This window comes from Pilosibacter rotomagensis (assembly GCF_045062245.2).
Taxonomy (GTDB): Bacteria; Bacillota; Clostridia; order Lachnospirales; family Lachnospiraceae; genus Pilosibacter.
In genome coordinates this window covers 1,347,884-1,405,554 of the sequence record NZ_CM170323.1, presented here as the reverse complement: position 1 = coordinate 1,405,554, position 57,671 = coordinate 1,347,884, and the positions used below count along the sequence as shown (strand labels likewise).

General features: G+C 50.0%; 46 protein-coding genes, 1 tRNA gene and 1 pseudogene (1 of these 48 cut by a window edge). 6 read left to right on the top strand and 42 right to left on the bottom strand.

The window, feature by feature from the left end:
- The 24 genes from ACI3EW_RS06260 to ACI3EW_RS06145 form a co-directional block, all read right to left on the bottom strand.
- Positions 1–1,824, bottom strand: partial view of a type IA DNA topoisomerase gene (locus ACI3EW_RS06260; protein ID WP_405581440.1) — the 5' portion only. It extends 267 nt beyond the left edge of the window; the window shows 1,824 of its 2,091 coding nt (coding positions 1–1,824); the start codon lies at positions 1,822–1,824; the stop codon falls past the left edge of the window.
- Positions 1,825–1,992: 168 nt separating this feature from the next.
- Complete coding sequence (locus tag ACI3EW_RS06255) at positions 1,993–2,733, bottom strand: DUF4366 domain-containing protein (protein ID WP_405581437.1); 741 nt, start codon at positions 2,731–2,733, stop codon at positions 1,993–1,995.
- Positions 2,723–2,986, bottom strand: a complete 264-nt coding sequence (locus ACI3EW_RS06250) for a DUF4315 family protein (RefSeq protein ID WP_373143624.1) — start codon at positions 2,984–2,986, stop codon at positions 2,723–2,725. The genes ACI3EW_RS06255 and ACI3EW_RS06250 overlap by 11 nt, the downstream gene beginning before the upstream one ends.
- Positions 2,987–3,200: 214 nt before the next feature.
- Entirely contained in the window at positions 3,201–4,991 is a 1,791-nt protein-coding gene (locus tag ACI3EW_RS06245) for a reverse transcriptase domain-containing protein (protein WP_405581434.1), read from the bottom strand.
- 594 nt (positions 4,992–5,585) lie between these two features.
- Positions 5,586–7,289: a C40 family peptidase gene (locus ACI3EW_RS06240; RefSeq protein WP_485663328.1), complete on the bottom strand. Its 1,704-nt coding sequence runs from the start codon at positions 7,287–7,289 to the stop codon at positions 5,586–5,588.
- Positions 7,290–7,300: 11 nt separating this feature from the next.
- Positions 7,301–9,697, bottom strand: coding sequence for a VirB4-like conjugal transfer ATPase, CD1110 family (locus ACI3EW_RS06235; protein WP_483880015.1), 2,397 nt, complete (start codon positions 9,695–9,697; stop codon positions 7,301–7,303).
- Complete coding sequence (locus ACI3EW_RS06230) at positions 9,594–10,079, bottom strand: PrgI family protein (protein ID WP_405582641.1); 486 nt, start codon at positions 10,077–10,079, stop codon at positions 9,594–9,596. Before ACI3EW_RS06230 ends, ACI3EW_RS06235 begins: the two co-directional genes overlap by 104 nt.
- A gap of 9 nt (positions 10,080–10,088) precedes the next feature.
- Entirely contained in the window at positions 10,089–10,541 is a 453-nt protein-coding gene (locus ACI3EW_RS06225) for an XF1762 family protein (protein ID WP_405582635.1), read from the bottom strand.
- Positions 10,535–11,098, bottom strand: a complete 564-nt coding sequence (locus tag ACI3EW_RS06220) for an MT-A70 family methyltransferase (protein WP_330033003.1) — start codon at positions 11,096–11,098, stop codon at positions 10,535–10,537. The genes ACI3EW_RS06225 and ACI3EW_RS06220 overlap by 7 nt, the downstream gene beginning before the upstream one ends.
- Positions 11,099–11,111: 13 nt before the next feature.
- Entirely contained in the window at positions 11,112–11,984 is an 873-nt protein-coding gene (locus tag ACI3EW_RS06215; RefSeq protein ID WP_485663327.1) for a VirB6/TrbL-like conjugal transfer protein, CD1112 family, read from the bottom strand.
- A gap of 17 nt (positions 11,985–12,001) precedes the next feature.
- Positions 12,002–12,217 carry a Maff2 family mobile element protein gene (locus ACI3EW_RS06210; protein WP_002592981.1) on the bottom strand — a complete coding sequence of 72 codons (216 nt, stop codon included), beginning with the start codon at positions 12,215–12,217 and terminating at the stop codon, positions 12,002–12,004.
- Positions 12,218–12,306: 89 nt separating this feature from the next.
- On the bottom strand, positions 12,307–14,094 hold the full coding sequence (locus ACI3EW_RS06205) for a VirD4-like conjugal transfer protein, CD1115 family (RefSeq protein ID WP_405582492.1): 1,788 nt from the start codon (positions 14,092–14,094) through the stop codon (positions 12,307–12,309).
- Positions 14,091–14,573 (bottom strand): PcfB family protein, encoded by a 483-nt coding sequence (locus ACI3EW_RS06200; protein ID WP_178043359.1) that lies wholly within the window; start codon positions 14,571–14,573, stop codon positions 14,091–14,093. The genes ACI3EW_RS06205 and ACI3EW_RS06200 overlap by 4 nt, the downstream gene beginning before the upstream one ends.
- 99 nt (positions 14,574–14,672) lie before the next feature.
- Positions 14,673–15,023: a DUF7768 domain-containing protein gene (locus tag ACI3EW_RS06195; protein ID WP_205150721.1), complete on the bottom strand. Its 351-nt coding sequence runs from the start codon at positions 15,021–15,023 to the stop codon at positions 14,673–14,675.
- Between the two features lie 177 nt (positions 15,024–15,200).
- The gene (locus ACI3EW_RS06190) at positions 15,201–16,106 is read right to left on the bottom strand and encodes a DUF6017 domain-containing protein (RefSeq protein WP_405582497.1); all 906 of its coding nucleotides are present in this window, start codon (positions 16,104–16,106) and stop codon (positions 15,201–15,203) included.
- Between the two features lie 103 nt (positions 16,107–16,209).
- The gene (gene rlmD, locus ACI3EW_RS06185; RefSeq protein WP_485663326.1) at positions 16,210–17,877 is read right to left on the bottom strand and encodes a 23S rRNA (uracil(1939)-C(5))-methyltransferase RlmD; all 1,668 of its coding nucleotides are present in this window, start codon (positions 17,875–17,877) and stop codon (positions 16,210–16,212) included.
- 167 nt (positions 17,878–18,044) lie between these two features.
- Positions 18,045–18,371 carry a hypothetical protein gene (locus ACI3EW_RS06180; RefSeq protein WP_021905760.1) on the bottom strand — a complete coding sequence of 109 codons (327 nt, stop codon included), beginning with the start codon at positions 18,369–18,371 and terminating at the stop codon, positions 18,045–18,047.
- Between the two features lie 666 nt (positions 18,372–19,037).
- Positions 19,038–21,398 (bottom strand): ATP-dependent helicase, encoded by a 2,361-nt coding sequence (locus tag ACI3EW_RS06175; RefSeq protein WP_485663325.1) that lies wholly within the window; start codon positions 21,396–21,398, stop codon positions 19,038–19,040.
- A 349-nt stretch (positions 21,399–21,747) separates the two neighbouring features.
- Positions 21,748–23,487 carry a dihydroxy-acid dehydratase gene (gene ilvD / locus ACI3EW_RS06170; protein WP_345941748.1) on the bottom strand — a complete coding sequence of 580 codons (1,740 nt, stop codon included), beginning with the start codon at positions 23,485–23,487 and terminating at the stop codon, positions 21,748–21,750.
- A gap of 150 nt (positions 23,488–23,637) precedes the next feature.
- Positions 23,638–24,993, bottom strand: a complete 1,356-nt coding sequence (locus ACI3EW_RS06165) for a GntP family permease (protein ID WP_405579817.1) — start codon at positions 24,991–24,993, stop codon at positions 23,638–23,640.
- Positions 24,994–25,537: 544 nt separating this feature from the next.
- Complete coding sequence (locus ACI3EW_RS06160) at positions 25,538–26,260, bottom strand: FadR/GntR family transcriptional regulator (protein WP_118320813.1); 723 nt, start codon at positions 26,258–26,260, stop codon at positions 25,538–25,540.
- A gap of 283 nt (positions 26,261–26,543) precedes the next feature.
- A complete protein-coding gene (locus ACI3EW_RS06155) occupies positions 26,544–28,211 on the bottom strand; it encodes a Na/Pi cotransporter family protein (RefSeq protein WP_118531936.1) in 1,668 nt (555 codons plus the stop codon).
- 205 nt (positions 28,212–28,416) lie between these two features.
- Positions 28,417–29,133 (bottom strand): peptidoglycan recognition protein family protein, encoded by a 717-nt coding sequence (locus tag ACI3EW_RS06150; RefSeq protein ID WP_405579813.1) that lies wholly within the window; start codon positions 29,131–29,133, stop codon positions 28,417–28,419.
- A gap of 162 nt (positions 29,134–29,295) precedes the next feature.
- Positions 29,296–29,949 (bottom strand): Crp/Fnr family transcriptional regulator, encoded by a 654-nt coding sequence (locus ACI3EW_RS06145; RefSeq protein ID WP_405579810.1) that lies wholly within the window; start codon positions 29,947–29,949, stop codon positions 29,296–29,298.
- Between the two features lie 369 nt (positions 29,950–30,318).
- Between ACI3EW_RS06145 and ACI3EW_RS06140 the strand changes: the two genes are divergently transcribed.
- Together ACI3EW_RS06140 and ACI3EW_RS06135 are read left to right on the top strand one after the other, a co-directional pair.
- Positions 30,319–31,068, top strand: coding sequence for an ATP-binding protein (locus ACI3EW_RS06140; RefSeq protein ID WP_118531883.1), 750 nt, complete (start codon positions 30,319–30,321; stop codon positions 31,066–31,068).
- 132 nt (positions 31,069–31,200) lie between these two features.
- A complete protein-coding gene (locus ACI3EW_RS06135; protein ID WP_118531885.1) occupies positions 31,201–31,728 on the top strand; it encodes a hypothetical protein in 528 nt (175 codons plus the stop codon).
- Positions 31,729–32,276: 548 nt separating this feature from the next.
- Here the strand turns inward: ACI3EW_RS06135 and ACI3EW_RS06130 are convergent.
- The 3 genes from ACI3EW_RS06130 to ACI3EW_RS06120 all read right to left on the bottom strand — a co-directional run bounded on the left by ACI3EW_RS06130 (position 32,277) and on the right by ACI3EW_RS06120 (position 33,759).
- Entirely contained in the window at positions 32,277–32,531 is a 255-nt protein-coding gene (locus ACI3EW_RS06130) for a HEPN domain-containing protein (RefSeq protein ID WP_243022306.1), read from the bottom strand.
- Positions 32,516–32,845 (bottom strand): nucleotidyltransferase family protein, encoded by a 330-nt coding sequence (locus ACI3EW_RS06125; RefSeq protein ID WP_118531890.1) that lies wholly within the window; start codon positions 32,843–32,845, stop codon positions 32,516–32,518. Before ACI3EW_RS06125 ends, ACI3EW_RS06130 begins: the two co-directional genes overlap by 16 nt.
- Before the next feature lie 89 nt (positions 32,846–32,934).
- The gene (locus tag ACI3EW_RS06120; RefSeq protein WP_118320803.1) at positions 32,935–33,759 is read right to left on the bottom strand and encodes an EFR1 family ferrodoxin; all 825 of its coding nucleotides are present in this window, start codon (positions 33,757–33,759) and stop codon (positions 32,935–32,937) included.
- Positions 33,760–34,148: 389 nt separating this feature from the next.
- Between ACI3EW_RS06120 and ACI3EW_RS06115 the strand changes: the two genes are divergently transcribed.
- Together ACI3EW_RS06115 and ACI3EW_RS06110 are read left to right on the top strand one after the other, a co-directional pair.
- A complete protein-coding gene (locus ACI3EW_RS06115) occupies positions 34,149–34,619 on the top strand; it encodes a MarR family transcriptional regulator (RefSeq protein ID WP_118531894.1) in 471 nt (156 codons plus the stop codon).
- 281 nt (positions 34,620–34,900) lie between these two features.
- A pseudogene (locus tag ACI3EW_RS06110) lies at positions 34,901–35,959 on the top strand (transposase); the annotation flags it as partial.
- A 55-nt stretch (positions 35,960–36,014) separates the two neighbouring features.
- Here the strand turns inward: ACI3EW_RS06110 and ACI3EW_RS06105 are convergent.
- The 3 genes from ACI3EW_RS06105 to ACI3EW_RS06095 form a co-directional block, all read right to left on the bottom strand.
- Positions 36,015–39,905, bottom strand: coding sequence for a DUF1533 domain-containing protein (locus tag ACI3EW_RS06105; protein WP_118529590.1), 3,891 nt, complete (start codon positions 39,903–39,905; stop codon positions 36,015–36,017).
- A gap of 336 nt (positions 39,906–40,241) precedes the next feature.
- Entirely contained in the window at positions 40,242–41,363 is a 1,122-nt protein-coding gene (locus tag ACI3EW_RS06100) for a DNA/RNA non-specific endonuclease (RefSeq protein ID WP_118529589.1), read from the bottom strand.
- Positions 41,364–41,416: 53 nt separating this feature from the next.
- Positions 41,417–41,824, bottom strand: a complete 408-nt coding sequence (locus ACI3EW_RS06095) for a ribonuclease Z (RefSeq protein WP_118529588.1) — start codon at positions 41,822–41,824, stop codon at positions 41,417–41,419.
- A gap of 262 nt (positions 41,825–42,086) precedes the next feature.
- On the opposite strand from ACI3EW_RS06095, the gene ACI3EW_RS06090 reads away from it, so the two are divergent.
- Positions 42,087–42,159, top strand: a tRNA-Ala gene (locus tag ACI3EW_RS06090).
- Positions 42,160–42,231: 72 nt separating this feature from the next.
- Here ACI3EW_RS06090 and ACI3EW_RS06085 read toward each other — a convergent pair.
- The 5 genes from ACI3EW_RS06085 to ACI3EW_RS06065 form a co-directional block, all read right to left on the bottom strand.
- Positions 42,232–43,383 carry an N-acetylmuramoyl-L-alanine amidase family protein gene (locus ACI3EW_RS06085; protein WP_243022209.1) on the bottom strand — a complete coding sequence of 384 codons (1,152 nt, stop codon included), beginning with the start codon at positions 43,381–43,383 and terminating at the stop codon, positions 42,232–42,234.
- 197 nt (positions 43,384–43,580) lie between these two features.
- Positions 43,581–45,692, bottom strand: a complete 2,112-nt coding sequence (locus tag ACI3EW_RS06080; protein WP_485663324.1) for a C40 family peptidase — start codon at positions 45,690–45,692, stop codon at positions 43,581–43,583.
- A gap of 211 nt (positions 45,693–45,903) precedes the next feature.
- Complete coding sequence (locus ACI3EW_RS06075; RefSeq protein ID WP_118529587.1) at positions 45,904–46,842, bottom strand: DUF1177 domain-containing protein; 939 nt, start codon at positions 46,840–46,842, stop codon at positions 45,904–45,906.
- A gap of 32 nt (positions 46,843–46,874) precedes the next feature.
- Complete coding sequence (locus tag ACI3EW_RS06070) at positions 46,875–47,873, bottom strand: TAXI family TRAP transporter solute-binding subunit (RefSeq protein WP_405579797.1); 999 nt, start codon at positions 47,871–47,873, stop codon at positions 46,875–46,877.
- Complete coding sequence (locus tag ACI3EW_RS06065) at positions 47,870–49,156, bottom strand: galactokinase (RefSeq protein ID WP_329751527.1); 1,287 nt, start codon at positions 49,154–49,156, stop codon at positions 47,870–47,872. The genes ACI3EW_RS06070 and ACI3EW_RS06065 overlap by 4 nt, the downstream gene beginning before the upstream one ends.
- Before the next feature lie 365 nt (positions 49,157–49,521).
- Between ACI3EW_RS06065 and mnmL the strand changes: the two genes are divergently transcribed.
- Positions 49,522–50,457, top strand: a complete 936-nt coding sequence (gene mnmL, locus ACI3EW_RS06060; protein WP_405579793.1) for a tRNA modification radical SAM protein MnmL/YtqA — start codon at positions 49,522–49,524, stop codon at positions 50,455–50,457.
- 181 nt (positions 50,458–50,638) lie between these two features.
- Here the strand turns inward: mnmL and ACI3EW_RS06055 are convergent, their stop codons facing one another.
- From ACI3EW_RS06055 to ACI3EW_RS06025, 7 genes are all read right to left on the bottom strand, one after another.
- Entirely contained in the window at positions 50,639–51,481 is an 843-nt protein-coding gene (locus ACI3EW_RS06055) for a DegV family protein (RefSeq protein WP_405579790.1), read from the bottom strand.
- A 561-nt stretch (positions 51,482–52,042) separates the two neighbouring features.
- Positions 52,043–53,224: an iron-containing alcohol dehydrogenase gene (locus tag ACI3EW_RS06050; protein WP_118605807.1), complete on the bottom strand. Its 1,182-nt coding sequence runs from the start codon at positions 53,222–53,224 to the stop codon at positions 52,043–52,045.
- Positions 53,225–53,632: 408 nt separating this feature from the next.
- Positions 53,633–54,043: a YolD-like family protein gene (locus ACI3EW_RS06045; RefSeq protein ID WP_118529583.1), complete on the bottom strand. Its 411-nt coding sequence runs from the start codon at positions 54,041–54,043 to the stop codon at positions 53,633–53,635.
- Positions 54,040–55,581 carry a Y-family DNA polymerase gene (locus ACI3EW_RS06040; protein WP_405579786.1) on the bottom strand — a complete coding sequence of 514 codons (1,542 nt, stop codon included), beginning with the start codon at positions 55,579–55,581 and terminating at the stop codon, positions 54,040–54,042. The genes ACI3EW_RS06045 and ACI3EW_RS06040 overlap by 4 nt, the downstream gene beginning before the upstream one ends.
- Positions 55,582–55,692: 111 nt before the next feature.
- On the bottom strand, positions 55,693–56,331 hold the full coding sequence (locus tag ACI3EW_RS06035; protein ID WP_118529581.1) for a DUF4317 family protein: 639 nt from the start codon (positions 56,329–56,331) through the stop codon (positions 55,693–55,695).
- Positions 56,332–56,604: 273 nt separating this feature from the next.
- The gene (locus ACI3EW_RS06030; protein WP_118297799.1) at positions 56,605–56,823 is read right to left on the bottom strand and encodes a hypothetical protein; all 219 of its coding nucleotides are present in this window, start codon (positions 56,821–56,823) and stop codon (positions 56,605–56,607) included.
- A 163-nt stretch (positions 56,824–56,986) separates the two neighbouring features.
- A complete protein-coding gene (locus tag ACI3EW_RS06025; RefSeq protein WP_405579782.1) occupies positions 56,987–57,499 on the bottom strand; it encodes a hypothetical protein in 513 nt (170 codons plus the stop codon).
- Between the last annotated feature and the right edge of the window lie 172 nt (positions 57,500–57,671).

Below are 57,671 nucleotides of genomic sequence, written 5' to 3'. Positions count from 1 at the left end.
CACCACATCCTTGCCGCAGCGGGGACACTTGCCAATCGGCTCCCGTTTATCAAAGAGGGAGGTATCTGCCTGGATTGCCCGGTAGCTCTCCACCAGATCGGCGGTCATCCGTTCAATCCCGGAGAGGAAATCGTCTGCGGAACGCTCCCCACGCTCCACCTCCTTTAAGGATGCCTCCCATTCTGCGGTCAGTTTGGCCGATTTGATGCTGTCTGGCAGCACCACAATCAGGTTATGGCCTTTTTTCGTGGGAAGAAGCTGGCGGCCCTTGCGTTCCAGAAAGCCGCCGCGCACCAGCTTTTCGATCACACCGGCGCGGGTAGCCGGGGTTCCCAGGCCCGTGCGCTCCACATCCTTAATCTCTGCAAATTCCTCTGCGCTGGCGTGTTCCATCGCGGAAAGCAGCAGATATTCCGTGAAGTGTTTGGGCGGGCTGGTGGTTCCTTCACGCACCGCCGCCTTGCAGCCGGAAAGGGACTGCCCCTCGGTGATGGAGGGCAGCGCGGTCGGTTCCGGGTCGTCCTTTTCCGGCTTCTGCTTCAGCGTGGAGAGGAAGGCTTGCTCCACAGCCTTCCAGCCAGGGCTTGTTACTACGCGCCCCTTTGCGGCAAAGGGAGTACCGCCGCAATCCAGCTCCACAGCCGTATCCTCGTAAACCTGTTTTTCGCTGACCGCGCATAAAAGCCGCACGATGACCAATGTGAGGATGTTGCGCTCCCCGGCAGGCAATGCGGCAAGCGCATCCTGCTTTACCTGCATGGTAGGCAGCAGTGCATGATGATCGCTGACCTTTGAAGCGTCTATTACACGGGAGATGTCCGTCAGCCCCACCTCCACAGAAAACGGCAGGCTGGAAACAGATTGTTCCAAAAGCTCCGGCACTGTGGCGGCGGTGTCCTCTGTCAGATAATTGGAATCGGTACGGGGATAGGTCAACAGCTTCTTTTCATAGAGGGCCTGGGCATAATCCAACACCTGCTGGGCAGTGTAGCTAAACAGCCGGTTTCCGTCCCTTTGGAGGGAAGTCAGGTCATATAGCTTCGGCGGGCTGGCGTTGCGCTGCTTTTTCTCCACCCTTCGGACAGTGGCAGTCTGGCCTGCACAGGCAGCTTTCAGTTTCTCCGCTGCCTTTTTATCTGCCATCCGGTCGCTTGCGGCAGGAAAACCGCAATCCAGTTCCACCGTGTAAAACTTCTCCTTTTTGAAACTGTCAATCGCGGTTTCCCGTTCCACTACCAGGGCCAGGGTAGGGGTCATGACGCGCCCCACGTTGAGCGTCCTTCGGTAAAGGGTGGAGAATAGCCGGGTTCCGGTAATTCCCACCAGCCAATCCGCCTTTGCCCGACAGAGGGCCGCAGCATAGAGAAGGTCATACTCGCTGCTGGGGCGCAAGGCGGAAAATCCCGCTTTGATTGCGTCCTCCTCCATGGACGAAATCCACAGACGCTCCATCGGTTTGCGGCACCCGGCCTGCTGATACACCAGCCGGAAAATCAATTCCCCTTCGCGGCCCGCGTCGGTGGCACACACCAGGCTGTCCACGTCGGCGCGGTTCATCAGGTCAGAAAGCACCTTGAATTGCTCCTTTTTTCCTGGGTCAACGATAAACTTCCATTCTTTCGGAATAATCGGCAAGTCCTCATACGTCCACTCGGAATACTTCGGGTCGTAGGCATCGGCAGGGGCCAGCCCCACTAAATGCCCGACGCACCAGCTTACCAGAAAGCCGCCGCCCTCCAAATATCCTTGTTTTTTCTGTTTTGCCCCCAGCACAGCGGCCAGGCTTTGGGCCACGCTGGGTTTCTCGGCAACCACTAATTTCAATCGCGTTTCCTCCTTTTCGATAAAAGCTCCTTGTAGCAGACACCCACACAGCGCCTTCCCACGCCATAGTTGCAGCCATAGCAGGGATGATCGGGCGGGAGCGCCGGAGGTTCCGGCGCCCGCCGCCCGGCAGGTTTCTGCTGCATCATCCGTTCCAGCCCTGGATTGTTACTGAATAGGGGCATCCTCGTCCTCGCCCGGAAGTTCCTGCTCCTCCTCATAAAGCCGGCGCTGTTCGGCTTCTTCCTCGGCAGTCAGTTCCTTCACAGGTTCTTCCAGCTCTTCCTCCCGGATGGTCGGCTCTTCCGGCCCTGCAAACTCAAATTCATCCAAATCGGCAGCATCGTCCAATTCGTGTTTGGGCTTATAAATCTTGAAGTAGTACCCCAGGCCACCTACGGCAAGCACCGCCACGCCGATCAAGGCCAGCATAACCGGACTGGTGCCTGTTTCCGGCGCAGGCTCCGGTTCGGGTTCCTCTATTACCTCGACAGGCTCCTCCGGCTCCGGTGCCGGTGTGGGTTCCGGCTCTGGTTCCACCGGCTCAGTGGTTTCTTCCGCGTCCGGCTCGGCAAGGGCCATCAGGTCGGACTCCGTGACCGCATTGAGGAAATAGACGTTTTCCGTATCGCGCTGTTTATCAATAACCAGATAAAAGACGTTTTCATCCTCGGTCACAATGGTATAAAACTCCTTTTCGTCCTCGCTGGTGGCGTTATCCAGGACAGTGCCGGTTCCGTTTGGGGTAAAGGGGTTCGGCTCGGCAGTTTCCTTCGGTTCGGTAGTTTCCTCCACCGGCGCGGGTTCCGTCTGCGGTTCGTTACTCTGTGCATAGGCAGTAACAGAAAAGGTGCCAAAGCACACCGCAAGCGCGGCAAGCACCATAAAAGAGCGTAGCTTATTCTTCATCGTCCATTTCCTCCTGTTCCTCCGGATTCTGTACCGACACAGGCAGGCCGCCGGTATTGCCGTTGCGGATGGCCTGAATGATGGAGGCCAGTTCTTCCGGCGTGACCTCCAAGCCGCGCACCATACCAACAATCTCGGTATTCTCAAGTTCCGTTTTCTGCTGCTCCAGCTCCCTAAGCCTTGCCTGCTGGGTAGTGATTTTTCCCTTGACCTTCTCAATCTCGGTCACGATTTTCTGAATTTTCTGGTTCATCAAAACTCCTTTCCGGGCGGTTATAAGCGCCCAAATGCGTAAAAGTGCTGTTGCCAGTAAGATGTGTTGATATTGGCGTACTGAATGGGGTAGAGTAGGAAAGCGCCGCCTTACCACATTTCTGTGGCAGGTCTGCGCAGTCCCCTCTCAAAACCGTGCTTGCACCTCTCAATGCACACGGCTCGCCATCTTTGCTCCATTACAAAAATAACTCTTAGAATCCATGATGTATTTTCTGGTGGCAGTCGTAACAAACCACCAATGTTTTGCGCCGCTTCGCTATCATCACTTTTTCCCACGGTTCTTTCCCTTTCAGGTTTTTAACCTTATTCACGTGATGAACCTCTAATCTCCCGTCTGTTTTTCCGCAGAGTTCACACACTTTGGCCTTTAACCGGTCATCAATCGTGGTTTTTCCTTTGGAAACAATCGTCACAATCACAGGTTCTATGTCCTCACACTTTTTACCGTCAATCTCATTGAATTTCGTGAGACGGCGGATTTTCTTCCCGGCTTTGGTATCGTAGGGAATCCCCCAACGCTTTTCGCCAATGCGGTACTTGTCATATATTTTTGACAGCTTGCACCGGTGCTTGCCGGATAGTGTTTTCAGACAGCTGTACTCCATGAGATAGCTAAAGTAGTTCAAGTTCCGGTAATTACTGGCAAGAGAGTAGTAATTGCATATCCCCCGCAATTCAGCGTCAAATACCGTCACAATCTCCAAATCGGTGTGGCGCAATAGTGGCAGCCTTCCAATCGGTTCTATTTTTCCATTGTCTGCTCTTTGTTTGACAATCCCTTTTGAGAACAGAAACTTTTCGATTTTGTCATGGAAGGGTATCAATAATTCCACGGTATTGTTCATGGTACGCTGTCTGCATTTCTTCCACGGTTTTACCTGCTGGTCACGGCGTACCCGTACATCATATCCCAGAAATCTTGCAGGAGTGTTGCTATGGGTTATCAGCGTCTTTTCCTGACTTAATTCCATTTTCAGGGCATTTTGGATAAACTCCGCAAGTTTTGCTTTTATCCATTCGCAATCCTGCTTACTCCCATTAACAGCAATCAGGAAATCGTCAGCATAACGGACATATTTAATCTTCTTATCATCACATAACTTTGCCGGGGTTTTATATAACTCACCGGACAGCTTCTTGTATTCCGCAATTAGCAAGTCACGTTCTGCACCAGCTTCCCGCCGGTCTATCTTTCTTTTAAGATTTATCCGTTTTCTTTCTATCGCCTGATATGCCGGGGTTGTTCTGTACGGGGTCTTGACATCAAATTCCTTTTTCAGTTCCTCCATGTAGCTGTCCAATTCATTCAGGTACACATTTGCAAGTATGGGCGAAATAATCCCGCCTTGCGGACAGCCGCTGTAAGTACCGTGGTATTTCCAGTCCTCCATGTAACCTGACTTCAAGAACAACTGAATGAGTTTGAGGAATCTGGCGTCTTTGATTTTCTTCCCGATGACAGCAGTCAGCACCGTATGGTCGATGTTATCAAAACAGCCTTTTATATCGCCCTCCACAAACCAGCACGCTCCAACAAACTCATGCTTGATTTGCGCTAAAGCCGTATGACAGCTTCTTCCGGGGCGAAACCCGTGTGAGTAGCGTGAGAATATCGGCTCATATACCGCCTCTAAAATCATTCGCATGACTTCCTGAACCAACTTATCAGTAAAGGTTGGCAGACCTAACGGACGCATTTTCCCATTGGATTTTTGGATATAAGTACGCCTTACAGGTTTCGGACGGTAGGTTTCCGTTCTCAACGCTTCAATAATTCGCTCCACATACTCCTCGCTGAATCCGTCCGCCGTGTCCTCGTCCACACCCTTTGTACCTGCGCCATGATTGGCATACAGATGTTGATAGGCTATGAAATAAATATCCGGTCGAAGCAGATAGCGGAAAAGCCTTGTGAATACTTCATCATGGTTTTTCTCTGAATTTCTTTGTAACTTGGTTAAAATCTCCATTGTTGGTTTCAATGAGGTTTTCCTCCCTAATCAATTTTTGATTTTAATTCGCTTAGACTGCTTCCCTTCGCCATGTGAGCGGCTTTCCCGCATCCGTTTTTACGGCTTTCCCTGTCGGTTCAGGGTTCTCGGACTACTATGGAAGCTCCGTTGCCATGCCAGATTTTCAGTGTCTTACACATAGCCCTTGCGGGCGCTCTGGTTTAGGCAATCTCCAGTTAACGGAAGTAGTAGGTAAGTGTGAATTGTCGGATATGCTTTCGTTCCGTTGACACCGGTTCTCCGGCGCGCCGTGCATGATATTTGATAACCTACCGGAAGGCAACCCTTTCCGATATTGCTGATAACGTGTCAGAAGGCTCACCTTCCTGACACTGTTTGCACCATAGGTTTCAGGCAAATTTCCTATGCCCACACTGAACAGGGGCTGGGAACTCACAAGATTCAAACCCAGATTTATCCTCATATTCACTTATCCTGGCGGTTCAGTCGCACCCGATTGCCTTTAGGTGACTTACCGCTTTCCTGACGTGCTATGTTCCCGTGTCAGCTTTCGCCTTTCGGTTAGTCAGGTGGATTCCCGCGTTATCTTACGGGGTAGTACCTTCAATCTATCCCCCTTTCGTCTACTTCTACTTCCGTCCTATCTGGACGCACTGAGCCACAGTGGATCATCATCCCGTCGCCCACATAAATCCCTACATGGGACACCGGCCCCGCGCTGTCATAAGTTCCCGTGAAAAAGATAATGTCCCCTGGTTTGGCTTCGGAGGACGAAATAATCGCGCACTGATTGTAAATGCCTTGCGCTGTGGTACGGGGCAGGTTATGAACGCCGCTGTTGGTAAAGACCCAGCAGACAAAGCCGCTGCAATCAAAGCTGGTAGACGGATTTGAGCCGCCCCAGACGTAGGGGTAGCCCAGGTACTTTTCCGCTTCGGTAATCAGCGCGGCAAAGGACGGGTCGGACAGGGCCTCACCGGGGATCTCATAATGCTCCCCTTCAGAGGGGTTCGCGTAGATGTTGTCTCCGAACAGATAGGGCTTGTTGCCTTTTAACTCCAGGATGGCGGCATACCGGCCCTTTTCATCTTCGGTCAGGTTTTCCACCGCCACCGTCCCCAGGGAATGGTTCCGCAGGGTCACATGGAGAATGTAATACTCATACGCCTCCTCGCTTTCATGTTCGTTGCCTTCCTCATCCGTCCAGGTCACAGTCCGGTAACGGATCTGCACCTCCTCACGGGTGGTAAGGGTATATTGCTGGTTGAACAGGGCTTCTAATTCTGCCTGTACCTGGGCCGGGGTGAAGGCATTGAATTTTGTAGTCAGGTAGGAAATCAGCTCATTGGGATCGTGGCCAATGGTGTCCACATCGTACTGGTACTCGTCATAGCCGGGAAATTCACTTTCGATGTTGGCCATCCGGCGTTCCAGCTCCTGTTCCAGCGCGATATAGTTGTCCTCCACCTGCAAAATGTCGGGATCTTCGGAGGTATAGGAGGTTCCAAGTACGGCCCCCATCGCCCCTTCCATTGACACAGAGCAGGAGGACAGGGAGGAAAAGAGCAGGATAAACAGCAAGGCCACCCCGCCGACAATCACCAAAACGCCCTTATTGTTCTTGACCAGGGCAACGGCAGCCTGTCCTGCGTTGCTGACTGCCTCCTTCGCTTTTTTCGCCACCGCAGCCCCGCGGCTCCCGGTTTTTCTTGCCTCCCGGTAGGCTTTGGCATACTCACGCTTTAGTTTCCGCTTCTGAAAAAGGGCCGACAGGGAATGCTTTTGCAGCTCTGGATTGTCCCGGACGGCGGCGTGGTAATTGGCATTGACTGTTGCCTTTGCACTTTTGACCTCCAGCCGTTCCACCTTGCGGTAGGGCGCATCCTTTACAGAGCGGTAGCCTTTCCGGATCGCGCCTGCCGCCAGATTTTCCGCTGCAAACTCGGTCTTGTGGGCCGCTTCGGTGCCTACATTTTCCTTTTCCACCTGCCGGATTTTACTGTGAGCCGCCAAATCCACCGTCCGGCCAGCTTTCAGGCCAGCCCGCGCCACCGGGTTTTTCCGGCTGCGCGGTTTTACCTCGTCCTCAAAACTCAGCGAGTGCCGAACCTTGCCGGTCATAGCGTCAAATTCCCGGTTGATCCGGGCACGGCGCTTCTTTGGAAGGTCAGCTTTGGCTTTTTCCAGCTTTTCTCCCAGGATCTCCGCCTTTTTCTCTGCATGGGCAGCCCGTTCCTCCGCTGAAAAATGCAGCCGTTTGCTTTTGGCTGCATCATCCGCATCGTAGATATTGCGTTTTCGCTTCATGGGCCACCCCCTTATGCCGCCAGGTCGGAAGGCTTCGTGGTCATTACCCGGTAGAGCTGCGTATCACGCGGGAATTTGTCCTCAAAGGGAATGATCTTATCCCCGAAGAACAGAAGGCCCTCGCCCTCGCTGCTGTTGGTCACATGGGAAAGTTCCTGTGGCGAAATGCCAAGTCGCTGGGCCAGGATATTCCGGTCGCTGGCACCCTGATTTAACATCAGCACGAAATCGCTGTTTTCCAGGATGTTCTCAATCTCGGAGCTGTCCAAAAGGTCTTTGACGTTCTGCGTCAGCGATGTGGGAATCCCGTTCCACTTACGGAACCGCTTGTAAATCTCAGCGGTGTAGGCCGCTGTCTGCGGCTCCTTTAAGAGCAGGTGGAACTCATCTAAGAATATCCGGGTGGTGATACCGGCATAGCGGTTGACCGCAGTACGCTGCCAGATATGCTTCTGCACATTGGACATGACCAGCTTTTTTAAGCCCTGTCCCAGCTTGCTGGTGTTGTAGCAGACCATACGGTTATTCAAATCCACATTCGTTCGGTGATTCAGATAAGATAGGCTGCCGGTGACGTAAATCTCCATCGCCGTAGCCAGATCATCCGCCCGCGAATTGTGTTGCTCCCGCAGGCATTGGTACAGGTCGCCCAGGACGGGCATATTCTCCGGCCTGGGGTTCTTTAGGTAATCCCGGTAGACCAGACTGATGCAGCGGTCAATCAGGGATTTTTCAATGGGCATAAGCGGATTGCCATAGGAAGCCATCATCAGCTCGCACTGTGAAAGCAGGAAATCCGCCTGCATGAGCATGGGCGACTCGCCCACATCGGTGGACAAGTCCAGATCCATCGGGTTCAAATAGCTGTGGCTGTCCGGGGCCAAGTAGATTGTTTGGCCGTGAAGCTGCTCCGTCAGGGCGGTATATTCATTTTCCGGGTCTAAAATCAGGATGTGGTCATTGGTGGCAAAAAAGGCATTGGCCATCTCGCGCTTTGCAAAGAAGGATTTTCCGCTGCCCGGTGTGCCCAGCACGATCCCGTTGGGGCATTTGAGAGTTTTCCGGTCTGCCAGGATGATGTGCTTCGTCTGCGTATTGACACCGTAGTAAAGGCCGCCCGGCTGGAACACCTCACAGGAGCGGAACGGCAAAAAGATTGCCGTCCCGCTGGTGGTAAGGCCACGCAGGATCTCCACCTGGTTCACACCCAGGGGCAGGGCCGATACAAAACCCTGTTCCTGCTGATAGTCCAGCCGGATCAGGTTGCAGTTGTTGGCGTTGGCGATGCCGTTCACCGAATAGATGATGTTTTCCAGCTTCTGTTTGGTTGGCGCGGTATGCACCAGAAGGATTGTGACCATAAACATCTTTTCATCGTGGTTCTGCAAATCCTCCAGCAGCTTTTCCGCCTCCTTCCCGAAGGTCACAAGGTCAGGGGGGAGAATGTCCATGTCGAAGCCGGAGCGCACCGCCCGTTTCTGTTCGTCGATTTTTGCCTTGTCCAAATCGCTCAGTTTCCGTTTCACGGTTTTCAGCGCAGCGCCCTGGTCAAGCGCCTTTGCGTGGATGCTGACGATCTGGCTGCTTTCGATATTCAGAAGCGCGTTCAGCAGCGTGTCATACAGCTTCGTGGCCTGGATCTGCAAAAAGGAAACCGCGCCGACCGACGGGCCAACGCGGAAATACCGGCCCTCCTTAAACAAGAAGGAGCTGGGCGCAATATAGTCTTTGCTGGAAAGGCCGGTTCCCACCAGCGAATCCCAGTTGAATTTGAACCGCTGCGGCTCATCCAGGTGCAGACAGTGATGCAGCAGCAAAAGCCGTTCATAGCCGTCCATCCCGTGGGCCTGGGTTCCAATGCCTTTGAACCGTTCCAGCACATCGGCCTGAATCTGTTCCAGGCGGGACGCGGCCTGCTTTACGTCCTCGGCCTCCACTGTGAAGGTCAGGCACAGGCTGCGTTCCGTCTTGCACAGGCTGGCTTTTGTGAGCAGCATATCGGAAAATTCCTTACGGATAGGGTCAAAGCTGTCGCCGGTGGGCGGGATACGCAGGATTTTCCGATACTCCGCCATATCCGGATAATAGCAGACCACGGAAAGCTGAAAGGCCACCGTGGGGCCGAAATAATTGACCAGTCGGCAGTACAGTTCAAAGATGACCGCCTTATCATCGTCGGACGCTTCGGCATAGCTGCGATCCTCAAACGCAATGCTTTTGCTGTAAAGGCGGTTCCCCAGGCTGCACACCCCATTCTCATACATTTCCTCATAGGGAATGGTCTGCTGGGCAGTGGCGGCAATCTTACCGTCGCGCTTTGCCCGTCGGATTGCCTTTGCGAGCTGCTTTTTCTGTGCGGCACTTAACGGCGTGTCCGGACGGATGATCAACTCGTCGCCCCAGCCCACGGCCCGTTTTATTTCCCGTCTTTTCAGTAGTGGAAACAAGCTGTTTCACCTCCTCGTCAAAATAGGCTTGCCGCTCCAGGGCGGCAAATCGGTTGTCTGTCCGGTAGGGACGCGCCTGTTGCGTCAGGAACCGGACGCGGATATAGTTTTTCAGTATCTTTTCCGGCGGCTGCCCGTTCTTTTCGTAGAGTGCGAAAAAGAAGAATGGCAGGGCCGTGGCAATCAGAAGAACCAGAGCAATATCGTTGCCCAGACTTTTCCGGGTCAAAAAGTAGATTGGCACGGCTACTAGCGCGGCCAGCACAAAAAAGATGAGCTGCCGCTTCGTCAGGCCGAACACAACCTTGCTTTTTACCTCAGTCAAGTCCTTTGTGATGTTCACATGGGCCAATCAACTCACCTCCCGTAAGATTTTTTCATAGCGATATTTCATCTGTTCCGGAGCCTGGGGGACTTTGGGCCTGCGCGTCCCTGTCCAGTGTTTTCCACCGGCAAGACCGGCACAAGTCCAGCCCGCAGCGCGGATACTGGCACCGTTTTCCGTATCCAATGTGTAGGTAATGATTTTCCGGTAGCCCATCGCCTTTGCAGCGCGGGCGGCGGCAGCATAAAGAAAGCTGCACACGTTCCGGCCTCCGAGCGTACAAAGGCGTGTCACTTCCAATGTAAAACCGTCATCCAAATACCGGCTGACGGGCCTTCCGGCAATCACCACACCTACCAATTCCCCGCAGCTTTCACAGCCGATAGAGAACTTATATCCCTGGACACGCTGATGGTGCCGGTGGTGCTTTTCCACAAATTCATTTGCCTGCGCCAGTGTCAGGGGGATCAATGTCAGCATGGCGGCCACCCCTGAATGGAGCCTGCGGCCTCATTTCCCCATACATCCCATCCCGGCGCACGGCTGCGGGCGAAAAGCTCAATCCTGGGAACGTCGCCCATCAGCCGGACGATGCGGCTGCGGGCTTCCTCCGGTTTCTTGCTGTGTTCCTCGATGTGGGACAAAATCACCTGATGTACCCCGGCATTGGCACGTTTCGGATGCCCTCTGGTGGCAAGCAAACAGATCTCGGCGTTTGCCCGCGTCCAGTAACCCATGCCGGTGAACAGGGTGGGCGCTTTCCGGTTTTGCTTCACCCAAACGAAAGCGACGGATTTATAGGAAAATCCCCAGGCATCCATCACCGGCCACGCCTCTTTCAGCAGAGGAAACGTCACCCAAAGAAACAGGGCACAGTCCTTTGCTGCCAGTCGATGAACCGGCAGCGCCTTTATATCTTCCAGGGACATGGTGGAATAATGGCTTTCCGCAGACCGGCCCGCGCCCTTTTTGCTCCACACTCGGTAATGCCAGGGTGGATCGGCGTAGATTACAGAATATTTTCCAGGTTCATTCACTCGTCCACCTCCTTTAATGGGCGTTCAGAATACTTTTTGCTACGCTGCCTGATTTGAACAGGCTGAAACAGAGCAGGACGGTATAGGCAACGCAAGTCCAGATAGCTCCGTGCAGGTCGCCGCCGGACAGGGACAGGCTTTTGACCAAAATCGCATAAATCCCGGTGATGACCATGATTAAGAAGCCTTGCAGTCCCAGGGCAACCAGGCCCCGGACGTAGTTGGTGCCGATATTTCCCCACTCATGGTTGGCAAAGGTTGCAAAAGGCAGCGGCCCTACGCTGGCATAGATATATATTTCAATCATTCTGCCGTAGAGAATGATGGTAATGAGCGCGCCCATCACCGTCATGGCGAAGCTAACCACCCAGGTTTCCAGCATCAGGGCAAAGAGTTCGCCCAGACCCTTTGTTTCCAGTTCAGTAGTGATAGAAGCCAGGGCCGACGAAATATCAATGCTGGCGTTTGCGTCAATGACCCCGGCGCTTTGCTGCACCATTGTCTGTGCCACCTCAAAGATGGCGATGATAAAGTCGAATGTATGGCTGACGACGTAGGCCGCAATCCCGGCCTTGATGATCCATTTGAAAAAGATGAACGTATCAAAGTCGTGCATATTGTTCCGGTCTATGACCATGCGGATCAGTTCATAGGACAGGACTGCGGCAATTACAAGGCCCGCGATGGGGACGATTACAGACTCGGACAGGCTGTGAATCATAGAGAAGACGCCGGAGTTCCATTGCTCCGGCGTCTTTCCAACTTCCCCTGCGATAGTAGCGACCTTTGTATTTACATCACCAAACATATTCGACAGGTTTCCCGTGATGGCTTCGATCAGGAACTCCTTAATCCATTCTGTTATAGCGTCGATGATAAAATCCATAGGCCGTTACCCATACATTAACCGAGCAGGCCAGACAGAAGGGGAACCACCTTCAGGCCCAGGAGAATGACCCCTCCTCCGGCCATCAGTTGCTTGACCCCCTGGCTTTTGGAGGCAGGATTATCCCCTCCGTAACCTTCCATAAGGTTGATAACGCCCCACACGCCGACACCGGCACCAATGGCAGTCACGACGGTAGACAGAGAAGAAACAGCAGTAGTAAAGAATTCCATAGGAACCTCCTTGTAGTGTGAAAATAGATTGATAGAAACAAAAAAGGCCCACACCGTTTGAAAAAATACGCTGCAAACGGTGTGGGCGGTTAAGCCGCAGAAATAGAGTCGGCTTCTCCCAGGTCATAGACCTCAAATTCATCCTCCGGCTTTACTTTCAGCCGGTGAGCTAAGTACCCCTTCACATCCAGGGTGTACTTCGGGTTGGCATCGGCGGTGTACCGATACATCGGGTGGCGGGTCAGGTCATACTTGCGCGAATAGAACGGCCGGACGCCCTGCACCTGCAAAATGCAGCGGCTGGAGGGCATAACCGCCAGTTCATCCACGCTTTTTAATTCCTTTCCCAATTTTTGATAATTTAGGCCATAGCTGCGGGAAGTGCCCCGCGTGTCGCTGGTGTTATAGGTGTCAATGGTTTCCTTGCCAAGCATAGTAGCCACCATCTTTAGGCTGCTTTCCTCCTTGCCGCCAAGAAACAAAAGCGACGAGCAGCAGCCCGCAATGGTTTCCGCATTGTCCCGGTACATTCCTTTAAGCTGGCTGTACGTCTGGAGGACGATATGTGCCGAGATGTTCCGGGAGCGGATCACACTGACCAAATGCTCCCAGTTGGGAATTTTCTGATTGGCAAACTCGTCAAACAGGCAGGTCACATGAACCGGCAGCCGCCCATGATAGACGGTCAGGGCACGGTTGCACAGGACATTGAACATCTGAGAGTACATCATCGCTGAGATAAAATTGAACGTGGGATCGCTGTCGGACACCACCGCAAACAGGGCGATTTTTTCCTCACCCAGCTTTTCCAGTTCCAATTCATCGTACTCCATCATTTCCCGTACTGCCTGAATATCGAAGGGAGCCAGCCTTGCGCCGCAGGAAATCAGGATCGACTTTAGAGTTTTGCCGGCCGCCATCTTAAATTTCTTATATTGACGGACTGCAAAGTGGTTTGCGTCGCGCTGTTCCAACTGTTCAAACAGCAGATCCACCGCCGACTTAAAGTTTTCATCGTCCTCCCGGCATTCGCAGGCATTGAGCATATCCAGCAGAGTGGTCATATTCTTTTCTTCTTCCGGGGCTTCATAGTAGATGTAGGCGATCAGCGCCTGATACAACAGGGCCTCGGCCTTGCTCCAGAAATCGTCCCCGCCTTTGCCTTCCTTGCTCTGTGTGTTCTCCATGATGACCGTCACCAAAGAGAGAATGTCGGTTTCACTGTGGAGATAGTGGAAGGGGTTATAGTGCATCGAGCAGCCAAAGTCGATGGTGTTCAGGATTTTTAGCTTATAGTGACCTTGCTGCACCAGCGCACGGCCTACCTCCTCCACGACAGTCCCTTTCGGATCGGAGCAGACATAGGAGGCATTCATCTGAAGCAGGTTGGGCTTGATGTGGTAGCGGGTTTTTCCGCTGCCGCTGCCTCCGATCACCAGGACGTTGAGATTGACATTCCGCTTTTCCGGGTCGGCAATCTTTCCAAGGGTCAACCGCTCCGTATCGGTCAACAGGATATTTTGGGAGAAATCGGAGTTGATGAACGGCGCTATATCTTTTTCGTTGCCCCATCGGGCCGTGCCGTATTCTTCTCCGTGCCGATACTTTTTCGCATTCTTGATCTTCGACCAGACCACCAGACGCAGCAGCACAGCCGCCGCTGCGCCCACCAGCAGGTCAAAGGGATGAAGGCTGGGAAACGGGTTTTGAAATACCAGCCCCAGCTTTATAAAGGCTGCCAGCAGCCGGTCAATCACATCGCCGCCGGTAGTAAGCCGGTAGGCTTCCCCCAGCTTCGTGCAGAGCAGACCGGCAATCAGGTAGGGAAGGCTGGCTTTGACTGCCTTTGCCGGATTGATTTTTGGCAGGTTCTTCATCGCGTCACCTCCTGCTGTTTGTTGCGGGAGAGAGACTGCGCCATTTTCCGGACAACCTCCTGAAGCTGTGTAAGCTGGCGGCGAACCGACGGCTTTTCCTGGGATTGGCGCTTTACTACCTTGCCGGAATATTCCGCAAAGGCAGCGGTCAACGCATCCGCGTCCCGTGACTTGAAAAAGACCAGATAGCGGGGAGGCTGGCTTGTGGTGTCCTTTTTCAGTGCGAAATCAACGCCGTATTTACGGGCAACACGCTCAAAGGACTTGATGTTGCCATCTGTGATCTCGATATTGGAAACGCCTGCGCCCTGCCGGACAAGGTGCTTCACACTCTGCTTGCCCTTATAAATTTTCGGGTTCTTCTGGCTTTTTGTCATTTCTGCCAGGGCTTTTTCCAGGGCCTTCTTCAAGAGATTTGCGGTCAGCTTTCCCGCTTTAATGCTGATCGCCACAGATTTTTGTTCCAATTCTTCCTGCATGGGCTATCCTCCTTTCCGGCAGGGTGGAAATGGAAAGCAGGATACTAAGGCGGCACCACCAGCCGGTGCAGCAGGAAACGCAGCCGCCGGTGAAAGAAATCAACGGGCTTCTTCATGGCCCTGGCTCCGGATTTTCAAAATGCCGTCCAGCGTGGTGGCCGTAATACCAAGCCGCTGCGCCACAGCAATATCGTTCTTTACGGCTTCGTCCACCTCGTCGCCGCAGACAATCAACACATGGCTGCGCCGCAGCAGCTCCCGCGCCATGTCAATCCCGTCCTTGTGTTCGGCGGGGATGGAGTCATTGAGGAAGTGCGGCAGATAGAGGATAGGGCAGATCGGGGTAAAACCGGCCTGATAGACCTTGCGGCAGTAGACCACCGCCTGGTCGGTGTCGGTAAATTCCTGGCCGCTCCAGGCGGCAGAAATGTAAGCAAATGGTTTCTTCATGGGGTCGCTCCTTTCTCCGGCTTCGTGCCGGGTGGCAAACAAACGGCCCCGCGTCAAGAATGAAATGAACGCGCACCGTGCGCGTTCTTGACACAGTGCCGTTCATTTGCAGATTGGTAACCAAGGGCGGACCGGATAAGACCGGCTCGCCGCCCTTATTTGAGTATGAAAAAACAGTTACCCGCTGCCGTACATATCGTGATTGACAAGTGCGGTGTAGTAACTGTTGATGGTGGTAGGCGCATTGTAGAGGGAGGTCAGAAGGTAGGCACGGATGTTCCGCACCTTCGTCGTATTCTCATGCAGGCTGCTGATCACATACTCGATGTGGCCGGAGTCCAGCTTCAGCAGCCTGCTTTTCACAACCTCCTTTGGGTAGTCCTCGCCTCCAATGCGGATCATTTTTCGGTTGCTGCATACCGTGTCTACCAGAATGTCCAGAATTTCATCCAGCAGATCGCAGTCATAGCCCAGGTTTTTCCGGAGAATGTCATACTCAATATTCTCCTTCAAAATCTCCCGATAGGCTCGTATCGTATCCATCGTATCAGCCGCCGTAGGCGGTCTATCTTCCGGAGGTCGTACCGCCGGATAGATAGATGGATCAGTATCACTCAGATCAGTCTTATTCTTATTAGTATTGATTGTGTCCGATTTTCGGAAGTCAAGAGTTCCGCTTTCGGGAAGTGCAGACTTCCGATTTTCGGAAGTCTTGACTTCCTCTTTCCGGATGAAGTTCTTAACGTAGATTTTTGTGGGGCGTCCCTGGCCCTGCTTCTTACGCTCGATCAGGCCCACTTTGTCCAACTCGGTGAACAGGGACACCGCCTTGTTATGGCCGCAGCACATCGCGTCCATTGCTTCTTCCAACGTGAAGTAGATAAACACGCGCTCCTGTTCGTCCAGCCAGCCATTGCGTATGGACAGCCCCATGCGATCCAACATCAGGCCATACAGGATTTTCGCGTCTGCTGTTATCCGCCGGAAGCCGGGGTCGGTAAACAGCACCTTCGGAATCCGGTAAAAGGTATATTGCTCTGCCTCGGTTCCGTAAAAGTAATCCAATGCACCCGGCTCGGCCATGTTTTCACCCCCTTTTCTTTCAGACCGGCAAAACAAAAGGCGCTGCCCGAAAGCAACACCTTTTGAAATGGTCGCCGTCCGAAAACAGCTTTTTATAGGATTGTCAAATCATTTGAAAATGCTTTAATGCGTCCATAATTGCCGCCTCTTTCTCTGGCGGGCACTGCGGTACTTTCGCATCTTCCTTTTTGGATACGTTATAATTTTTTCTTTCGATGATTCCACACTTTCTTTTTATCTGAGCGATATAAAGCTGGCTTACTTTTAGTCCGTACTTGTTCAAAACATAGGCTTTGATTTCATCGTAGGTTGCTTTACTTTCCGCCGCCGTTAAATCCAACTCATCCATCTTAAGTTCTATTTCGATATGATGGTCGACTTTGAGTTTGGACAATAATACTACCGTCTCCACCTGCGTCGTCCCCGGGAACATGTCGACGCAGCATACTCTTGTGACCTCATAACCTTTCGCCTGCAGCACGACGAGATCTCTCGCAAGGCTCGTTGGTTTGCAGGAAATATAGATCATTTTTTCGCATCCATAATGGTCGATGATCTTTGGAAGCGCCTTCGGATGGATTCCGTCTCTCGGCGGGTCTAAAACGATGAGATCCGGGCGTTCCTCTAAGGTATCTAATACTTTTAAAACATCCCCCGCGATGAAGTCGCAGTTTGTCAGTCCATTCTGCGCCGCGTTCACCTTCGCCGCCTCAACAGCCTCCTCAATGATCTCCACGCCGGTCACATGTTCTGCTGCCGGAGCCAGGATCTGGGCAATGGTACCGGTTCCGCTGTAGAGATCGAATACCTTTCTTCCGTCTGTCTCACCGATGTATTCGCGGGCCGTCTCATAGAGCACCTCCGCACCGAGAGAGTTGGTCTGGAAAAAGGAGAATGGAGTGATCTTAAATTTTAATCCGAGAAGCTCTTCCATAAAGAAGTCCTGTCCATAAAGGATCACCGTGCGGTCATTCTGTACCACATCCGCAAGGCTGTCGTTTTCTGTGTGGAGGATTCCGGCAAAAGAGCCTTCCAGATCCAGTCCCAGAAGTTTTTCTTTCCAGCCCTCAAGCAGCGCTTCCTCATTCTGCTCACTCTTCCATGTTCCCTCCGTCTGGGTGGAGGTCACAAGATCCACAAGGATCTCCCCGGTCTTCACACCGCGGCGGACAAGAAGATGTCTCAGATAACCGACATGCGCCATTTTTTTATAGAAGACTGCTCCGTGCTCCGTAAAATAATCCAACGTCGCTCTTAAGATCTTACAGCAGTCCGGATGCACCAGCACACACTGGTCCACGGTCACGATATCATAAAAGCTGCCGCGTTTATGCATTCCCAGAGTCATGGGACCGTCCTTAAACTCATCTCCGAAGGAAAATTCCATTTTGTTCCGGTATGCCTTTGTCAACGGACTACCTTTGATCCCCTCAAAATTGTAGCCGACCGGCAGAACCGGATCTAAAAGAGCCCGGACCTGCTGCTCCTTGATCTTTAACTGTTCCTCATAAGGAACCGTCTGGTACGTACATCCGCCGCAGTCCGCACGATGAGGACATGCGCCCTCTGTGTTTTCGTATGCTGCAGGAGTCACGACCTTAAGGAGTCTTCCCTCGCATCTTCCTTTGCGCTGCTTGGAGATCGCGATCTCGACGGTCTGCCCCGGGAGCGCATTCTTTACAACTACCTTTTCCTCTCCGATATGGAGGATTCCTTTATTTGGAAAATCCATCTTTTCCACTGTACCGGTGTAGATCTCACCTTTTTTCATATAATTTTTGTACTCCTTTTTTCTGCCGGGAATCGGATTTTTCCGTTTCTGATCGCACAGCGCACAAACGATGCCTCGTTCCCTGATATGTTTTTATGCACAGAAAAAGGCTGTGCAAGCGATCCCTGCCACAGCCTCGTTCTCATTGTGTTTGTAAGCATTTCGGCTTAAGCTTCTTTCTCGTCATCCTTCTCGACAGCTTTTTCCGTTTTTTTCGGAGCTTCTTCCTCTTCCTCGAAAAAGTCATCGTCGAAATCATCGTCGAAATCGTCTTCAAAATCTTCCAGATAATCCGGTGTAAAGAAGCGATATACTGCGTATGCGATTCCGGCTACAGCAGCAACAGCGCCGATGATAGCAAGCACCCAGAGGATACAATTCTTTTTCTTATCCTCTTCTTCTTTTTTATGAAGCAGTTCATTCAGCTTGGACGCGTTTATAAGTTCTTCCATTTTGCTGAGTGCGTCTTTACTCATCGTATCGAATTTGTTCATCCTCACACATCCTTTCTGTTTCACAGCCGCCCCGGACAAGAATGATCCGCACGGACAGATACTTTGTAATAGTATATCATGATTTTATGGTTTTTACTATCCCTAAATTTTCATAGTTTTAGACACCATTTTTTTATACCGCAGTATATGGAGCTCTACAATTCAAGTCGAACGTCTGTGAGACTTGGCGCGTGATTCTGGTCAGCGTAAGCTGACATATTCTTTACAGAATCACTGCGCATCCTCGCGGAGCGTTTATCTCAGTCGGAGACCTAACTCCCACTGAGACTAATTTGTTATTACTCACCACCTGAAGAGGTGGAGGCTTCTCGACTGAGATAAACATGATAAAATAAAACTGCTGTCGCACCTCCAGCAGAAAGGAGGCGGTATTTATAGATTACATAAACACTTTCCTTGTCTCTGTCGCGGCAAGCATAGTTGGCTACTATGTTTGCAAATGGCTGGATAGGGACAACCGACAGTAACAGCCTAAACGGTTCGGCTCACCGCAAAGAGCAAGAAAACCCCCGGAGGTGCCACTCCGGGGGTTTTCGCGTACTCATAGACATATAAGCACTTTCCTTAGCTGTTTTTAATTATATGCGATTATTTAGGAAAAATCAATACCAAACTTTTTCAATCACGTTTTGACTTTTCTTTACTTTACAGCTTCTTCAACTTTGCAAAGGAAGCAAACATCTTCCTTGTCCCGATCGCCGCATTATCAAAATCGACTGTGACCTCAAAATCTTTTCCGCCGTCCGCGATGGATTTCACGGTTCCGTCACCAAAACGCATGTGATGGACGCGGTCACCTTCGGAGTAATCCAAAGACTTCGGTTTTTCTACGGTGAACGCCTTTCCGAAGGTCGGCGTGTTCTTCGGCGCCGCAGAAGTCCCGGAGGCATATGGATTCTTATAGGCATCGGATTTCTGTCCAAAAAGACTCACACCCGCCGGACGGTTCTGGAATCTTCCGGTGTGACCGTCTGCCGCTTTTCCATCCGCGCCGGAAGCCTTCGCCCACGGAAGTCCTGCTTCCTCCGGAAGGTTCCTGTACGCGTCTGCCATTTTCTTCCATCCGGTCTTTGAGTCATCCTGGTCCGGACGTTCCAGACACACATCCGGGATCTCATCAATAAAGCGGCTCGTTCTTTCAGGCTGTACCTGCCCTTTTATCATACGGCTCTTCGCCGCAGTCAGAGTCAGGCGCTTCTCCGCCCTCGTGATCCCCACATAGCAGAGACGGCGCTCCTCCTCCAATGCCTCCGGTCCTTCCATCAGAGACATCATACTCGGGAAAAGACCATCTTCCATTCCTGCAAGATACACATACGGGAACTCCAGACCCTTTGCGGAATGAAGCGTCATGAGGATGATCCGGTCCTCGGATTCGTCCATACTGTCAATGTCCGCAACCAGAGCAACCTCCTCTAAAAATGCAGACAGACTCGGTTCTTCGGCGCTCTCCCAGTAGGTGACTGCCTTGTTGATCAATTCCTCAATATTTTCCATTCTGGACTCGGCTTCCACCTCGCCCTCTTCCTTCAGCTCGTCACGATATCCTGTCTTATCAAGGATCGCCTCGATCACATCCTTGATCGGAGTCTCTTCCTTTAACATCTTCCGGAACTCGCTGATCTGGTCTGTAAATACTCCGATCTTTAACGCCGCTTTTCCGATTCCCGGAACCGCCTGCACCCTCTCCAGCGCCTCATAGAAACTCATATCGTTTTCCATCGCGAACATGTTCACCCGGGCGACACTCATAGCTCCGATTCCACGCTTCGGAACATTGATGATCCTCTGCACAGCCAGATCATCCCGCCCATTGGCGATCGTCTTTAAATAACAGAGAACATCCTTGATCTCTTTTCTCTGGTAGAAGTTTACGCCGCCCACGAGACGATACGGGAGATTGTACGCAACACATTTTTCCTCGAATATACGGGACTGGGCATTCGTCCGGTAAAGGATCGCGTAATCCTTCCATGGACCGCCCTTTTTTACGATATCCCGCACGATCCATTCCGCTTCCTCAAAGGAGGAAGGAAACTCCCGGAATACCGGCCGCTCTCCGACCTCGTTCTCTGTCCAGAGCGTCTTATCTTTTCTTCCGGTATTGTTCCTGATCACTTCATTCGCCGAATCCAGGATCATCTTCGTAGAACGGTAGTTCTGCTCCAGTTTGATCACCTTCGCCCCCGGGAACGTCTCCTCGAAGCTTAAAATATTTCTGATATTTGCACCGCGGAACCTGTAGATCGACTGGTCATCATCGCCCACCACGCAGATATTCCGGTACTTCGCGGCCAAGAGACTCACAAGCTTAAACTGCACCGTATTCGTATCCTGATACTCATCCACCATAATATAGCGGAAACGATCCTGATAATACTCCAAAACTTCCTGCTTTGACTGGAACAACTCCACGGTCTTTACAAGAAGGTCATCGAAATCCAGGGCATTGTTCTTTTTTAAACGTTTCTGGTACTCCATATAGAGCTCCGCGATCCGTTTCAGTCTCGAATCACCCTCAGCCTTCGCGCTGAGCATAAATTCTTCCGGACTGATCATCTCGTTCTTTGCGGAGGAGATCACGCCGAGGACGCCCCGTTCTTTTAATAGCTTCGTATTCACCTCAAGATCCTTGAAGATCTGTTTCATCAGGGTTTTTGTATCATCGGAATCATAGATGGAAAAATCCGTCGTGTAGCCGATATTCTCAATAAATCTCCTTAAGATCCGCACACAGAGGGAGTGGAAGGTGCTGACCCAGACACTATCTGCGCCGTATTCCACAAGGCTGTTGACGCGATCCCGCATCTCTCCCGCCGCCTTGTTTGTAAAGGTGATCGCCAGAATATTCCAGGGCTTCACACCCTTTTCCTCTATTAAATAAGCAACCCGGTGTGTCAGCGCTCGTGTCTTTCCGGATCCTGCACCCGCCAGCACTAAGAGCGGACCTTCCGTAGTGAAGACAGCTTCCCGCTGCATCGGATTTAATGTATCGTAATTGTTCATTCTGTTCCCCTTTCACGTTTCCGGATACCGACAGTTCTGCTCGTATCTCCCACATACTGAAACCACCGGTATTCCGGCAACAGATACTACCATTCTACCACAGGAACACTCGTTCGTGCAATCTTTATTATATGAAAAGTATGTGGCTGTTACTGTATGCGGATAGGAATTTTCTGAACTGATAATTCCGTAATAGTACAGTGGCAGCAGTAGATTTTGCCGATTTGGAATGCGAAATGGTAATGATATAAAAACGCCCCGGATCAGAGAGAACTGTCATCTCAGGATCCGGGACGTTTCTTTTGCAGGCCGGCAGCCAGCATTTGCCACCAGCCTTATTTTATATTTTTTAGAATTCCAGATAAGCACCTTTCATCGGGCTTGCCGCATGCTCACTGAACATACGGAGCACACCGCTCTTGTAGCGGAGCTCTCTCGGCTTCCAGTTTTTCTTTCTCTCAGCAAGGACCGCGTCGATCTCCTCCGGAGTCTTTCTCTCGCCCTTGATACCGATGATGTTTAACTTTCTCTCCATCACATCGATCTCGATGAGATCGCCTTCCTCAACGAGAGCGATCGGGCCGCCGTCTGCCGCCTCCGGGCTGCAGTGTCCGATAACCGGACCTGTGGATGCACCGGAGAATCTTCCGTCTGTGATCAGGGCGATGGAACGGCCAAGCTCCTTGTCGCTGCTGATGGCCTCGGAGGTGTAGAACATCTCCGGCATACCGCTTCCCTTCGGTCCCTCGTAACGGATGAAGACTGCGTCACCTTTCTGAACTTTATGTTTCAGGACAGCATCCAGACACTCTTCCTCGCTATCAAACGGTCTCGCCTTGAGAACTGCCTTGAACATCTCCTTTGGGCATGCGGTGTGCTTGATAACCGCACCTTCCGGAGCAAGGTTTCCGCGCAGAACTGCGATGCTGCCGTCGGTTCCGATGGCCTTGTCAGCCGGACGGATGATATCCTGTCTTGTGATGGAGATTCCGTAGCGCTCGTTGAACTTCCGGAGCCATTTCTCGCAGCGCTCATAGAATCCGTTCTCTTTTAATTCCTTTAAGTTCTCACCGAGAGTCTTTCCGGTCACGGTCATGACATCAAGGTGAAGGTGGTCTTTGATCTCCTCCATGATCGCCGGAACGCCGCCTGCATAGTAGAAGCACTCTGCTGGCCACTTTCCTGCCGGGCGGATATCAAGAAGATACTTCGCGCCGCGGTGGAGTCTGTCGAAGGTGTCACCTGTGATCTCGATTCCAAGCTCATGAGCGATCGCCGGAAGGTGAAGTAAGCAGTTTGTACTTCCGGAGATGGCCGCATGTACAAGGATCGCGTTTTCAAAGCTGTCCATCGTCACGATATCGCTCGGACGCATGTTGTCCATCTTTGCAAGCTTAACTGCCTGTTTTCCGGCCTCTCTCGCGTAGTTTAAGAGATCCGGGCTTGTCGCAGGCATCAACGCACTTCCCGGAAGGGCAAGGCCAAGAGCCTCAGCCATGATCTGCATGGTGGATGCAGTTCCGATAAAGGAACAAGCGCCGCAGCTCGGACATGCGTTGTGTTTTGCCCAGTTTAAGCGTTTCTCATCGATCTCACCGCGCTCATACTGGGCGCTGTACATGCCAAGCTGTTCCAGAGTTAACATCTCCGGACCTGCATTCATGGTTCCACCCGGAACAACAACCGCCGGAATATTCACGCGGAATAAGCCCATGAGGTTTGCCGGCATTCCCTTATCACAGCTTGCGAGATATACGCCTGCATCGAAGGGAGTCGCGTTCGCGTGGATCTCGATCATGTTCGCGATCATCTCACGGCTTGCAAGGCTGTAATTGATTCCATCAGTTCCCTGGCTCTCGCCGTCACAGATATCGGTGCAGAAATATTTCGCGCCATGGCCGCCTGCCTCAGCGATTCCTTTTTTTACTTCATCTACAAGGATATGGAGATGTCCGCTTCCCGGATGGCTGTCACCTGCCGTGCTTTCGATGATGACCTGCGGCATCGCAAGCTCTTCCGGCTTCCAGCCCGTTCCGATCCTTAACGGATCAAGCTCCGGCGCAAGTTTTCTCATTTCCTGACTCTTCAGACATTTCATGATATTTCCTTCTTTCTTTGTGGGGTGTTACTCGTTATTGAGCGAATGATATCTTTTATTGGAACCGCTTTCCAATAATTTTGTTCTTTCTCTGTGTTTCGAATGCACCGCGGCTTTAAGCTGCGTATCTGCATCTTTCTACTACGCAAAGAATGAAATTACAAGTGCTACAAGGAATCCGGTCACGCCGACTAAGGTCTCCATGATGGTCCAGGTTTTCAGAGTCGTCTTCTCGTCGATTCCCACGAGGGATCTTACCAGCCAGAAACCGGAATCATTGAAGTGGGAGCATACGGTGGAGCCGCCCGCTACTGCCGCTACGGTACATGCCAGATATAACGGGGACAGCTCGCTGATTCCCGGAAGCGCCGCAACAATACCTGCCGCCATGGTCATGGCAACCGTCGCGGAACCGACACTGATACGGACAAGGACTGCGATGATAAATGCAAGGACAACGATCGGAAGATTCATGGATGCAACCGCGTTTCCGATCACATTTCCGAGACCGGAGTACTGAAGCACATAGCGGAGCACGCCGCCGCAGGCGGTAACGAGAAGGATGAGACCGGTCGGCTCTAAGGACTTTGTCATAACCTTCTCAAGCTCTTTCATCGTGTAGCCATGCTTTAAGCCAAGACCAAACATAGCAGCCAGAGTCGCGAGTAACAGTGCTACGAACGGCTCACCTAAGAACTCAAAGACCGGAGCAACACCGGCTAATGCCGGGACAACACCGCAGATGGAGTCCAGAATGATGAGCACTAACGGGATCAGGATGATCCCAACGATCAGCCAGAAGCTCGGAAGCTTGGACTCATCGATCTCTTCCTGATTTGCCACACTCTCCGGTACCGGAACATAAAACTTCTTTCCGCACATGGATCCCCAGACCGGACCGGCTACGATCATCGCGAAGATTCCGCAGAAGATTCCGACTAAGATGACCCAGCCAAGATCTACATTTAACATCGTTGCTACGAGAACCGGTCCCGGTGTCGGCGGAATGAACGCATGTCCAACCGCAAGTCCTGCAAGGAGCGGGATCACATAGTGAAGAGAGGAACGCTTTGTCTTCTTTGCAAGGGAGAATGCTAACGGGATCAGAATGATCAGTCCTGCATCGAAGAATACCGGCATCGCGATCACGAGACCTGTGATTCCAAGCGCCCACGCGGCCTTCTCGTCACCGAATTTCTTTACCATCGTGACGGCGATCGTCTGTGCGCCGCCTGAGACCTCTAAGATCGCACCGAACATGGATCCCAGACCTACAAGCAGGGCAATTCCTTTTAACGTGTTTCCAATTCCATCATTTACTGCCGAAATAATGTCCTGTGTCGGCATTCCCGCGAGAAGTCCGATACAGATCGCACCGATCAGGATCGCGATCATCGCCTGAACATTAAACTTGATGATCAGGACAAGCAGGATCACCAGACCGATCAGGGCTGCCAGGACAAGGCGGGTCGGGTTGAGTACAACTCCTTCAGACATAGTGGATTTACCTCCCAATATATTTGTGTTTTTTGACGCGCGGCATCCGCATGATACCCCAGGACGGGACCGCGCTTGTGATGCATACCGTGAAAACCAGATGAGTACTGGGGCTTTCCGGCATTTTCATCAGACATCTCCGGGGATTCCGGCGCTAATTTTTTATATTCGTCTGATGTCTTATGTCTATGTGCATAATCTAACATTTTTCTGTACTTTTTGCAACACATGTCTGATGTATTTTGGTTTTTCTCTTTTTCGCACAAAAAAAGCAGGGGAAAATTGTGCATTATTTTCCCCTGCAATCCTGCTGTTTATTCCATTATCACCATGATCCGGTCATTTCCCTAATTTTTTATTTTCCTAAACAATCTGCTGCATTCTGTCCCGATTTTGCCGCCTCATCGTTACAGTACACGGGCACTCCATGCCCGCGCACTGTAACGGGATTTTGCCGATGCTTCGCATTCCGAATCGGCAAAATCCGCGACCACAACGGTATCATACGGAATTTTCAGTTCTGAAAATTCCTACCCGTGAAAAGTCACGCCTCGTCTCCCATCTGCTCGTAGGCCGTCCGCCGTCTTAAAAGCTCCTGCCGGTTATACGTCAGGTGCATCACCATCGCGCATCGCGCCCCCGTGGAATCGTGGGAAGCGATCGCCTCCGTGATCGCGCGGTGAGTCACGATCGTCTCCGTCCGCAGCGCACGTCTTGTCAGGTTCACGAACGTATTGATCCCCGAATTGATGATCGGGATCAGGGATTCCATGACCTGGTTTTTGCTGCAGCGGGCGATCCAGGTATGGAACTCGATGTCCTTCGGCATATGGTCCTTGTCCGCGAGATAGAGTTCCTCCGTCTCCTTACACAGCCTTTTTAGAGTCTCGATATCCTCATCCGTCGCATAGACAGCCGCCTTCGCCGCGATCTCCGGCTCCAGGATCAGGCGGACATCGAAGAGATCAAGCGCCAGCTTAAATTTATCGTGAAGTTTTGCGGTAAGTCCCAGCGGATCATCCTCGACCGGTGTCAGGCTTTGCACATAAGTTCCGGCGCCTCTTCTCACCTGAAGGACCCCTTTTGTCACCAGGCCCTTCACCGCCTCACGGATCGTACTTCGCCCCACCTCGAACATTTCCGCAAGTTCAAACTCGTTTGGCAGACGGTCCCCCACCGCCAGCGGTTTCTTTTCTATATACTCCAGGATCCGGTCTTCGATCTGGCTTCCCAGGAGTTTCCGGTCTTCTTTTTTCTTTGTTTCCATATATTTTCCCCACATTTATTTCAAGTTGTCTGATGTTTTTATTATACGGGAGTTAAGAAAAACTGGCAAGGTAAAAATCATAAAAAGAATGTGCTTCGGCACATTCGGCGTCTCGCGCGGTCGCTTGCGACAATCTTCATCTTCGCGCAAGTGCGCATCTTAGGCACGCAGTGCCTTTTTATTTAACAGGAAGTTCTGTTAAATAAAAAAGATCCCGTATACAACCGGTACGTTCACCGGGATCTGTATACAGGATCCTGATCTTATCAAAGTTATTCCACTCTTACAGCTCATCTTTCACATATCCGGCCACATTGTAAGCATGGTCAGAGATACGTTCCAGGTTGCTTAAGATATCCAGGAATACAACGCCTGCGGACGGGTTGCACTCGTTCTTGGAGAGACGTTCGATATGCTTGTCGCGCATCTCTTCTTCCAGAGTATCCACGCGGTCCTCGAGCTTGCTGACCTGTCGGATATCTTCCATATTGCCATCATTTCTGGCTGCGACTGCATGATCCACCGCACCGATGGCCGCTACGGAGATTTCTTTAAGGTCCTCGATACCCGTCTCAGAAAAAGCAAGCTGATGTTCCTTCAGATACTGAGCTGCCTCTGCGAGGTTTTCCGCATGGTCGCCAACGCGCTCTAAGTCGCTGATGCTGTAAAACAGATTGCTGACCTGCACCTTCTGCTTCTCGTTTAAAGAGAGATTGTTGACCTTGATGAGATATTCGGTCAGCTTCTTATTTAAAATATCGATCTCTGTCTCATTCTTAAAGACCTCATCCAGATGTTCATACTTTCCCTCGACAAGAACACTCGTTGCAAGTTTTAAATTTGCAAGCGCCATCTTACCCATATGAACAACTTCCATCACGCCGACTTCCAGTGCAAATGTCGGAGACTTGAAGATACGTTCGTCGAGAACCGGAAGCTCGTCTTCCTTTTTCTCCTCTTTCTTCTCGTCCTCCTCTGTCTCACGCACGATCAGACCGGAGAACGCAACGAGCTGTTTTGCAAACGGGAATAGCAGCAGGGTGTTCGTCAGGTTGAAAAACGTGTGGAAGATCGAGATCTGCAACGCATTGATACTTCCCTGAGCAATATCCGGTCGCATCATGGAGATCACATACATTCCGATCCCGAAGACGATCGCACCGAAACTGTTGAACGTCAGGTGGATCACCGAAGCGCGCTTCGCATTCCGGCTTGCGCCTGCACTCGATAAGATCGCAGTCAGACAGGAACCGATATTCTGTCCGAGTGTGATATAGATCGCAGCGTTCGTTGTCACGACTCCGCTTGCCGCCAGCGTCTGAAGAATTCCGACAGAGGCGGTGGAGCTCTGGATGATCGCAGTTACAAGCGCTCCGACCATGATTCCCAGGATCGGATTTCTTCCGAGAACCGCAAATGCCTTCGCAAAGATCGGAGCATCCGTGTACGGAGCAACGGAACTTGACATAAACGTCAGTCCCACAAACAGGAGTCCGACACCGATACAGACCTCACCGACCAGACTTTCTTTCTTCTTCTTTGAAAACATCAGACAGAAAGAACCGATTGCAACAACAAGCGGTGCAAAGAAGGACGGCTGCAGCACTTTCATCGCATCACCGAGAGAGTTTAAGGAAACCATCCATGCGGTGATCGTCGTACCGATGTTCGCGCCCATGATGACGCCGACCGCCTGGGTCAGATTCAGGATCCCGGCGTTTACAAAGCCGACGACCATGACAGTTGTCGCTCCGCTGCTGTGCAGGATCGCGGTGATCAGGGCGCCAAGTCCGACCGCAAGGAGCCGGTTGTCCGTCACCATTCTCAGGAACTTGTTCAGCTTACTTCCGGCCGATTTCTGCATGCCGTCGCCCATAATGCTCATGCCGTACAGGAACATACCGAGACCGCCCAGGAAACTGAAGATACTTTCCAGATATCCGATATTCATAATGTCTTCTCCATTCTCTTTTGTCGCCGCCCGGAGTTTCGCGAGCAGCGGGCAAAATGCCGCCGTTTTCGACTTCTTCCGACGGATTTTCTCCCTGTGCTCCATCATATCATAGAGCACAGTATTTTTTCAATTCTAAATATAATATTTGTAAATTTTAGGTAAAGAATTCAAAATGAATTTCGGATTTTTAGTGATTGTCCCATTATTTTTTCAGGATTCTGATCGCATTTTTTACATCTTTGTGAAATGTTTCCCATTCTTCCGGATGGTCCACAAAATACTTCGGACAGATCTTGCCCGTCACATCATAATGACGGATGATATCGTCCGGCTTCAGATCAAACTCAACACAGAGGTACGCGCACAGATTCACCAGCGTCTGATATGTACTGTCATAAAATTTTCCGGTCTCGTCCGGATGACAGCACTCGATGGAGATCGTGTCGCTGTTCCTGTTGTTGGAGGCGTAGGCGACCTCATCGAGCGGAATACACTGTACCACTTCTCCCTCAAGTCCGATCACAAAATGGCTGCTGGCTGATGTCGTCTTCGAACCCGTCTGATCTTTCAGACCTTCAAAATAGTTCCGGTTCTCCAGCGCGGTGCTGCAGGGATTCGCAACGTAATGGACCACGATCCCGTTTACTTTCTCCAGAGGAGTCTGCGGTCTGGAATACTTATTCGGAGTCAGAAGATCCACTTTTACATACTCCGGCACCTTTACATCTGCCGGGTTCACCTGTTTTCTCCCGGTAAGTTTCTTCGTCACGAGCACCGCTGTCGTGATCACGGCGATCACGACCACGGCCGCCAGACCCCCTAAGATCATACGGCGGATCCGCTCCTGTTTTCTTCGTCTTCTCCGGTTCTGTTCCCGCCGGAGTCTGCGCTCCTCGATCTCATCTCTGTTTGTCATCATGTTTTTTGCGGCTGTCACCGGTCGGTACTCTCATGCCCGCATGATCTGGCATTGTCCGGCCGGACAGTTTTTCCTTTCGTCTATTCTTCTAATGCCGGGCAGACTTTTTCTCCTGCCGATCGGTCTGCATCGGATTTCTGACCTTTTGACCCTGATATCATACTATAACTGAAAACAGTTCTTCTCAAACCGGATCAGCCCGTCCTTTTTCATCCTGGAAAGTTCCGCAGACAAGGCACTTCGGTCCACCGCAAGGTAATCGGCGAGCTGCTGACGGTTGTAGGGGATCGTAAACGTCTGCTTTTTCTGTCTCTCCGATTCGAAGGAGAGATACGCCATCACCTTTTCCCGGATGGACCGCTGTCCCATGTGATCGATCTTTCTCGTCAGCATGAGATTTTTCTTCGCCATAATATATAGAAGATTGTGGATCAGGCGATTGTGGTGGGAACAGGCCGGTGTGCAGACATTCAAGATCTTCCTGACATTCAGGAACAGGATCCGGCTTTTCTCCGCCGCCTCCACGTTCACCATCAGAGCTTCCCCCGGCATGCAGGCATAGGCCTCACCGAAGAGTTCCCCTCTCCCCGCATGTCCAAGGACCTGACGGTTTCCCCAGAAATCATCTCTGGAGATCTCGACACTGCCCGAGAGTACAAAGCCCATCGAATGGATCTCGGTCCCTGCGAGAAAGACAGCGTCGCCTTTTTCATATTTTTTTTCTACTGCGGAGAGACACTTTAAGATGCTCTCCTTTTCTTCGGGCTGGATTCCTGCAAAGAGCGGGGAATCCGGGATTGTTTCGTTTGTGAACATGGGAAGCTCCTTTTTTTGTGAAGGCAAGCTTTTGGCCAGGTGTGGTTCTCTTGCCACGTGCGGTCTTCTTGTTTTCATTTCATGAAAACAAGAAGCTTCGGGCGTCCGCCCTATGGAGATTTATGGCGGAAAAATTTCTTATGCAAGTGAACTTGCAACAAAATTTTTCCGTCATAAATCTCCGCACTTCAAACGTTTTCGTTGGAAATACAACATACATTTTTATGTTATTGTAGTATACTTACCCCACGAAAGTCAATCCATGACACAAAGTTACCACAAATCGATACCACGAATAATAACCGGAAATGCGGCTGAATGTTTGTCCGCATTCCGGCATGATACGAAAATCTGAAAGGGGAAACCATTATGAAAAGAACCATCGTAAAAATTGATGAAAAGAAATGCAACGGCTGCGGCGCATGTGCGGCTGCCTGCCAGGAAGGTGCGATCGCAATGATCGACGGAAAAGCAAAGCTGATCCGCGACGATTACTGTGATGGACTTGGAAACTGTCTTCCGGCCTGTCCGGCGGATGCGATCAGCTTTGAGGAACGTGAGGCTGCCGCTTACGACCATGAGGCTGTCTTAGCACATATGGCCGCGAGAAAGGCTGCTTCCCTGGCACCTTCTGATGCCCCGGCCCCAAAGCCGGAATTTACCGGATGTCCGGGTTCCATGAGCCGCACGATCTCCCACGCTGCGGCATCCCACAGTGCAGCGATCCCGGGGCACTCCACACCGGTCTCCATGGAGAGCAGACTCTCCCAGTGGCCGGTCCAGATTAAGCTTGCCCCGGTCCGCGCCCCGTATTTTGACGGTGCGAAGCTCCTCGTTGCCGCAGACTGCACTGCCTACGCATACGGAAATTTCCACAACGATTTCATCGACGGTCATGTAACACTCATCGGATGTCCGAAACTTGATTCCGTAGACTACTCAGAAAAGCTCACCGAGATCATCAAAAACAACGAGATCCAGAGTGTGACCGTTGTCCGCATGGAAGTTCCGTGCTGCGGCGGGATCGAAGCTGCTGTAAAGAATGCCCTGATGGCGAGCGGAAAGTTCATTCCGTGGCAGGTCTACACGATCGGGACGGATGGACGGATCCTGAAGTAACTGGATTTTGCCGATGTTTCACATCCTGAATCAGCAAAATCGGCTGCCGCAACTGTATCGTACAGAATTTTCAGTCCAGAAAATTCCTACTCGTGTACAGTAACATTACAATCATTATAAAGGAAACATCTTATGTCAATATCAACTTCACAGACTCCGTCCGGCCGTACCCCGGAACAGGATGCAGTCATCTGCGCCCTCATCGGTCTTGCCCGCGCCACAGAAGCAAAGGAGATCCCGGCAGGAACTGCCCCGGTCCTCTTCGCCTCCCTGGCCGCTGCAATGCCAGGAAACACTCTCTCCGCTTCCGCTGCGAACGATCTCATCTCGCAGATACACGAGCAGAAAGCCATCATCGCTCCCGACTGTGCCGCCTGCCCGTCTCCCTGCGGGCGGACTGCGGACTTTCTGCCGGAGGACTTAAACAGGACCGACGACGGTCTCTTTGAGGAGCGGAACAGGCTCCTCAAAAAGCTCAGCGAACAGGCCAGGACGGAATGGACACGGATCCTTGCCGATCAGGAAGATCCGGAAATCACAAGACTCTTTATGGACTGCGTGTTCATGGCAGGATACGCGTACGAAAAGGAACTGTTTGCGCCGTATTTTGAAAAACTGGAGAGTTACAGTACACGGTCACTCCATTCCCGCGCACTGTAGCGGGATTTTGCCGCAGTAACGCTGGCGAATCTTATTTTTTAGTATTTCCTGTCCAATGCATTGATAATCTTGCATTTTTGCTCTATGCGTCCTATAATCTTTTTATGAAGCTGCCAGTTCCGGGAAGGAGTGCGGCATAACAGCTGTATCGGAGGTGTCCGGTCTCACACTGATAATCCCGGGAACACGCTCCGGCTGGCGGACTTCATCTTGATTTTCGACACGATCTCAACAAGTGAAAACACGCTTCGCGAGTTCCAGTTTTTCTGTCAATCATTCCGGCATAGATGGGAAATATTCTCATATGCAGAGGTTTTCTTTTTGTTTAACAGGAAGTTCCATCGAAATTTCCTGTTAAACGAAAAAAACAGGGAGTGACTTGTCCACTCCCTGCAGATGATACAGAAATTATTTCATTTTATTCATTGCTATTTCCACTGCATCAAGAAATCGTTCTGCTTCTTCCAATTGCTTCTCCGCTTCTTGTTTACTTGCAATATAAAAGTCATCATAGTCCGATTTTTCTCTTAAAAATGCACTGTTCTTTATTACGATAGATAAATTCCTATCGAGAATATTTTCTTTGAGATACTCCTTATTAAAAAAGCAATAACTCCCGAATGCTTTGATGAATCAAAACCTTTTAAAATATTCATCGCACGCATCGCATGGAAAATCGCATAATAGGATCGGTTCAACGATGTTTTGTACTGTCCAATCTCAAGATTTTCTCTTGCTGCAACCAGCATTTCCTTTGCACGATCCATCCGGTATCCGGCTAATTCCTTCAGGCTGCCTTCCAAAGAACAATTCCCTCCTTCTGGACATTTTGATAGAACGGAAGGATTTTCCCCCATTTCTGCAGATTTTCTTTTTCAATATCAACAATAGAAAAAACGCGATCATAACGCAGATCCATATCTGCAGCCCAGCAAATAAACCGATCTTTCGTTTCAATATCCATACCTTTTTTCACGATAACCGCTATATCAATATCACTTTCCGGCGTGCTTTCATTCCTTGCAACAGATCCATATAGGATAATTGCTTCAATGTTATTCGCAAAAATATCACGTAATCCCTGAATCAGTTCATCTTTCATCCTATCCGTCAACATCGAATCATCTCCTTTTTATAGTATATCCGATATTGATATGCAGTGCAAATACTCTTCATAAAAATTTGAATGTATTTTCACCTTTTTTCTCAGATAAACCACTCCGCCTCCGCGCGTCTCGTATAATTCTGTTTCAACATCTCCACATGGGATAAGAATGCTGCATCATCAAAATATTTTGCTCCGGTCGGACATGCCTTGATGCAGGCCTGGCACTTGATGCAGATTCCGGTACAGGTATCCGGCGCGTCCTTCGGGATCGATCCCATCGGACAGACAGTCGCGCAGATTCCGCATTTCGTGCACTTCTCCGGGTCCGTCTTCGGTTTTGCCTTTAAGAATACCGCCGGTTTTCCATCAGTTCCAAGCGGTGTATAATATGCCCCGACCGGATCATCTCCGCGGACCGCGATCTTTTCCGGGATCTCAGTCAATCCAGAAACCTTTTCTGCCACCTTCTCACCAAACTCTGCGATCTTCACAAGATCATCCGCATCCGGACGTCCCGTTGCAAGCTTGCTGCTGAAAACATGTTCCGTCGGAATTCCTGCTCCCGCAACTGTATGGAAGCCGTGTGCCTCAAGCTCATTCCGGAGCTCGATCAGACCATTGTCAAAATTTCTGTTTCCGAACACAGAAACCGCTACCGCAAGCGCCCCGTTTCCCTCAAACGCAGTCTGCACATACGGGAGCATCTTGTTCGGGATACGGCCCGCATAGACCGGAGTGCTGAAGAATGCAAGGTCTTCCTTATCAAAACTTACAACACCTTCCCTGTTTTCCGGAAGTGTAAAGTCAACCGTTCCCATCGGCACACCCAGGCACTCTGCCGCCCGCTTCGCCATCGTTGTGACGACCTTTTTCGCGTTTCCTGTCGGGCTGAAATAAACCGCCCATACTTTTGTGATCTTCATATTCCCTGTTCCTCCAATCCATAAGTTGTATGGTCAAATGTATCTCTGACCGGAATTTATATGTTTGCTATTTTTGTTAAGCTTATTAACTTCTTTTTGTATCTTATTCCATATGGCATGATTTGTCAATCCCAATGAAGCCACGTTCTTCTGGCTGTCCATACGTTTCAACGGGATTTTGCCAATGCTTCGCATTCCGAATCGGCAAAATTCGCGACCACAACGGTATTATACGGAATTTTCAGTTCTGAAAATTCCCACCCGCAAAAAGTAACGAAAGCAACAGCTGTCGTAAAACTTCATATAGAATTTTGCATTCTTTTTTGATATAGTAATGATAGCATAGATTGATGTAATGCGCAAATTAAGATGAAGGACAGACACACAATATGACCGAAAAACCGAACCGGACTGCCGAGATGGCAGATATCCTCCACCAGGCCTCCATGCTCTACATGGCCTCCAATCTCCCGATCGACTATGGGACCGGGACAAAATACACCTCCGTGGAAGTCCATATGTTAAAATATATCATCGATCATCCGGGAAAAACAGTCACCGAGCTCTCCCGCGAATGGGACCGCACCAAGCCGGCGATCTCCCAGATGTTAAAACGCATGGAACAGAAAGGTCTGATCTCCTGGACGACCGAACCCGGTAATAACAAAAAGCAGCTCTACCATGCCACCGAACAGGGGATCCAGCTTCACAGTGCCCACACCGAATACGATATGAACGTCTTTGGACAGACGCTCGACTATCTCCGCGAAACCTGTTCCGATGAGGAGATCGAGACATGTTTTCATGTACTGAAGGAGTATACGAAGGCGCGGAGACGGAAGCATTATCAAGCGAAGTAAATTTACACTCCTGTTCTGGTAAAGCGAAAATCTGTGTCACTGTTGTCAAAGAATATTCGCAGTCAGCCTTCAGTATTTGCTTATTCCTTTACGCAGCAGAAGCAAAGGATGTCCCTGACTCAGTTAAAGATCAAAAGTCTTATCTGTTTGGATCATGACATGCTCCGGCATTTGTTATAAAAAAGAAGGGGCTGTCGCACTAACGTGCGGCAGCTCATTTCATATTCCCAACACAAAACGCCGAGCTTCGAAAAGCCCGGCGTTCGTGGTATAATCAGTTTATGCGACTAAACAAAATAATACAGAGAGATTATACCTCTTTTTCTCTGTATTATCAAATCAAACTTCCGCTGGATTTAGAGATTTCTATTCCATCTGATGATCCGGTTCGTCTGGTAAGTGCCTTTGTGGAGGAAATGGACCTTTCTGAACTGTATAAAACTTACAGCAGGATCAGAAAAAATCAGGCAACGCCGCGTCAGATGCTGAAACTCGTCATCTATGCAGCAATGAATCGAATCTACTCAAGCAGGGATATCCAAAAGGCATGCAAACGGGATATCAACTTTATGTACCTCCTGGAAGGAATGCCGGCTCCTGACCATGCAACGATCGCGCGTTTTATCTCCCTGCATTTTTCGGCTTGTGCAAAGGTACTGCTTGCCCAAATGTCAGATCTGCTCTATCTTCTTGGTGAGATCTCAGGAAAGACCATTTTTATTGATGGCACCAAGATCGAGTCTGCAGCCAATAAATATACCTTTGTATGGAAACGGGCTATTACGAAAAATCAGGCCCGGTTATACACAAAACTATCTTCTTTTGTGGCTGAATGCGAAGAACTCTATGGAATCAGGACCGTATACCATGACCGGATATCCATCCACACATTAAAACGGTTAAAGAAGCAGTTGTGCCGCATAAAAGTGCAGGAGGGAATTGTGTTTGTACATGGAATCGGGCGTAGAAAAACACAATTACAGAAATCTCTGGAACAGCTGGATCAATATCTGGAGAAACTAAAGGAATATACAAAAAAGCTGTATACGCTTGGGGATAGAAACAGCTATTCCAAAACAGACCCTGACGCAACCTTCATGAGAATGAAAGAGGACGCGATGCTGAATGGACAGTTAAAGCCTGCTTATAACATTCAGCATGGAGTGGATTCCGAATACATCACATGGATCGATATCAGCCCGCACCCTACCGATACACGTACCCTGATCCCGTTTTTGAAAGACATGGAGAATCACCTGGGATTTAAGTATTCAGAAGTCGTTGCAGATGCCGGGTACGAAAGTGAAGAGAACTATCTTTTCATTGAGGAAAACGGACAGACCGTTCTTTTTTCATCCAGCAGGCTTTTTTTCTACCCGTATCTGAGTATTTTCTTTACAGCTCTGCTGCCTCTTCCAGTACATTTTCTTCTGCTGCATCCTCTGTGTTCGGCTCAGACTCTGCTGCTGTTTCTGTTTTGTTTTCTGTTTCCGCCTCTTCTGCATCTCCGGAGTTTTCGACATCTTCTGCGTCTTCGGTGCTTTCTTTGCTGTCTTCCTCCTTAATCTCCTCACCGGAAATTTCCTTTTCAGAAAGTTCAGAGTCTTTCCCGGAAATCTCTTCCGAAACAGCCGGCTTCTCTTCCTCAATAGGTTCTGTATTCACGATCATTTCCGGAAGTTCGATTGCCATAGTAGATGCTTTCTCGATGACCTGTTTGCCATTTTTATCCAGTACTACTTCCAGATCTTCATATCCTTCTGCGCTGATTACAACAACATTCTCATTTTCTGTAAATCCAGCTTTATCAAGGGAAATCTTTCCGTCTGTCGTGGCCAAAGAATATGTATTATCTCTATAATATCCTTTTTCGTATGCTTCTCCGTTTACCGTGACACCTGTGATTGCCTTCATCCAATCATCATTTCCCATTCCCACTGTAATCGTATAGCTGCCAAAGAAATAGTCTGTGTCACCCACAAGTGGAGCAGACTTTTCCTCTGACTCCTCCGGTGCTTTCTCTACGAGATTTCCCTTCTGATCGAGAATTACTTCCAGATCTTCATATCCTTCCGCACTGATTACAACAACATTCTCGTTTTCTGTGAATCCGGCTTTATCAAGAGAAATCTTTCCATCTGTCGTTGACAACGAGTATGTATTATCCCTATAATATCCTTTTTCGTATGTTTCTCCATTTACTGTGACACCTGTGATTGCCTTCATCCAATCATCATTTCCCATTCCCACTGCAATCGTATAACTGCCAAAGAAATAATCTGTGTCACTTACAGTCGGAGCCTCTTTTAACCGACCATCATCGTCTCCTTTTTCTTCCTCTTTCTTTGTGATCTCAAACTCAACCGTCTCCACGCCATAATACTGCGCCGAGATCTCCACACTGTACTCGCCAGCCTCTTCAAAGAGATCTTTTCCGAGTAACAGGCTTGCTCCATTGATCGTATATCCGATCTTTTTGAAAAGGCTCTCCTGTCCATCCGGAGAAAGTGTCTTTTTCGTTCCGTCCGGTCTTGTAAGCACAATGCTCTGGAGATTCTTCCAGATATCACCGGTCTCATCCACCGTGTTGGTGATCGTCACTTCTGCTCCGGTCTTGAAATCACCGCCAGCTTCCAGTGCTACATCTTTGAGATCCTTTGCAATCGCAATATTGAATACTTTATCCTCATACCCGTCAACTTTGATGGTCACTTTATTGTCTTTATCGACTGCAAAGAGTGAGCTGTCAAGAACAAGAATATTGTCTTCCAGTCTGTAAAGCCCCTGATCAACCGCCTGATAGGAATTGCCATTCAGATAGATTTTTCCGTTTTCAACAACATTCTGTAAGTACGCGGTGTCATCCGACATGATCCGGACATCCTGTCCTTCCGAAATTTCATTGACCTGATCGCCATTCTCATCGACCAGAACAAGCTTTGGTGCAGTCTTTCCAAGATAGGATCCGCTCATCATCGTCCCACCGAGGCGATTATCTTCAAGCACATATTTTACCGCATACGGGCGATTCAGGGTTTCTGCTGCGCTCTCATCTGCAATATAGTCTGCAAAGCTTAAATATTCCCCGTTCTCATTTTTCGCTTTCTCAACTGCATCACGGTATTCTGCAAAGGAATAGAATGTTGTCCCATCTTCCCCGATCACCGCATCCCAACCGCTCATATCGTAATTCCAACGATCCGCGATTGCCTGGGCAGATTCATTTTTCACTCCGATATTCTGAAGGAGAAGTGCGTTCGTGAGCAGATCCGCATCGAACATCAGGTCTGCGGACATCGTCGTGCTTCCGCCTTCTGCTGCATTTCCGCTTCCACTTGTGCTTCCGCCGCTGATGGATGCGCTGGACATCGCATCAATTCCATAGATATCTTCTGTAACTACACTGTTCTGCGCAGCTGCACCTGTGCTCACGGTAAATGTGTAGCTCATATCCTTAAATCCGGTAGAATGTACAGTGATCGTATATTTTCCTGCTTCTGGAATATTGTTGCGTCCGTTTTCTGCATTCTCATCATTGTAAAGGACAAACGTGTTTCCGATCAGATACCAGTCACGGATCTTCTCCAGTTCGGTCGTATTTCCATGCGGATCTGTAAGTTCCACCTTGCTGACCGGAATCTCGATTCCATAAGTCATGTTCTTCACTTCAAAGTGAATATTCTTTCCGCTTGTAATCGCTCCAGCCTCTTTTAAGACCATGCTCGGAGCCGTTCCGTTTACAACCTCGATCGGTATCAGTGTATTCTTTCCGCCGGAGGTGATGCGCAGGTAATAAGAACCGTTCGAGTAGAAATTCGACTGGCCAAGCGGTACAATGATCTGTCCAACCGTATTTCCGTAATGCTCCCCCAGCTTCTTCTCATATCGGAGATCACCGTTGATCGTATTGTTGTAACCCTTTCCAGATACCAGTGCTACTTTTGTGATCTCATCAAACCACTGTTTGTCCACCTCTTCCGTATAGTTAAACATTACGACAGCCTGTCCGCCGACGCCATACAGATTACTCTTGTCCTCTGTCAGCTCTGCTGCCGGTGCATAGTAACGGATCCCGCTCTTTTCCTCTCCGAGATCAAAGGTCGTTGTCTCCGGTTTCCGTCTGATATTTCCGTTCTCATCATAGTTATCAAGATTATAATCCCACACATATACAGATCCATGTGCCAGAAAGGCAGCCGGTGCTGTATTTTCGCGAACTTCCGGTGCTTCCGGATTCTCATTTTCGCTCAGACGGATGATCTGTGTTTCTCCATCTTTTCCTGTCACGGCAAGAACCGCCGGGTTTAAGTTTGTAATCTCCCATTTTGCAATGGTTCCGTCACGATCTACTTTTGTGAACGCAGATGTCACATCGGTTCCATCGACTGTGAGTGTGCAGTCATCCAGGGAGTAGCCTTTTGCAAACGCAACCGTCACATACTGGCTCCATCCGAGATCCACCAGCTTTGTCTGGCTCTCTACAACAAGAGTTTTTGTCTCCGGAGTTTCCTCATTTCCGGAATCATTTCCGCTGTCTCCCGGTTTTTCATTGCTGCCGGAATTGTTTCCATTGTCCCCTGTATTTTCATTATTTCCGGAATTGTTTCCGCTATCGCCTGCGTTTCCGTTGTTTCCGGAATTATTTCCACTATTGTCCGTGCTTCCGTTATTACCTGAATTGTCCCCACCGATATCGGTGCTTCCGCCATTTTCAGAACTGCTTCCATTGTTGCCTGTATTTCCACTGTTGGAGGAATTCCCGCCGGAACTGCTTCCTGAATCGCTGTCCGAAGATCCATCACTTCCACCGGATCTTTTTCCGGATGTCTTCTGCTCACCACCCGGTGCATCATACTCTTTTCCGTTTGCATCAACCCAAGCACCGTTCGCATTTACCTTGTAGCCATCCGGTGTCGTACCGTCATGTGCCATTTCACCGGACGCACTCAGATAATACCAGCGGCCACCAACCGGAACCCAGCCGGTTGCCATACTTCCGTTCGCCCACAGATAGTACCAGTCCTTTGTCACCGGATTCTGATACCATCCGGTGATCATATTTCCGTCTTTGTCGAAGCGATACCATTTCCCGTTCTCAAAAAGCCACTGGTCTGCGGCATATTCACCTGTAACACTTCTGTATTTCCATGCTCCTGTCTGCATCGACTGCTCCCATCTTCCTGTCGGGATCGCAGTCGCTGCCGGAGACACCATGGTCGTCATCGTCATAGATAATGCAGCGGCTACCGCCACTCCCTTGAATCCATTTTTTCGAATACCTTTCACCTTTTATCCTCCTCGTATGTTCAATTCAATTTGAATGCTAGCACATTATAGCAATTCAATGGTGTTTTCTCAATAGATTATATGAGAATGATTTTCAATATCATTTATATGGGAAATTTTCTCATTAACACAATACTTATACTCGTAGACATTTCGTATCACGCGTAATCACTTGCAACACCATTCATCTTCACGCGAGTGCGTATCTTAGGCACGCAGTACCTTTTTGTTTACCGGGAAGTTCCATCGGAATTTTCTGGTAAACAAAAAACTGGTTTTATGTACATTCTCTGCACACAAAACCAGTTCGTCATTCTCCCGATATTCTTTTATCTCCTACGGCTTACAACTCTTACAAGCCTCATATCCCTCTTCGATCAATTTCGACCGTTTTCCCGTATACTCTTCCTTATTTTCCGCCTTGATCTTCTCGACAGAGGTACAATCCGGGCGGTGGAACTTCATGGTCTTTGTATTGAGGATGTAAGTACCGCTCTCCGAATCAGATGTTTTCGAAACTGTACTGCCGGAACTGCCCGCGGACGTGTTCTTTCCGCCCGAAGAAGTATTTGCGCCATTTTCGGAAGCGCTGCTATTCCCGCTGCCTGCAGCAGCTGCGCTTCCGGCGCCTCCATCTTCCGCCAGCCAGTTATCCCCGGTCGCATAGTCGATCGCAACGCCCGGCTGGACATTATAGACATAAACACAGAACAGGACACCGTCTCCATCGTCCTCCACCGACTCCGCTTCCATCAGAACGCCGGAGGCCAGGAGATTGTCTCCCTCAAAGATCGGCGTCACCCGGTAGAGCACATGGTTCCCGGTTTCTTTTACATAGTCGGCTGTCAGGTTTTCGAACGGCAGCATTCCCTGAACATTCAGATATCTTGTTCCGGTGATCAGGTTCTTCTCATTTGCATTCTCCGCCGTCAGCTGGTATCCGATCAGATGGCAGCGGTTATACACATATTTTCCATCCACGAAGTCATACTTCTTATTGTGCCAGCCCGTCGGCTTGACCTCCCCGATCGAGCCGCGTTTTTCCGTCGGCATCGTATCCGTACTTACCGAAGCGTATGCCACGCCGCATCGTCCCAGCGCATCGAGGTCACTGTAGCTCTCAAAGGAGACATCCGTGAGATCGCTCTCCGAAAAATACGGAACATTTCCATTGACCGCAACATGCGGTGATCCGGAATATTCCGGAATATCCGATAACTGGAAGGTTCCGGAACTTCCGCTCGTTTTCGATGAGCCGGAATTGCTTTTTCCTGACTGATCACTGCCTGCTCCGGATGCTTTTGATTCCGCAAGATCTCCCAGAATATTTCCTGCTGCCTGTGCAATATCAGCCGCCGCGCCTGCTCCCGACGCGACATCCGCGCCCTGGCAGGCAGTTACCGCGAGTGATACCGCGGCGATCACGCCGAGCAGCCATTTTCTTAAATTTTTCCTCATCTGTCATTTTCCTCCGATGTCATGATTCTATTCCGTTCTTCCCTCTGAAAGATTTACCTCACATAACGTTCTCTCGTGATCTTTTCATGGGACGAACCGGCAAACTCTTTCGTTTCTACACAGTTCCATCCTGAAAGATCGACCGGGAAATACACATCCGCAGGGTAATCCCGGTTCCACCGGTACAGATAGATTTCCTGTATCCGCTCTTCCTCCCCGGAAAGATCCGCATCTTCCGCAAAGCAGAATTCACCTTCGCCCGCTTTCTGCAGGAAATCTTCCTCCACACGGATCTGCGTCATCCCTTCTTCCACGAACTGCTTTTTACTATAGGCATCCATCCACAGGATTTTTCCTTCTGTCAGCTCCAGGATATCCCCGCGCAGGATCCGGTCCTGGCTCTGTCTGCGGTGATTGAACATCATCCCGTTATGGTCATCCACACATACGATCAGTATCATATGCTCCCCTCCCCTTGTATCATATCTTTCGATCCTATCCCGTATTCTACCACATTTCCGCCTTGCAGACAACCATATGTTCGATTCCTTTTTCTTTTGTAAAGTTCCTTTCAGCAGCGGAATCCAGGGTAGAAACAGACAGATACAGAATTTTTACATGAAGAATTTTTCTGACTTTCCATCAAAAATTCTTGACATAATCTTCCTTCGGTGCGATAATAAGACCGTTGAGAGATTTCAGACATCTCACAATTTCATAAAGGGGCTTGTAGCGCAGTTGGGAGCGCACCACATTCGCATTGTGGGGGTCGTCGGTTCGAATCCGATCAGGTCCATAAAAAACACCATCCGTTTTCCGGATGGTGTTTTTGTTATCACCTCTGTTATTTTTGTTCCATCGGAATTTTCTATGGAACAAAAAAGCTGTTCACCCCTGCCACAAGTCCGTCTGCCAGTTTGCCCAACGTCGCGTCATCATGGACGGAAGCTCCGTCTCCAAGCTCAATATCGATACTCGGGATCGTAGAGTAGGAAGTCTGGGTCAGATCCATCTCCATGGAGCCGGAAGAAAAGATCTTCACTCCGTTCTGTTTCAATCCGGAAACCAGCGCACCTCCAAGCTTATTGTGGGACTCCCAATGGGATTTTACCGGCTCCATCGCGCGGTAAGCGGCATTATTCGGCACACTCATATAGAAGGCGCCTTTGTCCTTTTTTGTCGAATCCCAGTGAAGGGCGATGTGGCAGTCTGCCGTGTTATTCGCCATCACGGTTCTCGCCACATTATCGAGCTGGACATCCTTTCCGTCCCGGATCATCAGGACATCATATCCCGCCGCGAGAAGCTTGTCGCGGAAGATCTGTGCCATCCGGAGTGTCACCGTGCTCTCCGCTGTTCCGTCCGCAAATGTCATTCCGCCGGATACCGCGACAGCCTTTGTCGCTCCGGCCGATGTCGTTCCGCTCGTCACCTTCGCAGTCTTATCCGGGTGACAGTAGGTCTTGACACTCGCACCGCCGGATGTTCCATGACCGGCGTTCACGGCGATCACTTTATTTTTTCTATTTGCTGTTCCATTGTGATAGTAAACCGCATGTCCGCTGTTGATCGCCGAAAAATCCGCATATTTCCAACCGGAGTTCATTCCGACCTGCCATGCCTTGTCCACGTACGCTTTTAAGGAATCCGGGACCGACACGGTTCCATCTGCGGAGACTGCAGCCGTACCTCCGGCTGCCGTACTCGTTGAGCCGTTTCCCGCCTGCGGTTTGCTGACCGTCAGGTAACGGCTTGCCACATAGACCGGTGTTTTGGAACCTCCCACCTGGATTTCGCTCCACTCTCCGTTATTTTTTACTCTTGAAACCTCGGTCCCTCTCGATAAGGTTCCAAGCACCTTTCCGGAAGCTGTCGATGGCTGGCTTCTGTAGTTTAATTTGGAAGCGTTCACATAAACGGTGTCCGCAAGAGCGGTCATCGGCATTGTCATCGCAAACAGCGTGAACAGTCCCGCACACAGGACTGGTTTTAATGTTTTAAATCGCTTCTGTTTTCTCATCTTTTTCCTTTCCTGCCTCAAAAGGCACCCCGTTTTCCTTCCGGTTAAATATACATGAACCTCTGCGCGTGATCCATTGTCCCCGGACCATGTGCGCCTTTGCAAAGCGTCTGTCTCCGTCTGATCTGCCTAAGATAAACAGCCCGGTATCTCTACCGGACTGTTTATTCTGATTTATATTTTTGATCGTATAACTTTTAGTCTCCTAATACGTTCACGATCTTCGCAGGTGTACGATAATTCCATGTGGAAATCTTGATACCGGATTTTGCATTGGACGCATGGCACACCTGACCATTACCGATGTAGAGAGCTACATGGTTGATTCCGCCGCTTCCGGAGTAGAATACAAGGTCGCCCGGACGCATCTGGCTCGATGTGATCGACTTTCCGCTTCCGGACTGTGCACCGGAGTTATGCGGCAGGGAAACACCAAACTTCGCCATGACGGACATCGTGAATCCGGAGCAGTCTGTTCCGTTTGTCAGGCTCGTTCCGCCGTATACATAGCGGTTTCCGACGAACTGTACCGCATAGTTCGCGATCTGCGCACGCTTGGAGGAAACGCTTCCGGACTTCGATCCGGCCGCTCCGTCATTTGCACTGCTCTTCTTTCCGCTGCTCTTGGAGCTGGAACTGCTCTTTCCGGTGCTGTTCTTCGTATTGCTCTTACTGTTAGATGTATCCGCAACTTCAACAACCGGTGTGTACTTGATCGCCTCTTCAAGACCATACTTAACATCCACGTAGTCACTGGACAGGTATGCATCCTGATCATCGATCTCGATCTTGACCCAGCCGTCCTGCTGATCCGCGACAAGGAATCGCTCACTGTTGGAGATCTGTGTGTAGATCGAAGAGTTCGTATTCGGCTCCGTCCGGACATTGACACCGTCCGTATTGGAGATCGCCATCAGTTTTGCAACCTGGAGAGCTTTATCTTTCGCCTGCTGTCCGGTCAGGATATACTCGGATTTGACATAACCGGTGATATTTCCGGAACGGATCTTCAGCCATCCTGCAGTCGATGTGTCGAGGATATCACATCCCGCATTGCTCGGCAGCTTCGCGATAATCTTGCCCTTCGTCTCATCCGGGTTATCACGGACGTTCAGGTAGTTCGATACATTGGAAACACCGAGGTTATCATAGAGGCTTAAGACGGTCTGTCTCATATCCTGCTTGATCGCTTCATCCAGGGCATATTTTACCGTGACATAATCCGCGGAGATATATCCGTCGGAAATCTGGATCCAGCCGTCCTGCTGGCTCTTGATGTCGTATCGCTCATTCTTGAATACCTGGTCCACCACGTCGGCATCCGCCTTCGGCTCGGAACGGACATTTAACTTATCCGCATCGATCACGGCGCGTTCCGCCACGTTTTCAGCAGCCAGTTTCTTCGCCTCATCCCCTGTGTAGACATACTGGGAACTCACATATCCCGTCACACCGCCGGATGAGATCTTATACCATCCTTCTGTCGAAGTATCCAGGATCTCGCAGGCACCGCCTTTCGGAAGTTTTCCGACAACCTCTCCGAAGCTCTCCGGCGTCTTTCTGACGTTCAGATATCCGGAAACCTCCGCGATACCGAGATTTGCATAGCTGTCCACGATACTCTGAACCGTCTTTTCGAATTCTTTTGATTCGATCTCCTCGGCGGAAAGCGTTGTCTCGAGAACGATATTTTTCTCTTCTCCGCTCTCGGATACCGCCTCGGTCGTCTCCAAAGAAGCCGCTGCCGCCTCGACCTTCATGCCGCCAAACGTGTCTTTATGGTTTTTGATCATGGTTCCCGCGACTGCGACAACTGCAACGATCGCAACAGCCGTACCGCCTGCTGCCAGGATCTTCATATACGGCATCGCCGCTTTTTTCTTCTTGATCTCGCGAAGTCTCAGGATATTGTCGCGCTGGCTCGCCTGATGATCCTTCTTCGGGCGTTCAGGCTGTCTGCTTCTGTGAGTTCCTGAACTTCGTTCCGAACGTGTCCTATGTACCGGCTCATGCTCTGCTTCAGCAGTTTCTGCCTGATCCGCTCCCAGAGTCTCAGATTTTTCATTCTCCGGCTCCGTTTCCTGTCCCTGCGCTGCAGTATCATCCGGCTGCTGATCCGCTTCCTGTGGTACAGACTCCGTCTGCATCTGAGGAGACTGTTCCGCCGTATTGCCGCCTGACGGCTGCTCCGCGTTCTGCCCGACAGTTTCATCTGCCGGAACTTCCGTAATCTGATCCTCCTGCGCTGCGTTCTCCACGCTCACCGGATCTTCCTTTTCTGTTTCTTCCATCATTTCTCTGTCTGACATGTATGTTCTCCATCATCCGCCCCATGGACGGTTTTCATATCTTTTCGTAACGGCTTCATCCTTTTACCGTCACATCATTTACCTCTTTTTTACTCTACCCGTAATTGTAACAATCCCGGCGGAGCCTGTCAAATTTTTTCCACCGGGATTTATAATAATTTTATTTCAATTTTCTTAAAAATCTGGATTTTCTGCCGGAATTCGCCTATTTTTAATTCTTACCCAGCGTCTGGAAATGTTCCATGCTGCCGTAGAGAGACTTGATCCGCTCAAACTCCTCCCGGTCAAGAAACTCAAGTTTTCCTTTTCCGAACGCCTTCGCCGCCTCGATCATGAAGCGCGCCGCGTCGTCAAGATCCTCCATGTGCATAGATCCTGTTGCGCATCCGGCAACAATGGTCTCGGTAGTGATCGCCACGCCCACCACCGGCGCTTTGGTGGCTGTCGCAGGCTGCAGGATGCTGTTCAGGTGGAAGATCCCGTTTCCATACGGCGTGATGTCCTGCTGCGTCAGCGCAAATACGTAGGGCAGCTTTCCGGTCGTCATCTGCATGACATCGAGAAGATCTTCGCTGACCCTCAGGATATATCCCTGACATACGGTCGGGGAGATCGCAAAACCGCGGTGATTGATGATCCGGTTGCCCTTTGTGGTATCCACGACGAGGACTGCATCCAGGTCATCCGTCACCTCCTCCTTATTTACCTGCCATGTCTCCACCGGGGAGTTCATAAACGGCACCGGTTCATGTGGAACCGTCGGTGCATCCGGGCAGACATGCGTGGAGACGAAAACGTCCCCCTCAAGGAAATCGCCTTTTGTCTGCATTCTCAGAAGTTTTGCAGCTACTGCGAGTGCTGTCAGTGCACCGTCGCCGTCCGAGACAAATCCTGTCTGGTCAGGTCTCGCGCCAAGTCCTCCGAGACGTCCGAGGATCCCGATCGTTCCCGCACTTCCGCCTTTCGACTTTCCGTTCTTCCCGGGGATCAGGATCCGCACCATGTCCGTGTGACCGTTCGGTCCCGCCAATGGATATGTCTCCGCCTGGCACATCGGGTTGATGGCTTTCAGATACTCTACCACTTCGCTGCCGGACGCTGACGCACTGTCCAGAATATCAAACAATTCGATCAATTCTTTATAAAGCATAAAACATCCTCCTTTTCCTGGTCTTATTTCCATTATTTAAAATAGCCCTGTTCCTCATAGTACCGCCGAGCCCCGTCATGAAGCGGGACCGGGAGATCCAGTGCACGGAATTCTTTGTCATCCATTGCCCGCATGAAATCCTGTCCGGCTGTATACACAGGTCCGTTGACCTCCAGCGCCCAGGCGATCTCATGGGCAAGTTTCTCGTCCATGTCCGCAGAGACACAGACCAGGACTTTCTCGCAAAATGTCGTGATCTCCTCATCCTGGTTTTCGTAGGTTTCCGCCGGGATCGTGATCTTACTGTACTCCGGGTGTCCGGCCAGGATCGCATCCAGCTCTTCGTCCGTATAGGATAAAAAGCGGATCCTGTTCTCCGATGCCAGATCCTTATAAGCTGAAACCGGACTCTCCGTGAACGCATGGATCCCGTCCGCCCACTGGTCGCGGATCCCGTCGGCTCCCCCTTTGATCCCGTAGTACCAGATCTCGGAATTTTCCTCATTGATCCCCAGAACGTCAAACACTTCCCCGGACACTTTTGCAGTCTCAGAACCTTCATTTCCGGCCGCGAGCGGATGTCCCTTTAACTCCTGTACCTCAGAAAGTCCCAGTTCTTTCGGGGATGCCCAGGTGGAGACGATCGGGTAACAGGCCGCGATCGCGCGGAGTTTTTCCTTCTTTTCGCCTTCGCACGCTCCGGTTCCCGTGTATGCCTCCAGAGCCGCCCCCGCCGGAACGATCACCAGATCATACGTTCCGTCAAACAGATGATCCATACTCACATAGGCGCCTTTCGACGGCCATGTCTCCACATAGATCCCCGGAACTGTGTTGCTGATGGTCGCCGCCACGGCTTTTCCGGCCCGGTCCATCACGCTGTCCTCAGTGAAAGTCCCCATAATGAGTTTCCGTGTCTCCTGAGCATCAGACTCCTTCTTCGAACATGCGGACAGCACGCAGGACGCGGCAAGAAGAGCCGCCATTCCCGCACACACCCGTTTCTTCCTGTTTTTCAGCATTTTCATCATGCGATATATCCGTCCACGCAGACAGCGCCATACGGGCGGATGCTCATGCGGTATGCACTTCCCGGTCCCATGGCCTTTTCGATATAGGTGATGTACTCATCAGCCACACGGTTCGGCAGCATCGCCATGATAACGCCTGCGAATCCGCCTCCGTGAACACGGCATGCGCCGCAGCCTTTCTCCTTGATAAATAACTCCGTGAGAGCCAGCGCGGATGTGATCCCCTGCTCCTCAGAGCCCGGAACATAACAGTTCTGGAGCCATTTCCAGGAGGAATTTCCGGATTCCGTGATCAGATCCAGGAATTCGTCGAAGCGGTTCTCCTTTAAAGCCTTTACTTCTTTCTCCACGCGCTTGTTCTCCTCAAAGAAGTGGAGTGCACGTAAAAATGCGCGGTCGCCCGCCTCTTTTCTCACTTTTTCTGCGTTGTCGATCACTTCTTTTTCCGTGATGTCCGCGCAGAACTCTTTGCCGAACACGGCTGCCACGCGTTTCATCTCATTCGGGATTGAGGAATACTCTTCACTCAAGTCTGCATGTCCCTTTCCTGTCTGGACGATGATCAGACTGTGATCCTGCGCGCCGAAATCATAATCGATCTTCTCAACGGCCGGTTTTAACGGGTTCTTGAAGTCGATCGTGATCATGCCGCCGACCGCACATGCCATCTGGTCGAGAAGTCCTGATCCCTTGTTCCAGTATTTGTTCTCCGCATATTTGCCGACATGGGCATATGTAACAACGTCCACTTTGCCGTCATTAAAGAATTCGTTGATCATGGAGCAGATCAGCATCTCATAGGATGCGGAGGAGCTGACCCCGGCGGAGCTGATCACGTTGCTCGTAATGTAGGCATCGAATCCGCCGATCTGATATCCCATCTCCTGGAAACCTGCCAGCATTCCTTTTGTCAGATCGATAGTCCCCGCCATCTTGTCGCTCGGCTTTAAGTTATTGATATTGATCGTGAATTTCTGGTTGTATGTCTCACTGATAATGTGGATCTCGTCGGTTCCGTTAGCTGCCGCACAGGCTACGCAGTCCAGATTGATACTTCCGGCCAGGACCTTTCCGTTGTTGTGGTCCGTATGGTTTCCACTGATCTCGGTACGGCCTGCGGAGGTAAACATGCTTACATTCTTCTCCCCAAACGCCTGTCCGAATTCCTCGAGAACATGCTCATAGCGCTTCTCATTCTCAGCGGCGCCGGTTCCGTACATCTCCTTAAAAAATCCGGACGCTTTCTCGCTCTGTAATGCTTTTTTTGCAGCTTCTCTATCCATAACCCCAATCTCCTTTTCGATCCGCTCTGCGGATATTTTGTTTACGCTAACAACGAGCCAAAGTTCGCGCTTGCGCGAGACCTTGGCGACTGTCGCGATAACAAATTCTTTTTTTCGCTTTTCTTCATGAAAAATTTTCTTTTTTACGGTATGTTCCAGTGAAATGCAGCAAAATCCGATTGAAAAGAAACTTTCTATTATTATATAATACTTCTTATATGTGTTGCAAGGAAAACTTTATCTTCGTCGTGATAAGCTTCCATATCTTTCAGGCGGTGAGCAAGCCGCTCACGCTGGTCCGACTCATGCGTCAGGCCTCACGCGCATTCAACTTAAATGAACATGAATCAGAAAGGATTTTATATATGTTGCAAACCGACTGGGGCGGAAAACCGTACCACTCTCTCGACTATGAATTAAAGAAGCAATTTGGAAAAAAAATCTATAAGATCTCCTTAGACGGCGGCATGACATGCCCGAACCGCGACGGAACACTCGGCACAGGCGGCTGTATCTTCTGCAGCGCCGGAGGATCCGGGGATTTCGCGGAAAAACGCACCTCTTCCCTTAAGGAACAGATGGATCTCGCAAAAACCCGTGTTAGACGCAAGATATCCGGAAATGACAATTCCTACATCGCCTACTTCCAGTCTTACACGAACACATATGCTCCGCTCCCTTATCTGGAACAGCTTTTCACTGAGGCTGTCTCTTTCCCGGAGATCTGCGGTCTTTCCATCGGGACAAGACCGGACTGTCTGCCGGATGGGACGGTGAAATTATTGGCAGAATTAAACAGGAAAAAACCGGTATGGGTGGAGCTTGGACTGCAGACGATCCACGAGGATACAGCAAAACTCATCCGCCGGGGATATGAGCTTCCTGTCTTTGAGGATGCGTACCGCAGATTAAAAGCTGCGGGCCTCACCGTGATCGTCCATGTGATCCTCGGGCTCCCTGGAGAATCGAAAGAGCAGATGCTTAAAACCGTCCGATATCTCGGAGCTCTGCATGCGGACGGGATCAAGCTGCAGCTCCTTCACGTCTTAAAAGGCACTGATCTCGCAGCTCTCTACCGTTCCGGCGCTTTTCGCACGATGGAGCTGCCGGAATATCTGGAGCTCATCGGAGACTGTCTGAAAATCCTCCCGCCCGATACCGTGATCCACAGGATCAGCGGGGACGGACCGAAGTCTCTGCTCATTGCGCCGGAATGGAGTGGAAACAAGCGGCTTGTTTTGAATTCGATCGCGAAATATCTGAAGGAGCAGAAAATCTATCAGGGAATGGGGCTTTTGTAAGTGCAAAAAAGTCCGGTTTTCATGAGAGAAAATTTCTTTTTCCCACTGAAAACCAGACTTTTAATTTTTTTCAAAACGGTTGCTGCTTTCCTTCATTGTTCTGATCCACAGTCAGTCATTTCATTACAAAGCATGTGATTCCCGTCTGTCATAGACACGTCCTTTGGTTTTATTGTTAATTTTATACCGCCGCGATAATTCCGCCGTCTCCCGCGTAGACCGTCGCAAGACCGGCCATCTCCGTCACGATGATCTCCTTGAATTTTGCAGTCTGCTCAAACTTTTCTTTCACATACTGCGCGCGCTCCGGTGCATTGCAGTGTGCGATCGTAAGGCGTTTATCTTCCGTTGTTCCTGCCTCTTTTACGACGATCTCCACCATTCTCTGAAGCGCTTTCTGAATACCGCGGGCCTGATCGAGCTTGATGATCACACCGTGATCTGCGCCCATGACCGGCTTGATATTTAACTTTGTTGCGAAGAATGCCTGAAGTCCTGTGAGACGTCCGTTCTTTCTCAGCGTATCGAGTGTCTCAAGAACGAAATATGTCTTCTGTCTGTCGCGGTATTCCAGTGCTTTCTTCACGATTTCATCAAACGGGAGCTCCTGCTCACACAGTTCCTGGATATAAAGCGCAAGATTTACCTCTCCCGTGGAAGCCGACTCAGAATCGATCACCACGATATTCTTCTTTCCAGTTCCGAACTCTTCCTCATAGAGATTCTTCGCAAGAACCGCACTGTTGTAGCATCCGCTTAAGTGGGAAGAGATCGCGATAATAAAGACATTCTCCTCCTCACAGCAAAGAGCATCCTTAAATGTCTCCGGAGACGGGCAAGCGGTCTTCGGGCATTCCGGGCTCTCCTTTACGATCTGAAGAAAACGCTTCTGGTCAAAATTCTCATCATCGATAAACTGGTGATCTTCCACCATCAGCGTAAACGGGATCAATGTAAAATGCGGATCTTTTCTCTGCTCTTCTGTAAGATCCATACAGCTGTCCCCAATAATTCTATAATTCATACTGCTTCCTCCAGCTCTATTTCCTATCACGGCTCTGATATATTTTTATTCATTCCCCGTGATGTAGTATTCAATACCATATATTATAGAGTGGCTTTTATAGAAAGTCAATAGGATGACAGTATTTTGCCGACGCTTCGTATTCTGAATTGGCAAAATCTGCAGACGCAACGGTATCATACGGAATTTTCAGTTCAGAAACTTTCTGCCATGTACAACAACGGTTTCCAGGTAACAAGTGAAAACACGCTTCGCGAGTTTCCCCTTGTTATCGCGACAGTCGCCAAGGTCTCGCGCAAGCGCGGACTTTGGCTCGTTGTTCGCGTAAAAAAATTCCCTGCCGGACAAACAGGTGTTATCATTTCTCTTGTCTGTCTGGCAGGGAGCATATCAACGTGTGTCCGCAAGTGTCAGGATCACTTTTTACACATCTTTTCTCGATCCGATCATTCCCATCTTCTTCAGATAGGGAGCGACCGTTATTTCATCTCTGCGAAAATCTCCCGCCCGGGATAAACAGCGTTCGGATATGCGCAGTGATTCCAGTCATACTTCCATGGATCAGAAGTCAACTTCTGTTCCATAATAAGTGCAGGTAAGCAGTTTCGCCATCGCCGCCGGATCGATCGGTCTCGGGTTGGAGCCGGTACATGCATCACCGACGGCAAGTTCTGCGATATGATCTACCTTCTCCTTGAACTCATCCTCATTGATGCCGAATTCTTTTAATGTCTTCGGAATATTCAACTTCTCGTTGAATTCGTTGATCTTAGCACAGAGACTGTTGATCAGTGCCTGTCTGGATCTTCCTTCCAATCCCATTCTTCTCGCGATCTCCGCGTAACGATCAGCCGCAACCGTATCTTTCGCATTATACTGAATCACATACGGAAGATAGATCGCATTTGCACATCCGTGCGGGATATGTCCGGTGGAGAAAGCAGCACCTGTCTTGTGAGCCATGGAATGAACGATTCCTAAAAGTGCGTTGGAGAATGCCATTCCCGCGAGACACTGTGCGTAGTGCATCTCTTCTCTCGCATGCTTATTTCCGTTGTAGGATGCCGGCAGATATTCAAGAACCATCTCGATCGCCTGGAGTGCCAGCGGATCTGTAAACGGTCCGTTCAATGTGGAGACATAGGCCTCGATCGCATGTGTCAGGGCATCCATACCGGTATATGCAACCTGTTTGACCGGAAGTCCCATAACGAGATCCGGGTCCACGATCGCAACATCCGGAGTAATATTAAAGTCGGCAAGCGGATATTTCACGCCTGTCTGATAATTCGTGATAACGGAGAACGCAGTCACCTCTGTGGCTGTACCGGAAGTAGACGGGATCGCAGCGAATTTCGCTTTCTGTCTCAGTTCCGGGAAGCTGAACGGAGTGATCAGATCTTCGAATGTTGTTTCCGGATACTCGTAGAAGGCCCACATCGCCTTCGCCGCGTCGATCGGGGAACCACCGCCCATCGATACGATCCAGTCCGGTTCGAACTTGCGCATTGCTTCCGCGCCTCTCATAACTGTCTCTACGGACGGATCCGGCTCAACCCCCTCAAAAACCTCGACTTCCATTCCGCCTTCTTTTAAATAATTAACCGCCTTGTCAAGAAATCCCTGGCGCTTCATGGAACCACCGCCGACAACAAGGAATGCTTTTTTGCCCTTCAGATTCTTTAACTCTTCCAGACATCCTTTTCCGTGATAAATATCTCTCGGTAATGTAAATCTTGCCATATGTTCCGTTCTCCTTTCACAAAGCTGTCCTTTCAGACATTGATGCAGTGTTTATATCGCATATTGAGCGAAAAAGATCTGGCGAATATCCTGCCTGGTTTCCTTTTCCCTTTGAGAGTATTATATCATTGTTAAATAATTAACGCAAGTGATTCCCGGTTTATATTCTGATATTTTTATGTGTTTTAGCTTTACTTTCTATATAAAGCAGTCTGTTCTTTTTTCAGTCTTATAATTGCTTGTCAGTTTTTTTCATTCCACAGCAACTTGACTGATCGTATTTTCCTAACTGTACTCTCTCATATGCCTTGCATAACTCAGCAGACCGATCATTTGTTCAGATTCGGGGCTCACAGGCATTTTCTCCTTCTCAGTATTCCGATGATACAGACCTGCAAAACCTCTTTTTTACACTCGCGAGATTTCATAAATATCTTCCATCGGGATCTTGTCTCCCTCTTCCAGGATCAGCAGCTGCTCCGCCTCGTCCACTCTTTTTATATGCCCCGAGGCTGTCACATATGCACCGCCATCCTTTTTTTCATCGGGGACGAAGAAGGTCACCGTAATTTCAGGGTGAATCTCCTTCTCTTCCAATATCAGCCGTATTTTCTCATCCAGCTTCTCTTTTTCATATTCATCCAGCTCGATCCGCTTTTCCGTGATCCGTTCCGTCTCCCTCAGGACCGCCCCGAAACCGGTGAGTGCCGCAAATGGAGCAAACTGGGCTGCCCGGTCCCCGATCGGCATCCGGGGATGCCTTGACCTTGTCGGATATGGAAGATCAATGATATCTCTGTATGTCTCCCACGCACTCATGCCTTGTGACCTCCGATCTGGCTGTTTCTGGTTACCGCTGTCGCTCCCTCTTCCAGGTTCATTCCCTTTAGGATCGCGTTTTTTCCGAACTTTTTCTTGATCTCCAGAACCGCCTGCTGCATCCGTTTTTCCCGTGCCAGATCTTCCGCTTCCTTCTTTTTCTGTTCCAGCTGCGCTCCATAATCAGTAAAGAGATCCAACTGTTCGTATGTTTCCTTCTTTTGCTCCACTCCCTCACAGGCAACATGGTTTGCAGAGAGCGCGATCCGCCGCACCAGAAGTTTCGGATTCATAATCTCATCGTAAAGAGACATCACTGCGTCCGTGATCCGCTTTGTGGAAGAAGTATGTCTGCCAAGATTTTTAGAACCATGGGCATGTTTCGGGATTCTTCTCCCGTAACGGTCGGTAACAATCTCACCGCCATAATTTCCCTTTCGTTTCGGATCTGTCAGGTTCTCGATATCGTACCCCACCGTCAGGACCACCTGATCCGTCGTCAGTTTCTTATCCACAAGATCCAGCGCCAGAAGGTCTGCCATCTCCCGGACAACAAGTTTCGCTTTTTCAACGGTATAAGGGCAGGCGAGAACCTGTCCCGATCCGACACTGTGATTTTCCGGTTTATATGCCTTAACGTCCGCGATCGTACACGGTTCATATCCCCAGGCGTGATCGATCAGAAGTTCCGCATTGACTCCGAACAGCCGGTACAGAAGATCTTCATTATAATAATCCCCGTCACTTCCGAGTGAACACCTTGCGATATCCCCCATCGTATAAATTCCCCGCTCTTCCAGCTTTTTCGCATATCCACGTCCCACGCGCCAGAAATCCGTCAGCGGGCGGTGATCCCACAGATTTCTTCTGTAGCTCATCTCGTCCAGTTCTGCGATCCGGACTCCGTCCGCATCCGGCTCGATATGCTTCGCCATGATATCCATAGCGATCTTGCAGAGGTAAAGATTTGTTCCGATCCCGGCTGTCGCCATGATCTTTGTCTGTTTCTGAATTTCACGGATCATTTGGACTGTCAATTCGTGGGCCGTCGCATGATACGTTTCCAGATACGAAGTCAGGTCGATAAACACCTCATCGATCGAGTACGAATGAATATCTTCCGGAGCTATATATTTTAAATAGATCTGGTAGATCATCGAACTGATTTTCATGTAGTGCGCCATCCGCGGCGGCGCGGCGATAAAATCCAGGGCGAGATCCGGTCTTGCTGCCAGTTCATTCGCCTCGCAGGAACTTCCCGTAAATTTTCCTCCGGGAGCGTATTTCTTTCTCTCCCGGTTCACCTCCGACACTCTCTGCTCCACCTCAAAAAGGCGGGCACGCCCGGGAATCCCATACGCTTTCAGGGAAGGCGACACCGCAAGACAGATTGTTTTCGAAGTCCGACTCCGATCTGCAACGACAAGATTTGTCGTCATTGGGTCCAGATTTCTGTCTACAACCTCGACGGAGGCGTAGAATGATTTCAGATCGATTGCAGCGTAGATCCTGTTTTCTCTGCCTGTCGTATCTGCCATTGCTATTCTCCCCTCCCATTGTTTTTTCTACAATCTTATTCAGAGTTTCTGCGCATTCCTGTTATTTTAAGCCACCAAACTCTTCGTAGAAGTATTCCTCTCCGTCTTCTTTTATTTTGCACTCACAGGAAGAAGGACCCGCAAAAAATCCCTGTGCGGCCGCGCCGGATCCGCCTCAAATACCTGGATCCGCCCATTATCAGGTCCACGGTCTTTAAACGCAGGAAACATAAATCCGCAGACCGGCATTCCAGGCTCATAATCCCCTCTCACCGGACATACCGCACAGATCAGGAAACGGTAAACTTCCTCCGATTCCCATAGACTCTCCTTATCCTTTGCCTTTCTCGGCACATCATAGTTCCCATGAAAGAAATATACCGCATAATCCCCGGACGCCTGATACTTTTCCCCAAACATCTCATAAAAAATATCCAGCAGTGCATCATTCTTTAACTCACACTCCCGAAGCGCACAGAGCAGCTGCCATACACTCCCCTGCTTCTTCTCCTCCGGGTCAAAAACATACTCCTTTAACGCAACATTCGTTTCAGAAAACGGGATCATCTTCGCGATATCAAGGTTCTTTTGCTGATCCGGCAGGGAAAGCTGACGGAAATTTTTATTAAAGGTCCCGTCCACAAATCCATCTTTATCCAGATACGCACCGGCGATCCGGTCAAAGCAGTTTCTTTTTAACGTCATTCTCCTCGTAAGTTCCAGCATGTCATCACGGTTGATCGTACCCATATATTTTCTCCGCCCTCTCTTTTTTCCATTCCTGTTTTCTGTTATTCCTGTATTCCGAAATTTTTATTCCGACTTATTTCTCTTATTTCTCTCCTGATCGATACTCCTATTATATAATCAGAACATATGTTCGTCAAGCATTTCTATGTTTTTTCTTCTCTGCCCATAAAGTTCTCTGGTCACAATAGCTTAAGCACGGAAAACGCAAAAAGATCCGCCAGCGGGGATCATTGTTATGATTCGCTGTCGGATCTTCCTTTGTCTTACCATCTCTTAGATCGTGTGAATTCTCACATACTCCCAGGTATATGTGCCGCTCTTTCCTTCATCTTCCAGGATAAACGGTGTCACTTCCTGATATCCTTCGTCTTCCATCATATTCGCTGCCTCAAGACATGACTCCAGATTATTCTCAAAATCTACGGAGATATACGGATTCTGGTCACAATCGGCCTTTCCGTCCTGATCTAAATGCGCAATTGCATACTGCATATTGATAACTTCCTTTCTTCAATATTATTTTCTGAACTGGTGTGATTATACCATATTGCCGCGACATTATCAAGCTAAAATCAGTAATAATTATCATTATTGTCAATTATGGCAATCCACTTGCAGCCTGCGGAATATCACCTCTCTCCGCTTCGCTCAAAGATCAAATGTGTTCTTGTAAGTGATACCATTCCAACACTTCCATCAGATTTTCCCGCCGTACACGTTCACCACCGCGGAGCATCATATCCAACATATCGTCTTCCTCCGCTGTGCGGTCCTTCTTACCCGCAAGTGCTTTCCCCGCAGTCCGTATCATGAGCTCCATCATCATGCGGTACATCCCATGAAGCTTATTCACATCAAAATTTCCCTGTATGGTAAAAAGCGGGCACTCCCCTGGAATGCAGTTCTTTTTCCGGACAGCGTCCGTCTGCGTTCCCGTACGTCCCATTCCGACGGCACAGACAGCCTGCACCTGATAATGCCTGACAGCCGCTGAATATCCTTTTATGGTACCTGCCATGATCCAGCCCAGGCAGATCACGTCTACACCTGGTCGGATCTTTTTTTGTGCCTCTTTCATTGAATATGCAGGAAGTCCTGTTTCCTGCGCCAGGATCTTGGCATATTGCTCTGCACTGCCGGTATTCGTAGTATAAATGATCGCCTCCATATGATTCTCCTCCAACAAATAAAAACATGCTTCGCGAGTTTCCCCTTCTTATCGCGACAACCGCCAAGGTCTCGCGCAAGCGCGGACTTTGTCTCGTTGTTCGCGTAAAAAAAGACACAATGCGGGATCGATTTCTCGATCAGCACTGCGTCTTAGCGTCTGGCTCTTTCTC

What these genes read in the sequence shown, in the direction of transcription:
- ACI3EW_RS06255 (WP_405581437.1), bottom strand. Translation starts at nt 2,733, where the DNA reads ATGAAGAATAAGCTACGCTCTTTTATGGTGCTTGCCGCGCTTGCGGTG.
- ACI3EW_RS06250 (WP_373143624.1), bottom strand. Translation starts at nt 2,986, where the DNA reads ATGAACCAGAAAATTCAGAAAATCGTGACCGAGATTGAGAAGGTCAAG.
- ACI3EW_RS06240 (WP_485663328.1), bottom strand. Translation starts at nt 7,289, where the DNA reads ATGAAGCGAAAACGCAATATCTACGATGCGGATGATGCAGCCAAAAGC.
- ACI3EW_RS06225 (WP_405582635.1), bottom strand. Translation starts at nt 10,541, where the DNA reads ATGCTGACATTGATCCCCCTGACACTGGCGCAGGCAAATGAATTTGTG.
- ACI3EW_RS06215 (WP_485663327.1), bottom strand. Translation starts at nt 11,984, where the DNA reads ATGGATTTTATCATCGACGCTATAACAGAATGGATTAAGGAGTTCCTG.
- ACI3EW_RS06210 (WP_002592981.1), bottom strand. Translation starts at nt 12,217, where the DNA reads ATGGAATTCTTTACTACTGCTGTTTCTTCTCTGTCTACCGTCGTGACT.
- ACI3EW_RS06205 (WP_405582492.1), bottom strand. Translation starts at nt 14,094, where the DNA reads ATGAAGAACCTGCCAAAAATCAATCCGGCAAAGGCAGTCAAAGCCAGC.
- ACI3EW_RS06200 (WP_178043359.1), bottom strand. Translation starts at nt 14,573, where the DNA reads ATGCAGGAAGAATTGGAACAAAAATCTGTGGCGATCAGCATTAAAGCG.
- ACI3EW_RS06195 (WP_205150721.1), bottom strand. Translation starts at nt 15,023, where the DNA reads ATGAAGAAACCATTTGCTTACATTTCTGCCGCCTGGAGCGGCCAGGAA.
- ACI3EW_RS06190 (WP_405582497.1), bottom strand. Translation starts at nt 16,106, where the DNA reads ATGGCCGAGCCGGGTGCATTGGATTACTTTTACGGAACCGAGGCAGAG.
- rlmD (WP_485663326.1), bottom strand. Translation starts at nt 17,877, where the DNA reads ATGAAAAAAGGTGAGATCTACACCGGTACAGTGGAAAAGATGGATTTT.
- ACI3EW_RS06180 (WP_021905760.1), bottom strand. Translation starts at nt 18,371, where the DNA reads ATGAACAAATTCGATACGATGAGTAAAGACGCACTCAGCAAAATGGAA.
- ACI3EW_RS06175 (WP_485663325.1), bottom strand. Translation starts at nt 21,398, where the DNA reads ATGAACAATTACGATACATTAAATCCGATGCAGCGGGAAGCTGTCTTC.
- ACI3EW_RS06165 (WP_405579817.1), bottom strand. Translation starts at nt 24,993, where the DNA reads ATGTCTGAAGGAGTTGTACTCAACCCGACCCGCCTTGTCCTGGCAGCC.
- ACI3EW_RS06160 (WP_118320813.1), bottom strand. Translation starts at nt 26,260, where the DNA reads ATGGAAACAAAGAAAAAAGAAGACCGGAAACTCCTGGGAAGCCAGATC.
- ACI3EW_RS06155 (WP_118531936.1), bottom strand. Translation starts at nt 28,211, where the DNA reads ATGAATATCGGATATCTGGAAAGTATCTTCAGTTTCCTGGGCGGTCTC.
- ACI3EW_RS06150 (WP_405579813.1), bottom strand. Translation starts at nt 29,133, where the DNA reads ATGATGACAAACAGAGATGAGATCGAGGAGCGCAGACTCCGGCGGGAA.
- ACI3EW_RS06145 (WP_405579810.1), bottom strand. Translation starts at nt 29,949, where the DNA reads ATGTTCACAAACGAAACAATCCCGGATTCCCCGCTCTTTGCAGGAATC.
- ACI3EW_RS06140 (WP_118531883.1), top strand. Translation starts at nt 30,319, where the DNA reads ATGAAAAGAACCATCGTAAAAATTGATGAAAAGAAATGCAACGGCTGC.
- ACI3EW_RS06135 (WP_118531885.1), top strand. Translation starts at nt 31,201, where the DNA reads ATGTCAATATCAACTTCACAGACTCCGTCCGGCCGTACCCCGGAACAG.
- ACI3EW_RS06125 (WP_118531890.1), bottom strand. Translation starts at nt 32,845, where the DNA reads ATGTTGACGGATAGGATGAAAGATGAACTGATTCAGGGATTACGTGAT.
- ACI3EW_RS06120 (WP_118320803.1), bottom strand. Translation starts at nt 33,759, where the DNA reads ATGAAGATCACAAAAGTATGGGCGGTTTATTTCAGCCCGACAGGAAAC.
- ACI3EW_RS06115 (WP_118531894.1), top strand. Translation starts at nt 34,149, where the DNA reads ATGACCGAAAAACCGAACCGGACTGCCGAGATGGCAGATATCCTCCAC.
- ACI3EW_RS06100 (WP_118529589.1), bottom strand. Translation starts at nt 41,363, where the DNA reads ATGAGGAAAAATTTAAGAAAATGGCTGCTCGGCGTGATCGCCGCGGTA.
- ACI3EW_RS06095 (WP_118529588.1), bottom strand. Translation starts at nt 41,824, where the DNA reads ATGATACTGATCGTATGTGTGGATGACCATAACGGGATGATGTTCAAT.
- ACI3EW_RS06085 (WP_243022209.1), bottom strand. Translation starts at nt 43,383, where the DNA reads ATGAGAAAACAGAAGCGATTTAAAACATTAAAACCAGTCCTGTGTGCG.
- ACI3EW_RS06080 (WP_485663324.1), bottom strand. Translation starts at nt 45,692, where the DNA reads ATGTCAGACAGAGAAATGATGGAAGAAACAGAAAAGGAAGATCCGGTG.
- ACI3EW_RS06075 (WP_118529587.1), bottom strand. Translation starts at nt 46,842, where the DNA reads ATGCTTTATAAAGAATTGATCGAATTGTTTGATATTCTGGACAGTGCG.
- ACI3EW_RS06070 (WP_405579797.1), bottom strand. Translation starts at nt 47,873, where the DNA reads ATGATGAAAATGCTGAAAAACAGGAAGAAACGGGTGTGTGCGGGAATG.
- ACI3EW_RS06065 (WP_329751527.1), bottom strand. Translation starts at nt 49,156, where the DNA reads ATGGATAGAGAAGCTGCAAAAAAAGCATTACAGAGCGAGAAAGCGTCC.
- mnmL (WP_405579793.1), top strand. Translation starts at nt 49,522, where the DNA reads ATGTTGCAAACCGACTGGGGCGGAAAACCGTACCACTCTCTCGACTAT.
- ACI3EW_RS06055 (WP_405579790.1), bottom strand. Translation starts at nt 51,481, where the DNA reads ATGAATTATAGAATTATTGGGGACAGCTGTATGGATCTTACAGAAGAG.
- ACI3EW_RS06050 (WP_118605807.1), bottom strand. Translation starts at nt 53,224, where the DNA reads ATGGCAAGATTTACATTACCGAGAGATATTTATCACGGAAAAGGATGT.
- ACI3EW_RS06045 (WP_118529583.1), bottom strand. Translation starts at nt 54,043, where the DNA reads ATGAGTGCGTGGGAGACATACAGAGATATCATTGATCTTCCATATCCG.
- ACI3EW_RS06040 (WP_405579786.1), bottom strand. Translation starts at nt 55,581, where the DNA reads ATGGCAGATACGACAGGCAGAGAAAACAGGATCTACGCTGCAATCGAT.
- ACI3EW_RS06035 (WP_118529581.1), bottom strand. Translation starts at nt 56,331, where the DNA reads ATGGGTACGATCAACCGTGATGACATGCTGGAACTTACGAGGAGAATG.
- ACI3EW_RS06030 (WP_118297799.1), bottom strand. Translation starts at nt 56,823, where the DNA reads ATGCAGTATGCAATTGCGCATTTAGATCAGGACGGAAAGGCCGATTGT.
- ACI3EW_RS06025 (WP_405579782.1), bottom strand. Translation starts at nt 57,499, where the DNA reads ATGGAGGCGATCATTTATACTACGAATACCGGCAGTGCAGAGCAATAT.